The following is a 57,671-nucleotide window of genomic DNA, read 5'->3' on the forward strand; positions in this document are numbered from 1 at the left end:
ACCTAACGCACATATCTTTTCATTGTGCAAAAGAAATACTCTTCAGTTTCAAAATCTGATACTGACTATTTATTCTAGAAATGATCTTAAATATTCTTGACAGTGTGGTTCCTAAATAAAATATGTTTATTTCATATCTGTTTAACCCAGTCTTTTATTTAAATTTGCTCCTTCATTAATTTAATTCGTAGAATCTCCTAAAGTAGGATATCATGTTAGTAGTACAACAAATCATCGCAAACAAAGATCATTACGTAAGCGCTTTGACCAAGCGTAATTTTGATGCTGCTCCGGTTTTAGAAAAAATCATTGCGCTTGATGAAGAGCGTAGAGCAACACAGGCAAAATTAGATAACACCTTAGCAGATTCGAATAAGTTCTCCAAAGAGATTGGAATGTTGTTCAAAAATGGAGAGCAGCAAAAAGCGAATTTATTAAAAGAAAAAACTGCACAACTTAAGGAAGCTTCAAAAGAACTTTCGACTACACTTACCGAAATTCAATCTCAACTTTCTGAGCTTTTGTATACGGTTCCTAATGTGCCTCATGACTCTGTGCCTAACGGACAAAGTGACGAGGATAATGAAGAGGTTTTCAAAGAAGGTGATATTCCCAAACTGGAAGATGGAGCTTTACCTCACTGGGAACTAGCCAAAAAATACGACATCATCGATTTTGAACTTGGTGTTAAGATAACCGGAGCTGGTTTTCCTGTTTATAAAGGAAAAGGTGCCCGATTACAGCGTGCATTGATCAGCTATTTCCTAGATAAAAATACAGAAGCCGGATATAAAGAATATCAAGTACCTCATTTGGTGAATGAAGCTTCTGGATATGGTACCGGACAATTACCGGATAAAGAAGGGCAAATGTATCATGTGACAGGAGATGACCTTTATCTTATCCCGACTGCAGAGGTACCAGTGACCAATATGTTCAGAGGAGATCTACTAAAAGAAAGTGATCTTCCGATCTGCTGTACAGGGTACACTCCTTGTTTCAGAAGAGAAGCTGGATCTTATGGAGCTCATGTACGTGGATTGAATCGATTGCATCAATTTGACAAGGTAGAAATTGTAAGAATTGAAAAACCTGAAAATTCTTATGCAGCACTAGATGGCATGGTAGATCATGTAAAAAATATCCTTAGAGAATTAAAGCTACCCTATCGTATCCTACGCTTGTGTGGTGGAGATATAGGATTTACTTCTGCACTAACTTATGATTTTGAAGTGTTCTCTACTGCTCAGGATCGCTGGTTGGAAATCAGTTCGGTATCTAACTTTGAATCATACCAAGCCAATCGATTAAAATTACGTTTTAAGGATAACGACGGAAAAAAACAATTGGCGCATACCCTTAACGGTAGCTCATTGGCATTACCAAGGGTGTTGGCTGGAATTTTAGAAAATTATCAAACCCCAAAAGGAATTAAGATTCCTGAGGTACTTGTACCTTATTGCGGTTTTGAATACATAGATTAAGCTATCTATAACATACTGCTAAAGCGCATTTTGCTATATTTACAAAAAAACTGCAAAATGCGCTTTCTCTTTTTCTGTTTAGTCCTATGCATATCGCTATCTGCTTCTGCTCAGTCGGAGCAGTTGGCTAAGAACTATATGCAACAAGGGCAATATGAAAAAGCCTTGAGTGTCTACCAAAAACTGTTTGACAGATATCCTAATCGGATCAATTACTTATTAGGGTTAGTAGAATCCCACCAACAGTTAGAACAATTCGAACAGGCAGAAACTATTTTAAAAAAGCGTATTGACCAAAATCCAAACAATGCGCAACTATTGGTAGAGTTAGGGCATCATTATGACTTACAAGGAAAATCAGACCAAGCCCGTATCTATTACAACAAAGCAATTGCTGCTTATGACAATACGAATCTCAATCATGCCTATTCTTTGGCGCAAACCTTCGAGAAATATAACCTCTTGGATGAAGCTGCCTTGATTTATGAAAAAGGGATGCAAGATAATCCTAGAGCGAATTATAATGTGCAGCTGGCCAAAATCTATGGAGAACAAGGGAAGCTCGAAAAAATGTTTTCTAGCTACCTCTCTCTTTTACAATCTCAGCCTAACTATATCAATATCGTACAGCGCAATTTTAGTGATTATATTGTTGCAGACCCTACCAACGAAGCCAATATCATTTTTAAAAAGTTGCTCATCAAAAAATTACAACAAAACCCTGACATTTTGTACAACGAAATGTTAAGCTGGTTATTTGTACAGCAAAAGGAGTTTAAAAAAGCTTTTATTCATGAAAAAGCAATATACAAGCGTAAAGAAGAAGGTCCTCAGGGAATAATTGATTTAGCACGTATTGCAATTTCTGAGAAAGATTTAAAATCGGCAACCGAAATTTTGAATTACATTCTGGAGACTTCGGCTTCTAAGGATATGAAACTCACCGCGCATAAGATTATCCTTAAAGCCAAGATAGATAACAGTAAAAAGAAAGAGTACAAATCCATAGTTGAACAGTACAATAAAGTTTTTGAAGAGTATGGAAAATCCAGAGAGACTATTGGTTTGCAAGTGGATTATGCACATTTTCTGGCATTCAATCAAGATAAAAAACAAGAGGCCATTGCTTTCTTAAAAGATCTGATTAAAAGAGAGCGTTTATCGAGGTTTCAATCTTCCAGAATCAAAATGAAAATTGCAGACATTTTGGTGCTCGATCAAAAGTTTAATCAGGCTCTCATCTATTATACACAGGTACAAAATGCCTTAAAGAATAATTTCCTGGCTCAGGATGCACGTTTCAAAGTTGCCAAAACGAGTTATTATAAAGGGGATTTTTCTTGGGCACAAACCCAATTGGATGTACTTAAATCTTCGACTTCTCAGCTGATTGCTAACGATGCGATGGAATTGAGTCTTATCATTAGCGACAATTCTCAAGAAGACTCTACACAAACGGCTCTTAAGATTTTTGCCAGAGGAGATTTGCTAGCGTTTCAGAACAAAAACGAAGAAGCCATTGCAAAATATCAGGAAATACTTACCAATCATAAGGGGGAAAAGATAGAAGATGAAGCTTTTTTAAGACAAGCCAAGTTGTTTGAAAAACAAGAGCAATTTGAAAATGCCAAGATAAATTACCTGAAAATTATTGAGTTTTATCCCGAAGACATATTGGTTGACGATGCGTATTATTGGTTAGCAGAACTATATACCAATCAATTAGGTGAACCCGAAAAAGCCAAAGAGCTGTATGAAAAGATCATCTTCAATCATGCAGACAGTATTTATTTTGTACAGGCTCGCAAAAAATACCGAGCGCTTCGTGGTGATGCAATAAATTGATCTCACCAGTAGGCAATACTCCTTAGTTTACTACCTTTGTTGCCACAATAAAGATATCTTACTGATGTACATATATAATGTTACCATAAATATTGATGAAACCGTTCATAACGAATGGGTGGACTGGATGAAAAATGAGCATATCCCTGATATGTTGGCTACAGGAAAATTTACCAAAGCCTTAATGACCAAAGTTTTGGTACAGGAAGAAATGGGAGGAATTACCTATTCTGTTCAATATACCACCAATAGCAAAGAGACCTTACAACAATATTATAGTGAAGATGCCGATCGACTGCGAGCAGAATCTCACCGATTTGCAGGGAAATTTGTTGCTTTTAGAACCGAACTGGAAATTGTGAGCGAACGAAATGGCTAAACACAAAAAAAACCATCATTCCGATTCCTCTTTTTCAAAATCCAATGAAACAGGCACCGTACGTGCCAAAAAGCATCTGGGTCAACATTTTCTAAAAGATGAAAATATTGCCAGAAAAATTGGAGATACCCTGACCTGTTCGGGATACGACCATGTGATCGAAATCGGTCCCGGTATGGGGGTACTTACCAAATACATTCTTGAAAAAGAATTGCATGTAGTTGCTATGGATCTCGATACCGAATCTATTGCATATCTCAACACTCATTTTCGTTTGGAACATGCAAAGGCGATGCAAAAAAGCCGTTCTTTTGAAGTCGTAGAAGCTGATTTTTTGAAATTTAACCTCACTACACTTTTTGAAAATAAACCCTTTGCCATTACAGGTAACTTTCCTTATAACATTTCTTCTCAAATCGTATTCAAGACCTTGGAATATCGTCATCAAATCCCTGAATTTACCGGGATGTTTCAAAAAGAAGTTGCACGACGTATTTGTGAAAAAGAAGGTAGTAAGACCTATGGGATTTTATCGGTATTGGTTCAAGCTTTTTATGATGCTGAATATTTGTTTACCGTGCCTCCCGGTGTATTTAATCCTCCTCCAAAGGTAGATAGTGGTGTACTGCGATTAATTCGAAAAAAAGACTACACCCTCCCTTGTGATGAAAAACTATTTTTTAAAGTAGTGAAAACAGCATTTGGACAACGTAGGAAAACCCTAAGAAACAGTCTTAAAACTCTTCAGCTTCATGAAGAAATCAAAGCGCTGGATATTTTCAACAAGCGACCCGAGCAATTGTCTGTAGCTCAATTTATTGAGTTAACTTCTCAAATTGAAAATCAAGATACATAAGGATAACGATTGATTTAAAAAAATATCGATTGTAAAATAAGTCCATCTCATTTAACACAGCCATAAAGCTCAATTAAATTCTTTGGTTATCTTTGTGAGCGTTTGCGTAAAAGTCCGCAAACCATTGTAATATGGCGTTTCAGATTTCCAATGAGCTTATAACAGAAGTGCAACACCTCATCCAGAATGCAGGTGATAAAAAGTTGCGCGCAATGCTCAATGAAATTCACTTCGCGGATATCGCAGAAATTATTGGAGAACTCAACCTTACAGAGGCCACCTATATCATCAAATTACTGGATAGCGAAAAAACCTCGGAAGCCCTTATGGAACTCGAAGAAGACTTCCGTGAGCGTATTCTAGAAAACCTTTCTGCCAAAGAGATTGCCGAGGAGCTTGAAGAGATGGATACCGATGATGCTGCCGATGTAGTTGCTGAACTTCCCGATGAGCTTGCCGAAGAGGTAATCGCTGAAATTGAAGATGAAAAGCACGCCGAGGATATCAAAGAGCTTCTCAGCTATGGTGAAGATACTGCTGGAGGGTTAATGGCCAAAGAGTTGGTTCGGGTAAAAGAAACATGGACCATTGCAGGCTGTGTTCGTGAGATGAGAAGGCAGGCCAAAAATGTTACACGTGTACATTCGATCTATGTAGTTGACAAAGAAGATAGACTGAAAGGAAGACTGTCTTTAAAAGATCTGCTTACCGCTCCCACCAAAGCTCATATCGGTGATGTTTATATTGCAAAGGTAGATTTTGTAGATGTCGATACCGAAGGAGAAGAAGTGGCTAGAGTTATGCAAAAGTATGATTTGGAGGCTATTCCTGTTGTGGATCATGATGGCGTTCTAGTAGGTAGGGTTACTATTGATGATATCGTAGATTTTATCAAAGATGAGGCAGAAAAAGATTATCAACTTGCCGCGGGTATATCGCAAGATGTAGAAGCAGATGATAGCGTACTGGAACTTACTCGCGCTAGACTACCTTGGTTGATTCTAGGACTATTTGGAGGTTTGGGAAGTGTTTTTATTATGGAAGGCTTTGAAGATGCCCTCGCCAAATACAAAGAACTATTTTTCTTTACTCCTCTAATTGCAGCAATGGCAGGTAATGTGGGGGTACAATCTTCGGCTATTATCGTTCAAGGTCTTGCCAATGATGTTGTAAAAGGAAGTCTATTTAACCGATTGGTAAAAGAAATAAGTTTAAGCCTTATAAGCGGTGTTACCCTTGGTATATTGGTTATCTTATTTGGTTTGATTATTGGGATGGAGATGGATTTTAGTTTGACCATTGCCATATCCATGCTTTGTGTGATTATTGTTGCTGCCTTAATAGGAACTTTTGTTCCAATCATTCTGGATAAACGAGGAATCGATCCTGCCATAGCCACTGGTCCTTTTATTACCACCAGTAATGATATTTTTGGGATCTTTTTGTTCTTCTATATCGCTAAATTAATGCTGCAGTTTTAGTAGGGTTTCTATCGCCATTTTGAGCATTATCAAAACGTAAAAACCAGCAATACGATTCGACGCTGCTCAAAATGACTTAAAGTAATTATTTCACAAAACAAGTTTAAAGAGTACTAAAAGGTCTCTTCACAGGTATACACATCCGGACAAGCCAGGTACCAGCTGCAATAAGCAGGCCCTGTCACTGATCCGCTGCAAGAACACCCACATAGTGATAAATCAACTCCTGCCTGACCTTTAATCTTACTTTGACTTTCTCGCGATAGCGTAGCTACCCCGGGAATGTTTAAAAGGTTTGTTTTCATATAATATATTTGTTATGGTTAATGCTCCTAAAATTAGAACATATTTTATAGGAAAGACATTATTTTAACCTTTTTAAGTTATTGTTTAGATTAACACGTTTTATCGTACAAAGTTGCTATAGGTTTTTATAGTACATTTGACAAAATATACTTTATGACCTCAGAAGTTTTCGAGTACGATTTTAAGGTTCCTGCATCTGCTATTGATGATATCAATCATGTAAATAATGTAGTCTACCTACAATGGATCCAAGACGTTGCCAAAAAGCATTGGGAATCCAAAATCGATGATCACATAAGAAACACCTACGTTTGGGTAGTACTCAATCATTTTATAGAATATCACAACCCTGCATTCCTAGGAGATACCATCACCATACGAACCTGGATAGATAGCCATCGAGGTGTGAAAAGTGAGCGGCATACCAAAGTTATCAATACAACCACCCAGAAAGTGTTAGTATCTGCGAAAACTGTATGGTGCTTGTTGCATAAAGAAACGTTAAGACCCACCCGGATCACGGATGAAATAAGTACCTTGTTTTTTCAAAATTCTTAATGTCTATGGAAGCGATTAATATTAAAGACAAATTATCCAAATTTGACAAGCAGTGGCATCCTCATCGTATTGCCATGGTGGATGATAATCAAGTATATCTGGCAAAATTATCTGGAGATTTTGTATGGCACAAACACGATGATGAAGATGAACTTTTTCAGGTGATAAAAGGAACACTATACATGAAATTCAGAGACAAAACTGTGACGGTAGAAACTGGAGAGCTTATTGTAGTTCCCAAAGGTGTAGAACACTGCCCTTGTACCAAAGATGGTGAAGAGGTACATGTTCTTTTATTCGAAAAAGCCTCTACCAAGCATACTGGCGAAATTAAAAGTGACCGTACTGTAGATACGTATATCGAAATTTAAGATCTAAAAAACCAGGTACTTTCCTCATCTAATTTATATTAGGGGTAACATCTCAGATTATTGTGACACTTACAATAAATGTTACAAAACATTGTACGAAATCACTAACTAAAAATGATTGATCAATGGCTGATTTTTACCCTTTAAGTCCGGAGTTAGACCGAAAAAACTTTACTAAGATTACTACCAACTACAAAAAGAACGTATTTGTAGTATTGGTGGGGATTGTTCTATTTTTTGCATTATATGCTACCGCGGTTGCCGGGTCTGTTTATCTTTTTTATCTCGCCCTTACGTACGACATGGGCCACATCAATAAACTTACCATCTTACTAAAAGCGGGGACCGTTGGGATGAGTGGTATGTTTGTGTTGTTTATGATTAAGTTCATATTTAAAAAACAACGCTTAGATAATAATCCACTCAACATTGAAATTACTGAAAAAGAACATCCAAAGCTTTTCCAATTCATTAGAACATTAAGTGAGGAAACCAAAGCACCGTTTCCCAAGAAAATATTTGTAAACCACGAAATCAATGCAGCTGTATTTTATAACAGTACCATATTGAGTTTATTTATCCCTACCCGGAAAAACTTATTGATTGGTCTTGGATTGGTAAACGGTCTTAATCTTACTGAATTCAAAGCCGTACTCGCTCATGAATTCGGGCATTTTTCGCAAAGCAGTATGCGTTTGGGAAGTTATGTGTATATGACCAATCGCATTATTTATGATATGGTAAATGAGCGTGACTATTGGGATCGAACTCTGGACTCCATGAAAAACTCAGATATTCGAATTGCCATTTTTGCCTGGTTACTGATGCCCGCCGTTTGGACTACCAGACAAGTCATGGTTTTGATTTATAAAGGAATCAATCTGCTTCAGTCGTCATTATCTAGACAAATGGAATATCATGCTGATCTGGTTGCTGTAAGTGTTACGGGTAGTAATGCTATTGTAAACGGTTTATACAAACTGGATGCTACTACACAAGCGTTGAATTTTGCTTCAGAACACGTGTTTTCCGCAATTCAGGATAAAAAATACACCTCTAATCTGTTTTACCATCAGACTTCTGCCTACGAATACCTGAAGAAAAACAAAAAAGAGTTTAAGGATAACCTTCTGGAAAACTGTAATCACGAAAGAGTGTTTCTGGAGGACGACGACGCACATCTTCCTAATATGTACGCCTCTCACCCTTCGGGATATAAGAGGGAAGACAACGCCAAGAAGAATTTTGTTGAGGGTATAGAAGATATCCGATCGCCTTGGATATTATTTGATGACAAAGAAGCGTTGTGTGAAAAGGTGACCAAGAACCTGATTACCGTTAATTTTAATTTACCCAAGGATACCCCTTTTGCTTCAGCAACAGAAATTCAGGAATTTATAGAATCCGAAATTGAAGAAACACAATTTGATCCTAAATATCTTGGGAATTACGATAATCGATTCTTTTCAGAATTCCCTCTAGAGAATCTGGAACGTATGCTTAGCGAGCATCAAATTACCACTTCGAACAGCATTAATGTTCTCGAGGATTTATATGGAAATCGACTACAGCAAAAAATGGATCGCGAAAAGGAAGTCGATGATGAGTTTCGCTTGTTGACCAAAGTATTAAGCAAACAAACCAAAGAGAAACAGTTTAATTTCCGAGGGACACAATATGCCAACAAAGAAGCCGAAAAAGTTTACAAAGATCTGGTAGAAGAGGTAAATAAGGATACCTGGTATCAAGACTTTGATGAAAAAGTTTTTGCTGCCATTTATGCCATTAGCGATGCTACAGAAAAAGATGAATTGATCTTACGTTATCGATTCCAATTCGATTTCCAGAAATATCATCGTGCATTTATTGGTATTCAGAATGAGTTTCATACAAAGATTGATGAAATCAACGCTATCGGTAGTTTAGACGAAAATCAGGCAAAAGTTTTTGCAGGTCAGTTCAACACCTTGCATAACCAATTGATTCACATACTTAATGAAGTAGATGTTTTACGATTGCCATCCATGAATAATACTAAACATATTTCTTCATTAAAAGAACACTTGCTGGCAGAAAATGTAGCATTCATATCGAGTGCCACCTTAGACGGACAAAAATTAAATCAGATCCTACAACAACTTGATAGCATTATTTCAAAATCAAGAAGGCTGTATTTTAAAAGTCTAGGAAACATCTTAAAACTTCAGGAAAAAATCAGCACTAAGGCAGTATAACATTCATAAAGTCCGTCAGAGTAATCCCTTCGATTTAACAAATCAGCAACACAATTGTATGCTGATATCTAGTACCTTACATACATCACAAAAAACCAATAGATATGTTAGTCAATCGAAGGGATTTTATTCGAAATACCGGCCTTGCACTTGGGTATAGCTTATTACCGTATGGCAACATCTTTTCAAACGGTTCTCAAAAACAAATCGGTGTTTGTTTGGTAGGTTTAGGAAATTATAGTTCTACAGTACTTGCTCCAGCTTTGCAGCTTACCAAACATTGTAAGCTTACAGGTATTGTAACGGGTAGCCCCTGGAAAATCCCTAAGTGGCAGGAGCGGTATAAAATTCCGGATCAAAATGTATACAACTACGATACCATGCATCAAATCGCCAACAATCCCGATATTGATGTGATTTATATTGTAGTCCCTACCGGTTTGCACGCCAAATATGCGATTAGAGCTGCCAATACTGGGAAACATGTGTGGTGCGAAAAACCCATGGCCAAAACCGAAGCCGAATGCCAATCGATAATCGATGCCTGCCAAAAGAATAAAGTACAACTCACTATCGGATATCGTATGCAGCACGAACCCAATACCCGTACGGTGATGGATTGGGCAACAACAAAACCTTTCGGGAAAATTAAAACGCTAAGAGCCGAAATAGGATATAATGTCTCAAATCCTGCAAGAAGCTGGCGTTTAAACGCAGAGTTAGGTGGCGGTACGATGTACGACCTTGGGGTTTATGCGCTCAACGCTTCTCGGTATGTGACGGGAGAAGAACCCATATCTGTTTCCGCCCAACAAATGACCACCCGACCCGAAATTTTCACCGAAACCGACGAGACCACTCATTTCACTTTAGAATTTCCTTCGGGTGCCATCGCTCATGGTAAAACCAGTGTTGGAAAATCAATGCATGAACTTTATGTAGATTGCGAAAAGGGGTGGTACACTCTGGCTCCATTCTCTATGTATGCTGGTGTGCAAGGAAAGGCAAGCAATGGCACTTTATTAAATATCCCTATCAGAAATCAACAGGCTAAACAAATGGATGATGATGCTTTATCCATCATCAATAACACTCCGGTAATGGTTCCAGGAGAAGAAGGCATGAAAGATGTTAGAATCGTTGAAGCGATCTACAAATCAGCAAAATTACAAGGAAAAATACTAGCTCTCTAGGCCGAGGAATATCTAAAAGAGGTTTCGGCTTTCGTAAAAAATGCAGTAAATTCACCAAATCCGTTTTTTGAAAAAAAGGATGTTATTAATACGTACTGCATGAAAACAAAGACTATCGGACTTATTGCAGGTCCTGTGCTATTCTTGTTTATTTTGTTTTTTTTAAGTCCAGAAGGACTATCCAAAGAAGGATTGGCTACCCTTGCCATTGCAACCTGGATTGCAGTTTGGTGGATTACCGAAGCTATTCCTATTGCTGTAACAGCTTTACTTCCCTTTGTACTTTTTCCATTAACGGGAGTAATGCCTATCAAAGGTGTATCTGGAGCTTTCGCTAATCCAATGATTTTTCTTTTTCTGGGAGGTTTTATCCTGGCTTCGGCTATCGAAAAAACCAACCTTCATAAACGGATTGCTCTTACCATTATTTATCGTATCGGAAGTAATTGGAATCAGGTAATTCTTGGGTTTATGATCGCAACAGCTTTTTTGAGCATGTGGATTTCGAACACCGCTACTGCAGTGATGATGCTCCCCATAGGACTTGCTGTAGTTTCTCAAATTCAGGCCGAAGAAACGATCAAAAACACCATGGGTAGATCTTTGATGCTTGCTATGGCGTATGGATGTTCTATTGGTGGTATTGCTACCATTATTGGGACACCTACTAATGTTATTTTTGTGGGTATTGCGGAAGAGCTTTATGGCGAAACAATTTCTTTTGCGCAATGGATGATGCTGGGGCTGCCCTTCTCTGTTTTGATGCTCATCATAGGATGGTTGTATTTAACCAAAAAAGTGTTCCCTATTACTGTGGAAGGAATCCCAGGAGGTAAAACAGCAATCAAAAACCAACTGGATGATTTAGGTAAGATATCTTATGAAGAAAAAGCAGTGCTATTCGTTTTTGGTACTGTTGCCATATGTTGAATGACTAGTTCTTTTTTACTGAAACATATTATACCTGGTATTAGTGATACCTTGATTGCCATAGCAGGATCAATTGTTCTATTTGTAATCCCTTCTCAGAAAAGACAAAAATTAGGAATCATTAATTGGAAAACGGCAGAAAACATTCCATGGGGAATTTTATTGCTATTTGGAGGTGGATTGGCCCTGGCCGAAGGTTTTAAAGTTTCTGGACTTGCTGAATGGATAGGAAATCAATTGGCATTGTTTAAAATGTTTCCTTCTCTACTGCTTATTCTTGCCATTGTTATGGTGGTTAATTTTTTAACTGAAATTACATCAAATGTAGCAACCGCTGCAATGCTAATGCCCGTTATGGCTGCTTTGGCCTTATCTATAGATGTGCATCCTTACTTTTTGATGATTGGTGCAACTATTGCTGCTTCTTGTGCTTTTATGCTTCCTGTGGCCACACCTCCTAATGCCGTGGTTTTTGGTTCTGGTTTATTGACCATTCCTAAAATGATGAAAGTAGGACTTTGGATGAATATCGTTTCTATTCTCATCACTACGATCTTGATCTATTTTGTGTTGCCTTTGATTTGGGATATAGCGCTTACTCCTTTTCCTGAGGTTTTTAAATAAGAATAGAAATACCCACTCTATGAAGAGTGGGCATAAACACGTTACGGCCCCTTACCTCCGTAATCGTTTGCTCTACCGATAGGATACTCCCATCATATTATATCCTGCGGCAATACCATGGATATCCTGGATGGACTCTTTTACTGCAATTGATTTTTTATAAAATGTGATGGCTTTATCATGATCCTTTTGATGTCGATAAACCATCCCCATATTATGATATACGTCAGAAACATGCCAGTCGTCGTTTTGACGCTCGTAGATTTGTTTTGCCTTTAGATAATATTGTAATGCTTCAGGGAATTTGGCTTCTCTTCGCTGTATGACACCTTTTACCACATAGGCCTTTGCCAACAACTGCTGATACATACTATCCTTTCTATTTGCTATTAACTGTACCGCTTCATTTACAATGTCTTTTGCATTACTAAAATCCTGATCATACTGAAATTCTGCCAAAGCCAACAAAGCGACTATACTATCCCTTCTTGTAGAAGCTGATTTGATCGCATCTTTTAGCTCTATCACAGTATTATCTGATTCTTGAGCGACCAGTGCTATAGAAAACAACAAAAAAATGAGAAGGGGTATGTAGGGTTTCATAGTTACAAACTTACCCATTTAATTTATAACTTATTTTCAGAAGAAATCGAATTAAAAATGAAAACCACCCAATAAATTAGGTGGTTTTCGGCGTAAACAAATCGACTATAGCCCCCTGCCATAGTTTATTTTCAAGATGAGTTTGTGTTTATTGTATCACCATTTTTTTAGTATCTATTTTTCTGCTACCTACATACATGGTATAGAAATAGGTCCCCACTGCTAACCCATCACTATTGATATAGAGCTCACCATCACCTGTTTTTGTAAGTGCTATTTTAGAGAATACTTGCCCTAGCATATCGCTAAACACAATCGTTGCATTAGTAATGCCATCAGGTAGGTAATACTTGATCGTTGTGGTTCCGTTAAACGGATTAGGAATATTCTGATATAACACGGGTACATTACTTCTGTTAGTTGGGTTTTGTGTATTTCCAGAGTTTTGTTCCAATGCTTCAATTCGGCTAATCAGATCCTCAATCAATGCTTGCTGTGTTTGGTTTTCTGAAATCAAATCCGCTATTTCATCCTGAGCATCTATTAAATCACTTTCTAAGGATAGCATGAGCGGTGCCAAATCCACGGTAACCGAATTCCCATCTTGTATCTCGATAGTAAGATCACTCCCATTCAAATTTGCAGCGGTTAGATCCTGATCATCCGTATTTACATAGCCTGAAAAATCCACTGTATTTCCTCCAGAAATGCTCAATACGTTAGAACTCAGGTTTAAAGTTTGATTATCAGTTCCTGTTCCATCTTGTAACACCGATAAATCTATGCTATTCCCTCCTGAAATCTCTAACTGCATATTGGTTAACGTTAGAGTTTGCTCATCGGTATTATCCTGATATTTAGAAAGGTCTACGGCAGTTCCGTCGTTTGTTAAACTCAGCGTATTACCACTAAGTTCCAAATCTTGGGCATCTGTATTGTCCAAATATTTGGATAGATCTACTGTAGTTCCATCATTAGTCAAACTCAATGTGTTAGTAGTAAGCTCTAGGTCCTGCGCATCAGTATTATCCAGATAATCGGATAAGTCGATGGTGTTTGTCCCACCGGAGATACTCAATTCGTTAGTATTCAAGGCCAACTCTTGAGCATCTGTATTATCTAAATATTTAGCAAGATCTACCGTCTTCGTCCCTTCTCCATCTCTTTCTAAGGATAATTCTAGCGTGTTTCCATCCAATTCAAAAACATCTATGGTTTGATCATCCGTATTGTCCAAGTATTTAGCAAGATCAACGGTAGTCGCATCATTGGTTAAACTCAAGGTATTGTCGGACAACTCAAGATCTTGGGCATCGGTATCGGTTACCCATGCTGTGCCATTCCATAGGTATAGGTTATTCTCTTCGGTATCGTATACCATCATTCCATTTTCGTCGGCATCCAGACTTGCCCCAAAGGTAGTTCGTTGATCCGTAGTCATTCTATTGATTAAAAGTCCCTGATCGGTAGCTTTTAAATGTATAGAAGCCTCAGAATTGATGTTTGGAAATGTGTTACCACTGAATCCAATACCAACATTACCGTCTTCTCCCAAAGCAAAAGTATTACTTGGTGTATTGGGCTCTATTTTGAAAGGTAATTTACTCCCATTAGTTACATCTCTAATGAAAAAATTTGTTTCGTTTCCGGCGATATCCCATAATTGTGTTCCAAATCCTCCGTTCTGTCCCAAACGAATTGTTGGTGTATCATTATCCAAAATACTAAGTTCTATAGTTCCCGGACTACTGGTTCCAATACCTACATTTCCATTATCCGCAATTCGAAACGCATTATTGGGAGCACCTGCATCAATCCTAAATGGTCTTTTATTTCCTGTGGCGTCATCAACAGCAAAATAATTATCTCCTCCATTGCTACTATCGTTGAAGGTAAATCTCCAGTCATTGCCAGGAAACGAAGCGCCCGAAGAAGTATCATCAAAATACATTCTTAGGTTATTTTCTGTCATCACAAAGGTATCAGACCCAAAAGTGTAACCATTCGAAGCGTCGCCACCAATTTGCATAGATCCTTTGGCAATCACATCTCCATTAAAGAATTGATCCTGCGCATAGATTGACGAAATAGAAATACTAAACAAGAAGAAAAAAAGGGGTAGTTGTTTTTTCATTTATTAAGGGGTTTTTGAACAATTTATTTACGCGGCAAAGCTAAAAATCCATCTTAGACCAGGGTATAGGTAACCCTACGTATTTATGTACGTATACAAACCAATGACGCGTAGAGAAATCTTAAATTTTTCAAAAATTATAGGAAGATATCCTGTTATCCCAGCCGAAGCTTGTAAATTCGGTATTTTTGCAGACTAACATACCAATAATGAAGATTCTTCACCTAGATACCAATCACCCATTACTTATTGATCAACTTAAAGAAGTAGGCTTTCATAATGAAGAGGATTATACCTCATCAAAAACCGAGATAGAAGCCAAAATTGCGAATTACGATGGTATTGTAATCCGTAGTCGCTTTGCTATTGATCAATCGTTTTTGGATAAGGCCGAAAACCTAAAATTTATTGGTCGTGTTGGAGCTGGTTTAGAAAATATTGATACCGATTATGCGGCAAAAAAAGGAATCCAACTTTTTAATGCGCCCGAAGGAAATCGAAATGCGGTGGGTGAGCATGCTTTGGGAATGATATTGTCTTTATTCAATAAACTGAATCAGGCCAATCAGAGTGTTAGGGATGGAAAGTGGTTACGAGAAGAACATCGCGGTATTGAATTAGATGGAAAAACGATAGGGATTATTGGTTACGGAAACATGGGACGCGCCTTTGCCAGAAAGCTAAGAGGGTTTACCGTAGAAGTGATTTGCTATGACATCAAAGAGGATGTAGAAAACAGTGACGCTACACAGGTAGAACTCGAAGAACTTTTTGAAAAAACCGATGTTTTAAGTTTACACACTCCAGAAACCCCACAAACCATCGGTATGATCAACAAAGCATTTATCGATAAATTCAAAAAGCCATTTTGGCTTATCAATACCGCCAGAGGGAAAAGCGTAGTTACCGAAGATCTGGTAGATGCCTTAAAAAATGAGCAAATTCTGGGCGCTGGCTTGGATGTATTAGAGTATGAAAAATCTTCGTTCGAGAATCTATTTACTTCCAAGAAAGAAATGCCAGAGGTGCTACAAGCGCTGATGCAACTAGACAACGTGCTTCTATCCCCACATGTTGCGGGTTGGACCGTTGAATCTAAAGAAAAGCTGGCACAAACCATTGTTGACAAAATAAAGGCTCAATTTTGCTAAGAGAGATTTTCATTTCGCTCCTTTCCAAATACTCCAAAGATGAAGAGTATGTGTTTACTTTATGGAACGAGATAGAAAAAAAACACTCGGGTAAAAAGCGATATTATCACACGCTTACCCATTTAGAACATATCTATAATCTGCTGCTTACGGTAAAAGATCAGATACAAGATTGGGATATGACCTTGTTTGCTCTATTCTATCACGATTTCATCTATAATATCCTTAAACAAAATAACGAAGAACAAAGTGCAAAGAAAGCGGTCACCATTCTTAGTGCATTAGATATAGATAAAGAACGCATACACCTTTGTCATGAGATGATTATAGCCACCAAAGGGCATCAGGTATCCAAACATAACGACATCAATCTATTTACCGATGCCGATTTATCTATTTTGGGTAGTGATTGGAAAGGCTACAAAACGTATTTTGAACACGTTAGAAAAGAATACAACTATTATCCAGATCTCCTCTATAATCCAGGACGTATTAAAATCCTTCGCCATTTTTTAAATATGTCCCGTATTTTTAAATCGGATCATTTTTATGACGTTTATGAAGAAAAAGCGAAGCTAAATCTGCAACAGGAAATCGATATCCTTTCAAAGTAAGCTAGAGTTTTCTAAATTTATGCAGTGAGGAAAACTATTTTCATTTTTGCAGCTCTGGCTATTGCATTGCTTTCTTTATTTCAATTAAGCAAGTACAGTGTGCTTACCGGAAGCACCAAAATAGAAATTGTAATTGCCTGTATTGCGTTGCTTTTTTTTGTGATCGGAGTAATTATTAATAAACGAGTGTTACATCGACAAAAAGAAACTTCTACAGTCATTGATCAGCAAAAAATAGAAGAGTTAGGACTTAGCAAACGTGAATACGAAGTACTGTGCGAGATTGCTTCAGGATTATCCAATAAAGAAATCGCCCAAAAATTGTTCGTTTCAGAAAGTACCATCAAAACACATGTTTCTAATATCCTGGTAAAATTAGATGCCAAAAGAAGAACACAAGCCATTCAAATTGCCAAAGAGCTTCGAATTATAAGCCAATAACCCCAAAATCATACCAAAGTCGTATACAATTCATACTTTAGTATGAGTGCTAATTATCGGGTTCGATCTACTTTTGAATCAAACTTTTAAACAGCAAGTACTATGAAAAATACAGTAATACGTTACGGAATTTACAGTGCCATTACCATTTGTGTATTAGCATTGGCGGGTTGGTTCTTAGGTAAAAACTTGGATTACTCCATGCAAGAAGTTATAGGATATACCAGCATGGTAGTATCACTACTTTTTGTCTTTTTTGGGATTAAGCATTTCAGAGATAAAGAAAATAGTGGAATCGTCTCTTTTGGTAAAGCCTTGTTAATTGGTGTACTGATTTCGCTAATCGCTGCATTAGCCTTTGGGATATTAGATGTGATCTACATCAAGTATATCAATCCCGATTTTATGGCCGAGTATTACGCACATTATGTAGAACAACTACGACAATCACTATCTGAAGCAGAATTTAAAGTAGAATATGAAAAGTTGCAAGCGCAAAAGGAGATGTTCTCAAACAGGTTCATTAGTTTCCTTCTTATGGCTACTACAGTTTTTATCATAGGGTTTATCATATCCCTAATTTCTGCACTAATACTGCAACGTAAACCACAAGCTTAATCATCAAAAAACAAATAGTATGCAATACAAAGCCAGTACACCAGACGAATATATTGAAGCCATACCAGAGGAGCGAAAAGCTGCAATGAGTACACTGCGAAAAGTCATCAAAGACAATTTACCTCAAGGATTTTCTGAAGTAATCAGTTACGGAATGATCGGTTATGTAGTGCCGCATTCGCTCTATCCCGGGGGATATCATTGTGATCCAAAATTACCTTTACCATTTATGAATATTGCTTCACAAAAGAATTTTATTGCGGTATATCACAGTGGGATCTATGCCGACAAAGATCTGATGGATTGGTTTGTAGGTGAGTATCCAAAATATGTAAAAACCAAACTGGATATGGGTAAAAGCTGTATACGTTTCAAAAAAATCGATCAAATCCCAACGGAACTTATCGGCAAGTTGGCCTCCAAAATGACACCGCAGCAGTGGATTGATCTATATGAAAATAACCTAAAAAAGAAATAAATGAAAAACAGGGTAACAGGATTAGGTGGTTTTTTCTTCAAGACCAAAGATCCAAAAAAAGTAAAAGAATGGTACGGTAAACATCTGGGGCTACCTGTGGATGATTACGGATGTACTTTTTGGTGGAAAGACAAAGAAGGGAATGATTGTTCTACACAATGGAGTCCGTTTGCTGAAAACACCTCTTATTTTGCTCCTAGCAAAAAGGAGTTTATGATGAATTTTAGGGTAGAAAATCTGGTAGAATTACTAGAAACGCTCAAAAAAGAAGGCGTTACTGTTGTTGGAGAGATCGAAGAATATGACTACGGGAAGTTTGGATGGATTGTAGATCCCGAAGGGAATAAAATAGAACTCTGGGAACCGATCGACAAAGCTTTTTTATAATTGAAATGTGTCTTGAAAATTCATTTGATAAAGGATCATTAATTAAAATAGGAGTTCTTAAATTCTATACTAACAATCTACTTAGCAAATAATCCACATTTAAAAAGATCTTTTGCTAATCAAAGCCAAAACTTAGTTTTGAAAAGTTTTTGATATTCCAAAACTAAGTTTTTTTGTTTCTGAAAATAGTTTTATCGAGTTACCGGTCTTAAATAAAAGGAAAAACCATTAAAATGATAGATTTGATAACTGTTTCTTATTCCATATCCACCATCTGTTGTAATCTCTCCAAGTGTTGTACATCGATCAAAATTAACATCAAAAATTACGTAAGCATGTTTTGAAGAGGAGATTGAGAAATCGACAGAAGTATCTCTTGCAAAATCTCCACTTGAGTCGACGGATACTTGATCTGAAATATTAATATTTCCCCTACCATCGTTACGAGCTGCTACAATAATTTTTAGATCCAATTGACTTCTTTTCCAGTTACTTTTTAAAAAAGACATTCCAGAGCCTACCCAATTTTTCTTTTTTACATTTCTTCTACTTATTTTAAACCCATCACTACTCCCCCAAGGTGCATTTGTATTTGGAGAAGAACTTATAAACCCATTGCTATTTACAGAAAAATCTCCCGTTATTGCCCAAATATAAAGTTGATTAGAATTCGGCCAAGCTCTTGTATTATTGTGCAATTGAACCTGTGGCATTTCAAGGCGTAAAGTCACGTCTTCGCCTAGTGTCCTACAATCAATATCTCTTGGTCGTGTAGTACCACTACCTCCTGTGCCTCCTCCTCCATCTCCCTCCAACACGAGATCATTTCCTTTATTTCCAACAAAAATTGGATCTTCCAATGGCATAATCACTATAGTTGGATGATTTGACGCATAGTCATCATCAACAGTAACTAATTCCTTAGTGATTACATCATTTTGTGCATTCGTGGATAAAATCCCTGGTGTAGTACCGGAATTATCTTTACCATCCCACCAAGATATTGTTATCGGTTCTTTAGAGTCCGAAAAATCTTCGGCTAAATAAGGTGCTGAAATCACATAATGGTCCTTGAGAATTTCTAGAATCTCCTTACTACTTTTGTTATTAAACTTGCAAGTACTGCATTGATTTAACTCCGCTGACAATTTATCAGCAAATACTGATTTGTTTGCTTTTTGTGATTTTGAATATCCAAGTATATCCTTAAAAGGACGATAAACTTCGTTATCTGTAGATTTTGTAGCGTAAGAAATAATTTCGGATTTTACATCATCATTATTGATGTAACTAACCATAGATTTTGCTATGATTTCTAATTGTTGTTTTGATAAAACGGAATGATCATTTTCTAAAACTTCATTTTCTTGCTGAGAAGTTTGTAATTCTAATTCGTCCTTTGAACACGAAATAGTAATTGTTACAATAGTAACAAACAAAGCTAGGTTTCTAAAGAGTTTCATAAGTATAATTTAAATTGAATGAATAATAGTTCTATAATATTTCACTGAATTCAATGTTGGTAAATATCGATTACGAAGATAAATTCAAACACTTATGCTTCTCTCTCAAAAACACAAGATTGTTCTAAAATGAATGTAAAAAGTGATAATCCAAATGCTGGGTGTGATGAATTGCTATTAAAAAGTGATGAATTTTTTGATTGTATAAATTAATAAAATTTCAGTGCTTCTAAATAAAAAGTTGCAACAATAGAAGAAGCTGTTTTACCCTTACTGATCTTAGGGTAATTCCCGAAAATTTATAAGATAATCTTATCCATATTCTCTTTATACTTGGAACTTACTGGGATTTTTTGATCATTAATCACTACAAATTTGTGGTTTTTTTGTTCAATCTTGTCAATACGAATCAAATAAGATCGATGTACTCTCATAAATTCTAGTTGATCTGGCATTTTTTTCTCAAAATTTCCAATTTTTTCTCTTACCAAATACATCTTTTTTTGTGTATATATTTCTAAATAATTACCCGCAGATTTCACATAAAGAATAGTAGAAGTGTTAATTTTAATTTCAAGACCAGACTCCTTGATTACTACACTATGTTTTTCTCCTTTTACTTTTCTTAGGAAAATCCTTAAAAATTCTCTAATGATGTCCTTATTATCTTTTAACACATTGATTCTAAAAAAAATATAGACTGTAAAAACTGTTAGTATTAACAAAATGGTGTAAAACCCTCCTGTTTTCCAAAAAGGTTTTCTAATAGTGATATTCAAGTAACTACTTTTAGGATTCCAAGTTTTATTTCCAACTTTACTTTGTACCTCAAAAATATAGTCCCCTGGATTTAAGTTTAAATACCGTATTTGTTTGTTCTTTGTTGTATTCCATTCATTTTCTTTCCCTAGAAGTCGATAACGATATAAAATGTTTTCTTTATTCTTAAACGAAATAGTATTAAAGCCAATAGCGATTGTATTTTGATAATGTAAAAGGTCTCGTACGCTATCAAAATTTTTTATTTGATCATTATTCACCGATACCTTGTTGATTTGTAACCAATCTTCATTTAAAAGCTGATTAGAAGAATTTAGTAGTTCTTTTGGTAATGAATACAAACCATTTTTGGTCGCTATCCAGAGTGTATCATTAAGTAATTCAATATCATTCACCTCATTACTTGGTAATCCGTCTTCAAACGAAAAATTAGAGACAGTATAATTCGTCAAAGTACTGTCGAATAATATCTTATTGAAACCTGTATTAGAAGCAACATAAACTTCTTGTTTTGAAGGCACATATACTTGAGTAGTTGAATTGCTTGTTAATCCATTTTTAGTATTTATTGAGTAAATAGTGTCTTTATTTTTTACAACTAATCCTCCACCCATTGTAGCCAAATAGTATCGATCTCCGTCCCTATCAATATCATCTATTCGATACGATAGTAATGGTGCTTTCTTTCCTAACTCAATTAGTGAATCTTTCCTGTAACAGTACAATCCTGATAATGTAGCTAAATAATATCCTTCATCTGCATGCTCGATATCAAAAATCCTTGTCCCAAAATCCATCTCTTTGTTAAAAGCTTGTATATCTTTTTGATATTCAATTATAAACCTGCCAGCAGTTAATGGAGAATCGTTAGTGTTATCAGATAAAATATAACCATTATTTAAAGGTTCCAAACCTGTTATTTTGCCTAATTCGTCTTTTAATAATAATGGGGTTGATTGAAATAACAAAATACTATCCTTACTAAAAAACTGCACTTTTACTCTGTTATGAGGGATTCTATAAGGAGATTTCCAAATACGTTTAAAAGATGAATTCCTTTTTTTATAAAGTTCTCCATTTTCATACCCAACATATAGTACTCCATTCAGGTTTGAGGTAAGAGAATGTACGTTCTGATTTTTATTGTCAACAAGATAGGCTTTAATTTTTGGGTTTTTGATATAGAAGACTCCAGAATTAATCGTTGCCAACCATAAGCCTCCTTCATGATCCTTTAAAACTTTCGTCACAGATTCTCTTGGTAATAAATGACTTACAAGTCTTCCATTATAATCATAAACTTTTGCTCCTCCTTGATTAAATCCTACCCAGAAAAGGTCTTCATCCAATTCTCCTGCAATTAGAATATCTCTCTCAAAATTAAACTGTTGTATAAATCTTCCTCCTAAATCAGTAATATTAATATTCCTGTTTACCGTAGTGATAAGTCGATCCTTGCTAGACTTATGAATTGCCCCATAATACCATCCTGTACCAGAAAAATGAAGACTAAGACCCGAATTTTCTAATGAGTTAATAGTTTCATTAATAACATAGGTTCGAAATGGAGATTGATCTTCGAACTTAATCTTTAAGGGATTTTCTAATGTGGATAACTTATTGTGAACAATTCCTCCATCGTCAATTTCTATATATCCTGATATTCCTTTAAAATTTATAAAAACTGAACATTTATCATCTATTTTAATGGTATTAAAAGTGTAGTTTTTAGGAATATTATTTAACAGATGATTAAACGAATATGGTATAAATTCTTCTTGGTCTGGATCGTAAAAAAAAATTTTTTTATTGTAAGTGGAACATAGTATAGTACCATCCTTCTGTTCATAAAAATTAAATACTACAGAATCTGTAAGTCCATCTTTGGTTGAGTATTTTTTAAACTCATAACCATCATATCTAGTCATTCCGCGATCAGTAGCAAACCATAAATATCCCTTCTTGTCTTGAGTAATGTCGTATACCTCAGAACTACTTAAACCATGCGAGGTATTATAGTTTTTATAAATATAGTCTTGAGCTGATAAGATAGAAAAATGAAAAAAACAGAAAATTATTGTGAGATTCTTAAAATACATTGGGGAGAACTAATTTGGTTAGGAATTAAGAGTTTAGTGCTGGTATTATAAGAGTGTTTTACATAACTATTACTTCAAGATGGAATTTCTTTTAAAATAGGGGTTGAAATATGAAAATTAAGACATATCCCACAAATTTGTAGATACAATATACGTTAAAATAATGTCAAATAATTCTACCTAACCCATAAAAAGTTAAGAAAATAAGATGTAAAACCACTGTTTCATAACAATACATTAAATCTGGAACATAAGAACAAGAAATATGCCATAAAAGTAATACCATGGGAGTTTAAACTGGGGCGAGAAAATAGAACTCTGGGAACCGATCGACAAAGCTTTTTTGGAATAAAAGTAATTCGAGAACATTTTTTTTGTATTTTTCTTGAAGTAAATCAATTAATTAAACAACATGAGCGAAGAAAACAACAACCTAGGGGATGACATCAAAAAAGGCGCTGAAGAAGCTGCTGAAAGCGTAAAAGAAACTGCCAAAGAGTTTGCTGAAGAAGCAAAAGAGGTATTAGACTCTCAAGACAACAAAAAAATACTGGCAGGAATTCTAGCGATCGTGCTTGGAAGCTTAGGTGTTCATAAATTTATCCTTGGATATCAAAAAGAAGGATTTATTCTATTAGGAGTATCCATAGCTGCATATGCGCTTTCTTGTCTTGCTGTAGGTCTTTTATTTATTTGGATTCCAGGTCTTGTCGGATTAATCGAAGGGATTATCTACCTTACCAAATCTGATGAGGAATTCTATCAGACCTATCAAGTAGGTAAAAAACCTTGGTTCTAGTATAGTAAAAAGTCAGAAAATTCTCTTCTGGCTTTTTTATTCAATTTTATTATCGTAATATTGCGATATATAAATAATAAAATGGGAATTACCAAAACGCAAATATTTGACGAAAGGCAAAATGAGTTGGCTCACTTTTTTAAAGTATTAGGGCATCCTGCTCGTATTGCTATCCTTCAATACATCAGTAAGCAAAATGCTTGTATTTGTAATGATCTTGTAGAGGAAATCGGATTGGCTCAGGCCACCATCTCTCAGCATTTAAAAGAACTCAAAAGTATTGGTTTGCTAAAAGGAGAGATCGAAGGCAAACGCATGTGTTATTGCATCGATCTCGACCGATGGAACGCTTTGCAGCAATCGCTGAATTCCTTTTTTAATACTACAAAACATAATTGTTGTTAACACTAAAAACACAAAAACCTATGAATACTTCAGAATTTATCACCCTATTAGCAGAGCACCCTGATAAATCATTATTATTTGAGTACGCTCCAGGAATGTTGGTAGGCACCAACTATCATATCACCGAAGTAAAACATATCACTGTAGATGCTGTAGACTGCGGAGCCGGAACAGATTCGTGGAAAGAAACCATTATTCAACTTTGGGAAAGTCCAAGCGAACTGGGTAAACCAGATTATATGTCTACATACAAGGCTCTTGGTATCCTAAGAAAAGTAGGGACAATGAAAAGTTATGAAATGGATGCTCCTGTACGTATCGAATACGGAAACGCCATGTTTCATACCGCTCAGTTGCATGTAACCGGCTTTTTGATCAACGGCGATCAGCTAATTATGAAACTAGCCGTGCAGCCTACGGATTGTAAAGCCAAAGAAACCTGTGGAGTTCCAGAAACTGCTGAAACCACAGCTGCTAATGCTTGTGCACCAGGAAGCGGTTGTTGCTAGATGAGTGCCAATATTACCATAACTAATTTTACTCACCAAGACTGGCCGACAATTTCTGAGATCTATAGACAAGGAATTGCTACGGGAGTTGCCACTTTTGAAACGCAAATCCCAAGTTGGGAACAATGGGATGCTGCGCATAGTACTTCTTGTCGACTTAAAGCTGTAATGAACAACGAAATTGCCGGTTGGGCGGCTTTGTCCCCAGTTTCCAAACGAGAAGTTTACCGTGGTGTGGCAGAAGTTAGCATTTATATAGCATCAAACTTTAGAAAATTAGGTATCGGTAAGTTACTTTTGCAACACCTTATCAAAGAGAGTGAAGCCGAAGGGTTTTGGACCTTGCAAGCTGGTATTTTTAGTCAAAACAAAGCTAGCATTGCGTTACATAAAGCTTTAGGATTTCGAGAAATTGGATTTCGGGAAAAAGTCGCAAAGCTTCACGGTATTTGGTACGATAACACCTTATTAGAAAGACGAAGTAAAAAAATAATATAACCACATAAACACCACCATAATGAATATCTTAGTATTATGTACCGGTAATTCTTGCAGAAGTCAAATGGCAGAAGGCTATTTGAAACATTTTGCCAAAGATCAAGCTACTGTATACAGTGCCGGTGTAGAGACTCACGGGGTAAATCCTCGAGCCATTGCCATCATGAAGGAGGACAGTATTGATATCTCTAATCATACCTCCAACAATCTGGATGAGTATTTGGATATCGAATTTGATTACATCCTTACGGTTTGTGACAATGCCAAAGAAAGATGTCCTTTCTTTCCCGGCAAAGCAGAACGTTTACATTACAATTTCTTTGACCCTTCAAAAGTGGAAGGTACCGAAGAGGAAATTCATGCAGCGTTTACCAAAACCCGAAATCAAATCAAGGAATATTGCAAGGATTTTGTAGAAAAACATGTCACCACTGCAATTTCTTAGTAATAAATGATATAAAAACAAAAAGGTCTCCGCGGGGAGACCTTTTTTATGTTCCAGATAAAGGAGATTATCCTTGTTTTTGTATTTCGACAGAGTGTGGGTAAGGAATTTCGATACCTGCCGCATCTAATGCCAACTTACTATTCTCTAGAGTTGCAAAATACACATCCCAGTAATCTTCTGGTTTGGTAAACGGTCTTACCGCAAAATCCACAGAACTCTCCCCTAGCGCTACCACATTTACAGATGGTGCTGGTTCTTTCAATACTTTTGGATGATCAGTCAATACTTTAAGCAACACCTCTTTGGCTTGCTTGATATCTTCATCATATCCTACTCCAATGGTTAGATCCACACGCATTAGTCCTTCTGCAGTATAATTAATAATATTCCCATTAGCCATAGTACCATTAGGTACAATCGCTAATTTATTTTGTGGTGTTGTTAGTTTGGTAGTAAAGATTTCTATTTCTTTAACCACACCCAAAACTCCTTGTGCTTCGATAAGATCACCGATCTTATAGGGCTTAAAAATCATAATTAATACTCCTCCTGCAAAATTGGCAAGAGAACCTTGTAAGGCCATACCAATAGCCAAACCAGCAGCAGCAATTACAGCAGCAAAAGTAGTAACATCGACACCCAGTCTTGATATCACTACAATAATCAAAAATATCTTAAGTGCCCAAGACACCAGATTTAATAAAAACTTCTGTAAAGATTCGTCATATTTACTCTTTGCAAATACTTTGGTCAGTGCTTTGGTGATACGCTTAATCACCCAAGAACCTATGATATAAATTACAATAGCGGTAACGATTTTTGGCCCAAACTCTTTGGCCAAATCGACACCATAATTTATCCATTCTTGTGCTTTTTCAATTCCTTGTTCTGCGTCTACTTGTAAGATCGATAGTAACATTTGTGCGATTTTTAGTATTAGTTTTATGTTTAAAATTAGTAATTAATGTACAGACCGAGATTATCTCAAAATCATCTTTTGCTTTCAAATTTAAATCCAGGTTGTACATAGCCTTCTGGCATATTTTCTGGTGGAACTGTAAGTACATTCCCATCCCGAACAGCATGATAATGTGGTGATAAAATCTCTATCCCCGCAGTATGTAGTTCATTCTTAATATTTTCGTGTAGCATCGAATAAATCAATGCCGATTTTTCTGGGTTTTTGGTATATACATTGATTTCGTAATTGACATAGAAATCATCCAGGTTTTTTACAAAAACGAAAGGTGTAGGGGTCTCTAGTATCATTTCGGTCTTCTTGGCCCCTGCGATCAGTGCTTTTATAACGTCATTACTAGGCACATCGTATCCAATAGTCACCGAAGTATGCAAGATAATCCCAACGTCTTCGGCTGCATTTTTGGTAAAGTTGATGATATGATTCCCTAATATGGAAGAGTTTGGAATGGTTACATCCAGGTTTTTGATGGTTCGGATACGGGTAACTAACAAACTTCTTTCGGTAACATCTCCAATGGTATTTCCTATCTCTACACGATCTCCTACCTTAAAAGGACGCATATAGGTAATCACCACTCCTGCTACGATATTCGAGATGGCCGAAGTGGATCCCAGAGAAAACAGTACCCCAAAAAATATAGATAACCCTTTGAATGCCGGAGAATCTGATCCTGGGATATACGGAAACACAATAATCAATGCAAACGCAATGATAAATACACGTAACAGGTTAAATGTAGGCCTGGCCCAATCGGCATGAAACCCGTCCAAACGTACGGCTTCTCTTTCCAGTTCTGTAGTCACATACTTTAGAAATTTCAATAAGTACTTAGTAACAAAAAAGATCACCAGGATAAAAAACAGGTTAGGAATAAAGCTAACCAATCCATCATACAAGAAGAATAATGGCTTTTTGATGTATCCTAATACAATATCCGCATATTCTTTGGTTTGCGGCATTAGACTAAACAAGAATGGCAAATAAAACACTAAAAAGGTAATGGTCATCGATATCCGCACCAATCGCAACAAAAAAGTTAGGATGTGTCGCTCGCGTCTGGGCGTGATGAATCTAAAAAACTGAGAAAACTTGGCACTACCAAAAAAGATATTATACTCTAATCGATTCACTTTGGTTTTTAACCAGGCGAACAGCTTTTTCATTGCAAAAAGAAAGATCAGAATTCCTACTAAGGCAATACCAAAATATACGTATTGTAGCACCATACTAGCGTGTTTAGAACACTAATTTAAGCATATTAACAGGTAAAGACATAAAGGGAAACCTCAAAAAAACAATGGGAAATCGATAAAATGCTCAAAACAACTATCAACCGCCAAGTCACAGCTTATAACCCATAATCCAGTGGTAGTAATCTTGCCACCTTTTGATTGGTCATTTCTCCATTAAAAAGGATCTTCTCGGTGTCCGAAAAATTCCCCAGACCATCAATCAAAAAGTGATCATTTACATTAAAAATAAGATCCGTTCTATGCTTATTCTTAAACAACACGGTAGTACGCTTATGAAGTGGGTACACTTTGGCAAATCCGGGTTCTTTTTCAACCTTAAAAACTCGGTCAACTTGTGTTTTTAAACCTTTGCGGTACACATCAAACTTATTTTGATCAAGTGTGCCTGTTGCCAGGGATCTCATGAAATGTAATCGTGATCCTTTATAGGCATTCTGGCGTCTTTTATTCAGTGCTTTGCTCTCTTCATCAAAAGCCTTAAAATAACTGGTTCCCGCCACATAGAATCCTTTTACAATTTCTCCTCGGTTAAACTTGATTTCAAAACTGACTAAGTTATAGACAATATTATATCCTAATTGATCATTTTTGATATTGATAGGAACATTTGCGCTGGCATAAAGCGTTTGTTCCCCATAATTATAGTACAACCGAATAGCATCTTCGTTAAGAATCTTACACGTCTTTTGATCCTTTTTATCCCCAATAAAATAAGCTCTAAAATAGTTGAGTTTCTTTTCGCGACTCCAATCATCATTTTGCAAGAACACTGGATCGAGCTCTTCCAGCTTTTTTTCCATTTGAACTGAGAGAGCGTCATCGGGTAAGACTGATGATGTCTTCAAATATATAGATTCATACCCTAGATAAGCAATGGTAACCTGAGCATCTCTGGGTTGATTTTCTAGATCCAAAGTAAACGCTCCTGAAGCATTGGTTACCGTTCCGGTGGTCGTACCGTCTATATAGATCACAACCCCTTCTAGCGGAGCTTTGGTTGCTTTATCCAAAACTACTCCTGTTAGCGTTTCAGCTTGGCTAAACACAAGTAGTGGAAAAATCAAAAGTACCATGCTTATGTACTTCTCCACTTCTTGTATTTTTATCTTATCGATCACCGTTCTTAAAATACTTCTGTTCTAGTTCTGCCTGGAACTCTTCCATCACCGGTTTTACGGTACTATCAGGAAGATCTGCAATTCGGATATACATCAAACCATCTACAGCATTGTTAAATAGCGGATCCACATTAAAGGAGACTACTTTTGCATTTTGTTTGATGTACTTTTTGATCAACACGGGAATTCGAAGACTTCCCGGTTCGACCTCATCGATAATTTTATCAAACTTATTGAGGTCACTTTTACTCTCATCGAATACAAAATCCTTGTCGGCGTCCTTCAGTTTTACCTTAAACTCTTTTTTAGGTCGTACATACTGTGCTACATAAGGATCATAGTAGTGGGATTTCATAAACTCGATCATCAACGACTTAGAGAAGTTACTGAACTTATTACTGATACTCACCCCACCAATGAGGTATTTATGTTCTGGAAAACGAAGGGTACAATGCACAATTCCTTTCCAAAGTAAAAACAAAGGCATAGGACGTTGCTGGTACTCTTTGATGATAAATGCTCTACCCATTTCGATAGATTGGCTCATCATTTTATGCAATTCGGGTTCGAATCGAAATAAGTCTTGCAGATAAAATCCATCAATCCCAAAATTAGCATAGATCTTGGCACCCATTCCCATACGATAGGCTCCCGCCAGTCTTTTGGCACCATTATCCCACAAAAACATGTGGTGGTAATAGTCATCAAACTTATCCAGATCGATCGAATTGTTGGTCCCCTCTCCTATTTCTCTAAAGGTGATCTCTCGCAATCGACCTATCTCATTTACAATATTTGGGATGTCTTTTTTCTGTGCTAGAAAAACTTCATAGTTCTTACTGAGTAATAACCGCTTATCATTTTCTCTACAAAACTCGAGTTCGGCTTCAATAACTTGCGAATTTCCTTCTCCCGCAATTTCTTTGGGAGATTTAGGTATTTTTAAGTTAGGTATGGATTCGCGTAATGTCTTTTTCTCATACGGATTAGCCAGCATATAGGTTTTTTTACGCAAGAAGTTCGTAAAATCCTCTAGATCTGTATGCTCTTCCTGATCTTTTACCGAAATTGGATTACCGATACGCACTTTTATGGTCTTGCCATCTTGCGAGAACAACTCACTAGGCAATTTGGCAGTTCTAAGTGAGCCACTTATGGATGCCAAACGATAAAACAACCTACTATTGCGAGCATGAAAATAAATTGGGATTACCGGCACTTTTGCTTTTTGCACCAAACGCATTGCACTGGGTTCCCAGGCTTTATCGACATAATTCTTTCCTTCTTTTTTGGTGGATACCTCTCCTGCAGGAAATATCCCTAGCGGCCTACCTTCTCGGATATGCATTATCGCTTCTTTGATCCCGGTATGACTCGATTTTGCATCTTTTCTATCCTCAAAAGGATTAACCGGCATTACAAAAGGTTTCAACGGCTTGAAATTATGTAGCAAGAAGTTGGCAATAATCTTATAATCCGCTCGATGCTCAATCATTAATTTTAACAACAATATACCATCGAGTCCTCCTAATGGATGGTTGGATAATGTAATAAAAGATCCGTCCTTGGGCAATCTACGCAAGTCTTCTTCGGGAATCTCATATTTTACACCATACATGTCGAGTACCCCGGTAAGAAATTCTAATCCCTCGAGATGCTTGACACTATCATAGTGCCTATTAACGGCAGATACACGGGTAACTTTTAATACCACCCAACCGATAAAGGTTCCTATAAAACCCAGTTTATCTAGTTTAAGACCCGTGGCTACCTCTTTTGCTGTGACTATAGGCATTCATTATAATTTGTGATAACCGCAAATATAGCAAAATCCATGAATTGATAGCCCTACTCTTTGGCTACCATTTGATAGGTTTCTCTAGTAATTTGCTTTAACAAAATGTCTTTATTCTTCTCTAAAGACGTAATCGCTTGATCTGTAAAATGACGAATGGTATACAAAGCAACACCAGTATTGTAGGTAACTTTAAATTTTGCTTTTAGGGTAGAAAGCACTTTCTCAAAATGATGGAATTTGTCGTCCAAGCATACCGAGAAACTAATCGCTGAATTTTGAATCAAATCTACTTTGATATGATACTGATGAAATAACTTAAAAATCTCGCTAATATTGTCTTCTACAATAAATGAAAAATCCAGTGAAGAAAGGGATACTAAGATCTGATTTTTCTTAACAATATAGCAAGGGATATAGGGATCCAAAGGTTGCCCCTTTTTTACAGAGGTGCCATCAGCCTTTGGGTTTAAAAACGATTTTACATACAGAGGGATTTCTTTGCGTTGCAAAGGCTGGATTGTTTTGGGATGTATTACAGATGCTCCATAAAATGCCAACTCTATAGCTTCGCTATAAGATACTTGGCGCAATAACTTGGTTTTGTCGAATACTCTGGGATCCCCATTTAATACTCCAGGAACATCTTTCCAGATGCTTACACTATTCGCTCCAAGACAATAAGCAAAAATCCCAGCGGTATAATCACTCCCTTCTCGCCCAAGTGTGGTGGTAAAATTATTAGCGTCTGATGCGATAAATCCCTGAGTAACACTCAAGGCATTTCGATCCACTTTATCTCGAATGATTTGTTGCGTGCGTTCCCAATCTACGGTAGCATCTCGATAGGTAGTATCGGTTTTGATAAGCTCACGAGCATCTATCCATTGGTTGTCAAATCCCTGATCGGCCAGGTATTCGCTAATGATTGTTGTAGAGATCAACTCTCCATAACTGATCACCTGATCATAGATATAATCGTATTGTTTGGATTTGTTACGATCTAGGGTGGTTTGCAAATCGGTAAACAGTGCCTGTGTTTTTTGATAGATTGGATGTTGTTTATTCTCAAAAAGCGCATCGACAATATCAAAGTGATAGCGGTGCAAGTCGATCATTTGTGTTTTTAGTTCGGGCTCTTGTTGCAGATAGGATGCCACAATCTGCTCAAGGGCATTGGTTGTTTTACCCATAGCAGATACTACCACTACTAATTGCTCATGCCCTGTTTGCTTAAGTACCGTAGCAACATTTTTTACGCCATCGGCATCCTTTACCGATGCACCCCCAAACTTAAAAACCCTCATGCACCTTTTAGTTTTTGTTTACAAAGGCGTGCAGTCCTTGCTCATCCATTTGCACTACCTGCCATCCTTCGAGGATACGGGCACCACTTCTTTCGTAAAACTTGACAGCCGGAGTATTCCAATCGAGTACATTCCATTCTACACGTCGTACCCCCTGTTCTTTTGCATATTGCATCACCTGAGTGTATAACGCCATCCCAATACCCGTACCTCGCATAGATTCTCTTACGATCAGATCTTCAAGATGTACGGTACGACCTTTCCAGGTAGAGAAACGAAAATACACCAATGCAATCCCAACAATTCCTTGATCTGCAGTTTCTGCAACAAAGCAATGAAACAAAGGATGCGCTCCAAAACCTTCTCTAGTAAGGTCTTCGACAGTAACCTCGACCGCTTCGGGTTCTTTTTCAAAATCAGCCAATTCCTGGATCAAATCCAGTACCTGTGGCATATCCTGGGCAGTAGCCTCTCTTATCGTATAGCTCATAGAAAAAAAGTTTATCAAAACTATAAAATATGTTAGAGAAACCAGACAATTTTCTAATGTTATACGCCCGCAAGTTTAATTTTTGTAATTCGTACCAAAGTTTAAGAATTTAAATTGACGAAAACGATATAGTTGCTTAAAAAATAATACTTTTGCAGCATAAAAACACACCTTAAATGACACGCAAGAACCAAACCTTAGGAGAATTTATTATTGAAAACCAAAAGGACTTTCCGTATGCCAGTGGTGAGTTGTCTCGTTTGATCAACTCGATTCGATTGGCTGCAAAAATGGTGAATCACGAGGTAAACAAAGCAGGTTTGGTAGACATTACTGGTGCGGTGGGCGAGACCAATGTACAAGGTGAAGATCAGCAAAAACTAGATGTTTTGGCCAACGAAACCTTTATCAATACACTTACGAATCGTGAGATCGTTTGTGGGATCGCTTCTGAAGAAAATGATGAGTTCATCACCATCAAAGGGCAAAAAAATGACCACCGCAACAACTATGTAGTGCTTATGGATCCTTTGGATGGTAGTTCTAATATTGATGTTAACGTATCGGTAGGAACGATCTTTTCGATCTATCGTCGTGTGACCCCATCAGGTACTCCGGTAACTATCGAAGACTTTTTACAGCCAGGTAACCTTCAGGTTGCTGCTGGATATATTATTTATGGTACTTCTACCATGTTGGTATATACTACTGGAAATGGTGTAAATGGTTTTACGTTGAATCCAGCACTAGGAACATATTACCTATCTCATCCTAATATGACCTTTCCTGAGGATGGAAATATCTACTCGGTAAACGAGGGGAACTATGTACATTTCCCACAGGGTATCAAGGATTATATCAAATATTGCCAGGAAGAAAAAGACGATCGCCCTTATACCTCTCGATATATTGGATCGTTAGTAAGTGATATTCATCGTAACATGATTAAAGGCGGTGTGTATTTATACCCAAATACTGCCAAATCACCAAATGGAAAGCTACGGTTGTTGTACGAATGTAATCCTATGGCCTTTATTGCCGAGCAAGCCGGAGGTAAAGCCAGCGACGGTTTCCGAAGAATATTAGACATCAAACCTACAGAACTACACGAGCGCACCCCTTTTGTTTGCGGTAGTAAAAATATGGTAGAAAAAGTAGAGTCTTTTATGCAAAAATAGTATTGCAACCCCTTGCATTTTGCACCCTATCAAGGAATCAATAATAATTGTATATTTGCGCCACCCCTAATAAACCTTCAGCCCAAAAGGCACATAACGTATCACTCGTTCTTTTTGCTAAAAAGAAAATGTAAAAAACCGTATTTTAACATTTACGCCCCAGACCTCTTGTTTTTAAGGTTTTTATGTTAAATTTACGGATAGGTGAATTATAAACTAATAAATCAGCTCAAAAATGGCCAAAAACAATAAAGCTGTACAAGAAAAAGAAGAAGTTGTAAATGATCCTTCTTCAAAAATAGAAGCGATAAAGAATCTTATTTTTGGGGATAACATTGCCGCCTATAATTCTGAATTTGAAATAGTCAAAAAAGACATTCTTTCCAAAAAGAAAGAACTGGAAGGTTTTATAGAGGACACGCGTAACGAATTGAATCAAGCGATTGATAATCTAAGTACTGATATTAACATTCGTCTTACCGAGCTTGAAGATAAGTTGGCAGACAAAGCCGAGACGCTAGACGCCCAAAAAGTAGATAAAAAAACATTGGGAGATCTACTGATCACGCTAGGAGAAAATATTCAACAAAAGTAATCCCATCTGTCCAAGATTATGGAAGAGCAGGATAAACTAAAACTTCTTAAGGAACTTCTCCTTACCGAGGAAAAGGAGTTTGCGGATTCTATTGCTCAAAAAGTTGAAGAACTGAACAAGATTGTACATCAAAAGCAGGAACTATCGTATAAAGTAGATCCTATTATCGATGACAAGCTCGAAGAATTTGTAGAAGAAATCCCGAAAACCCTAGGGCCAACGATTACCCAAACCCTAAAAGAAGAAATCAAAAACTCGCAAGATGCGGTGGTAGAGGCCTTGTTCCCAATCATTGGTAAAATGATCAAAAAGTATATCGCTCACGAGATGCGATTGCTAAGCGAGAACATCAGCCGACAAACCAAAAAGGCCTTTTCTTTCAAAAACTGGTTTCGACGCACCAAGGCCCGTGCTCAAGGGGTGAGCGAAGGAGATCTTGTACTATCTGATTATGCCAAACCCCGATTGATCCAGATGTTTGTAGTAGAAAAACATTCGGGTATCTTGATTGCCGATTACAGTCCTATGTCCGAAGGGACCATCGACAAAGAAATGGTAGCCGGAATGCTAACCGCCATCAAGAGCTTTGTAGAAGATGCTTTTGAAGGTGGAGATCAAAACCTGGAGCTGATCGAATACGAATTATACACCATACATATCCAGAATTTTTATTCTTATTACATTGCAGCTGTAATCTCGGGTGCGTATTCGATGATGTTTAAAGAAGTGCTAGAAGATCAATTGCTAGAATTTGCTCAACGACATATATCGAATAGAGATTTGGAAAACAGCGCCCTTTTCACTAAAAAACTTAAAAAATATTTTGCAGATGACATTGTCTAAAAAAGTTGTGCTTTTAGGACACTTCGGTGTTGGTAAAACGTCATTATTTCGCCGTTTTGTCGACAACGAATTTTCAGAAGAATATAAAGTAACGCTCGGCGTACAAATCAAAAAGAAAGTGGTTGCTCTGCCCGACGGCAGAGAGCTATCGATGATCATGTGGGATACCGAAGGGCATTCTGACAGCGTTGAAGACACCCGTAAATCCTACCTACTAGGATCACATGCCTTTATCTATGTATTTGATATTACCCGAGAGGAAACCTATAAACACTTGAATCAGGATCTGGAATATTTGACAAAAAACTACGCCAAGGTCATTACTAAGGTGATTGGTAATAAACTGGATCTGGTAAAAGAAAAAGACGCTGTCGCCCACCTAAAAGAAGAAAACATCCCTTTTGATTGTTTAACCAGTGCCAAAACCAATAAAAACGTACAGGATTTCTTTTCAGAACTTGCTGTAGCCATTACCCAGTAACACCGATGAAAAACGATACCCTCCCATTACAGTATCATCAACAGGTTCAGGTAACCTCTGTTTCGTATCAGGGGATAATCGAGAATACCGATGCTACCCTTTTTGACTGGAAAAAAGGAACTTCTATTTTTGATGCGCATCCTTTCTTTGAGATGCTACGCAGCTTTATGGAAACCCCAGGAACCGAAGCGCTTCAGTTTCCTTGTATCCATATCGAAAATGGCAAAGATGATTTGATTTGTGACGTATCGATACAGATCAATCCCGATATCATTACTGTGATCCTCTTTGACTATACCACAAAATACAGAGAGGTCAATCAAATTGCGCAACAAAAAAACGAATCTATACTACGAAGCCGGCAGCTTGAATTGAACAACCAGTACCTGCTCGAGAAAGAAGCTTTTAAAAACAGTTTTATTGCGAATATCAATCACGAGATACGCACACCACTTACCAGCATTCTGGGGTTTGTAGAAGTGCTTGAAAAGACCAAGCTTTCTTTTGAACAGGAAGAACTGGCTCGTATCATCAAACGAGAAAGCAAGCATTTGAACGCCCTGATCGATGACATGATCGATATTTCGAAAATCGAGTCGGGAACCTTAAAGATCGTACAAGAACGGTTCTCATTCGCGGAATTGATCCGTGGATTTGAAGAAACCTATAATAAAGTAGCCGAAGAAAAAGGAATTGCTTTTGAAAGCGATATCGAAGACAGCATACAAGAATACCTGATCGGGGATCGTACCCGCGTATATCAGATCCTGAATAATTTATTAAACAACGCTTTTAAGTTTACCGAAGAAGGGAAAGTATCCTTTACCGTTTCCAAAAACTACCAGCGTACCAACAAGCTGAGTCTTACTTTTAAGATCGAAGATACTGGTTTTGGTATTTTGGAAGAAAACATCCCCCATCTGTTTGAGCGTTTTACACGTTTTCAGCAAGACAAGCAGATCTCAGGTACAGGATTGGGACTAGCGATTGTAAAAAACCTGGTCGATCTACAAAACGGAGAAATCAAAGTAGAAAGTACCCCAGATCAGGGCACTACTTTTATTGTAAAGCTTCCGTTTAAGTTTGAAGTGACCAAAAAGACCGCTCCAGAACGTAAAAAGAAAAAATACACACTACCGGATACTAAAAAGAAATTTAGAATCCTGGTGGTAGAAGACGAAGAAATCACACAATACCTGATCATGAAGGTACTGATCACCCAAGGGACCTTTTTTGTGGATATTGCAATTAATGGCGAAGAGGCGATTAGCTATCTAGAGCGCCGTGCCTATGATTTGATCCTGATGGATTTGTCGACCTCTAAACTTGATGGTTTCCAGACTACACATATGATCCGTAATAATTATGGGGATAAGTTTATCTCGCAAATCCCGATAATTGGGTTTTCGGGCAGGGCTGATGAAAATGCACGTGATAAATGCATTCGATCCGGGATGGATGATTTTATCGCCAAACCCTTTGAGCAAGAAGATCTGATTTATAAAATCACCAAACAGATAGCAAAAAAGGCAGCCGATTAGGCCGCCTTTTTTATTTTGGTTGGTGTGGTTGTATATCGTATAGATGGTTATTATCTATTCATGTTTTTGATCTGTTCTACAAAGTCATCACCGTCTACTCCCTGATCTACCAAGGTAAGCGCTTTGTCTACCACATACTTTGCATTTTCGGTACGGAATCCTAAACCGATACATAGTTTTTCCAGCAATTCTACCTGATCGTCTCCTTTGATATGATCTGCATATACCATTCTTGCCAGATCAAACAAACGCTCTAACCTACGGTTATAATCTGCCGGTGGATTGATCGGGTGCAACTGATAGTTTTTAAGAATCTCTTTATAATCGTTTTCAGAAATATCGAGGTTGCGTGCTAATCGATCTAAGAAGGCTCTCTCTTCATCGGTGATCACACCGTCGCTCATGGCTACTCTAACGATGGCTGCAAAATGGTCCTGATTTCGTTTCTGGAACCCACTATCAAATAAATCAGATATTGACATCATGTACTTTGGTTTAATTTGCCGCAAATATAGTTAAACTCTACACCTTTTAAAATAGAAGCCTCTGCTTTTTTTGGTTACCACTAATCGAATGCAAAAATAGCCCCTTTTTGCTTGATCGACAGCAATCTTACCATTCGTCTACAGCAAATCGGGTTTGGGCCCAAACCAACCGTTTTTGGGGATAGAAGGCCTACTTTTATACCATAAGAAATAAAAAACGGTTCGTGGCTGATGAAACATAAAGTAAGTAACCGGGAGTTGCCTCTAAAAAGAAACATAAGCCCACCTAAACATATTGATCTTAAGATCGCATATCGTCAACCAAAAACAGCCACTAGATAAGTGCCTGTTTGTTTTTAGGGGTACTTCAAAAGTACCTCCTCCCTACTTGTTGTACTACCCCTATCCAGTATTGACAGTGGGTACCCCTACTGCAAACAGAAGTGCATCCTGTGTTGAACACAAGTGCAACCTCTGTTTTAGCTTCGATTCACTTCTGATTACACTACGCTTAGCTTCTGTTTGAAGTACCCTTTGGTGAGTTTTTGACTACAGATAGGTACTCCCTATAGTACCCCAAACGAATCTTGCATCAGAGAAAGGGTACTTATAGCAGTACCCCTACCCTGTTCTATAAGTACCTTATTTGGCAAGTTTTTGAGGTGTGTTTGGTCATTTTCGTAGACAAAAAAAGCCAATAATACTATGTTGCTGGCTTTTGTATTTCTTTACTGTGTGGATTTGCAATCCGTTCAGCGGGATTTAATTATCACCTCGGTTTTAGCAACCATATCGCCTATCCTTTTTTTGGCAATAAGAAGAACAATGCCTTCTATTGGCCATAAAAAAACGGTTACATTTCTTAGTATTTTTTGCCCAATGCTTGGTTTATTCTTATTTTGATTGACTAAACGAAGCTTGAGTATTTTTTTACCTAATGATCCAGATGGAGTTAGAACATCTCTGATCAATATTACCGCAAAACCAATATAAGCTGGATATTGCCTATAATTATCTGAAAAAACAAACCCTAATACTATTGATAGCAAGGCAACAAACATTACATCAATTAAAAATCCCAAAATTCTTTTCAAAATAACCTCCATAAATAATTAGTTGTTTATTGTTGATCACGTGGATTACAAATCTCTATTATCATCTATTATTTTTTACCAAAAGAACTTGTTTATTGACCTCGATATCATTCTTCTTTACATAATCTTGAAAACATCTTACACAGGCCACAGGATCTGAGCTGATTTTAGAAAACTCCTCTTCAAAAGATTCAAGATGCATTGCATTGATAAAATTGGTAATATCATCACTTTTGGAAAAATAATGAACTAAGTCTTCATCCAGTGCTTCAACTCTAAATATCGCCATTATTACATCATCTTTACTATCTTTCAAGAAGGATTGATGCAAGTTCCTACTCATTTGGAATATTGAACTTCTTCCATGTTTTTCACATATAATTAATCCCATGCTATAGGTTTTCTAGATATTTATTTAGATAATTCACTTATTCATATTCTTCCAATTCTTCCTCTAGTTCTTGTTTTAAAGTTTCTCCCTTCAAAACCAGAGCCTCTCTGTCTTTATTATAAAAGATTCCAAAATAAACATCTTCTAAACCAGGATCATCCATAAACTCTTTAATAAAAGTGTAAACAGAAATTGATCGTGGTTTCGCTCCCATCTCTTTATGTTCTTCAAAAGCACAAAAATCTGCTAAATCTTTGTGAGGCCATAAAGGAAAAACTTTATCTCCCTCTAGGTCTTCAAAAATAACCCAGTCATTATCATTAACTGCTAACCCCCAAATTTCTTCAAAATCTGCACAATAACGCACAAAATATTCAACACGTTCTTCGTTTCTTAATTTTAATAAATTTTCTATTTGTTTTGGATGCATGATTCTAATGTTTTCTATGACCGTATAGATTTTTCGGAAACTAAACTGAAAGAGTAAAACTAGGATTATCTATTTTTATAAAACCATCTTTTTCAACAAAGGATATACCTTTGCTACTCAAATAATCTTTAATCTCTAAAGAATAATCTATAGTTTTTGGAGGAATCAATCTCCCAACCACGACTTCTTCAAAAGGATGTATTTCTAACCATCGCCATTGACTAATTTTGATAGGGCTAATATGTTCCGGTTCAAAATAACCTTTGGTAGGGAAATTTAAATAGCACCCCAATTCCGATACTTCATACCCTGGATCATAAAACCAGTTAAATCTAATACGACATCTTTTTTCTGATATTAACCGACTTATCTCTTCTAACATATTCTAAAATTTATACCGAATAAACAAGTTATCTGGATCATGAATTCGTATTGCATGCTATCAAATTGTTTTATGGAATGACATTCGTTAATTCAAAAACATTTTTAATATTTTCCTTTTCTGAAAGCCCAAAAAAACTTTTCATTTCACTGCTTGTGATACTTGATTTTATAAATATAACGGCATTGTATCCCTTTACCAATTCTTCACTAGGTTTAGACAATATTTCGACATATTGAATTGTAAAACTCCCCTTTAGTACAACACTATCTTCTTTTGTATCATACAGGTATTGAAAAGAAGTGCCAACAGGAATATTACTTTCTAGAATTCCTGTATAAAAAGCGATATCACTATCTCTTTTTCTAAGTATAGTCTCGTCAACTTCTAGGATATCTAACACTGGTATCTTGTGTTTCATACTGTTAATTACTATTTATAAAAAAGCTAAAAGATATTATGTTAAGGTATACCTTACAAACCATTACTATCAGGTAAATGGCTCATTAAAAACAAAAGCATTGTCTCCTTCTGCCCAATAAATTATATCCCTCCAATCTTGAATTGCCGCATCTATATTCGATTTAAGTTTGGTTAGGTCTCCACCAGACAAGTGAATAATACATCGGGTTACTCTAGGGCTCAAACCTTAATTTTCTTCAAATTGTTGGATCATCGTAATCGCTTTATCTGCTATATCTCCAAAATCTCTTTCTATTCTAGTCTTTATATCGAGTTCCATGTTTTGCTGTTATTACTATGCAATATCGTGATCATTTTATAATCTTATATCTTATTGACATTAGTTTGTAACTAATACCACACACAAAGCTAAACCAACTATATAAAAATACAACAAGCCAGTAATACTATGTTACTGGCTTTTGTATTTCTTACTTGTGTGGATTACAAATCCGAGATATAGCGTTTGTTTTACTTTACTAGAAAAGGCTTTTAAAAAGTCCTGCTGAATAAGATATCAATGAAAGCCCATTAAGAACTATACTTATCATGCTTATTGTTCTTTGGACGTTTCTTTTGATTCCGAGATAACTGGTAATTATTCCAAGTACCATTAAAATCATACTAAAAACTACTTTAAAAATTGGGTTTATATTTATAGATAAGTTTTTATCTAATTGAATAAACCCAAAATATATTATAAAGAATAAAATTGATAAGTACCCAAATTTATACTTCATTTTGTTAATGAAATTTTATTTAATAATTGTTTTTTATGTAGTCATGATTCAGTTATTCAACTTAAACTACCTCCTAGATTATGAATTTGCAATCCATGTAATCTAATAAATTGCTATTCTATTTTTCCATTAAAACATGATATTTGTTCATGCTTAGATAAATCCACAAGTACCTTTTTGTCATTTGATGAAATACTCCAAAAATAAGAATCATATACACTTACCTTTAGATTAATCTTTTTTAAAGATGAAAAAGTCTGAAAAGTACCGCTTTCCGTTTGTCCTATGAATTGAGCAAATTTTAAAAAATCCTTGTAACTGACAATCAATTTAGCATTCCTAATTCCTTCTTCCAAAAAGCTTACAATATTTTGGTTTATATTTTCATAAGTAAAATTCACATCGTTATACTCATAATCTAATAGTTCAAATACAAAATCATCCGTTTCAAAAACACTTTCAAAAACATTAAGTAATTCTAATAAGTCAAAGTCTATTTTACTTTCCGTTGTTGAAAAAACCAAGTTTTTATTAGTAGTCATATCTTTCCTTCTTTTGTCGCTTTCGCTGGCGCAAGTTTGCAACTTGTGCCCAAGTTTACAACTAGTACCCTGCACAAAACTAGACAAGTCATCTAAAAATACAACAAGCCAGTTTCAAAAAATGAAACTGGCTTGTTGCTTTGTATCTTACTCTTACCCGGCACTAGTCACAGACTAGCGCTAACGAGGGTCTATTTTACTTTCCGTTGTTGAAAAAATCAAGTTTTTATTAGTAGTCATATCTTTATTTTGTTGTCCGCATTACCTATCTGCTGGTGTTAGTCTGCTACTAATCTCCATTTAAAACTAGACAAATCATATAAAAATATAACAAGCTAGTTTCATTTTTTGAAACTGGCTTGTTGTTTTCTTACTTTCAACTTATCCAAAACCAATCATAGACCAGCGTGGCAATAAGGTTGTTAAAAAACTTAATCTATATTAAAGCCTTTTTTAACGATTATATCCCTTAGTTTCCTAATCTCATTTATAAGAATAGGGATATCTTGCTTAGCATTGGCAATAAAATCATAATCTTCTATTCTTGCTCCATCTATCTCTAAATCCTCTCCTCTATCATCTTCACTACCAGTCATAATAAAGTGTGAACCGCTACTATGGTCACGTCCTTCTACGCAAGCTTTCCATGGCCCGGAAGTTCCCGATGTACATCTTTTTTCAATCTCCAACAATTCTTTTTCACTAATTATTCTCATATTACTTTTGTTTTGCTGGGTTTTCTATAATTTTTATTAATTCAGATGCTGTTTTAGCATTCGGAATAGACATGGTAGCATGGTTTGGATTCGTTTCAATTGGTGAAGGAATTACATCACCTCCCGCTTTTCTTATATCACCGACAGTAGTCACCAGCTGGCGCAAGTTTGTAACTTGTGTCCCATTACATCTGTTTAGGTAGTCCTAATAAAACTCCATCACTATCAATTTGTAGTACAGTATGATCACCCTGATAATTTCTGGCACTACTATATTTCCAATCTACTGGATACGTTACAAAACCAGATACTACAGGATTGTTGTGAATATAATCAATCTTTTGTTTTATGACTTTATCGGTCCATAATTCTATGGGCTTATTGTGATGTTGCCAAAATTGATAGGTACTTACATTTCCTTTTTCTTTACCTGCCTTTTCAAACATCCACAATAACCATTCTTTTCTACTTTCCTGTGGATTATCTTGTATTGCTTGCACTACCTTTTTTGCTGTATGTTTTTTAAAATCTCTTATCAAACCTGAAGGGTCTTCAATGCCAGAACGAAAAACCAAATGAACATGACTGGACATAAAACAATAGGCATAGAGCTCCATCCCTTTCTCTTTTCTACAGTAATCTATACTATTAGCCAAGATCGATAAATACTTTTCTCTTATAAAGACATCTATCCAATAGACCGCAGCAAAGCTTACAAAGTATAAACCCGATTTGTTATGAAACTTATATTTTCTGCTCATATAAATCCAAAATACAACAAGCCAGTTTCAAAAAACGAAACTGGCTTGTGGTTTTGCATCTTACTCTTACCCTGCACTAGTTGCAAACTAGCGCTAGCGGGGGGCTTACGGTATTTGCATATTACTCTTACCCGGCACTAGTCACAGACTAGCGCTAGCGGGGGGGGGCTTACGGTATTTGCATATTACTCTTACCCGGCACTAGTCACAGACTAGCGCTAGCGGGGGACAATAAAAAAGCCAGTAATATCAATATTACTAGCTTTTTTTTATTTCTTAACCACACGGATTATTGGTTAAAATTTTTAAAGCATCTCTTTAAATTCGTACACTTTACTATTTTCTTTTAAATTATATTTTTTAGATTCTAAATCTACAGACTGGAAATCAATGGTTTCCGAAAAATCATATTGATGAGTTTCGTAAAACTTCATTGATTTAACATCAAAAGTAATTATTTTTTTCCAACCAGTTGCCGAATCGTAATATTCAAAAAAGTAATTATTTCCTTTTTTAAATTTAAACTCAAAATCATCATCATTAATTGAATAAACATCTTTCCAAGACAATAATTTATTATTCTTTGTGATATAAAGCACATTGATTACCGGGTCTGCTTTGAAATTATCACCTATTCTTTTATCATAATCCAATTTTATTAAATTATAACTGAAATTACTTAATTTATAAAGCTGAAAATATAAAATAGAACTATTTGGATACTCATCACCAATAACTTTATTGTGTTTAAGGAATTCTAAAGCATGATCCTTATCATTTGTTATAAATTCTTCAGAAAAACTACTTTCTTTCTCTTGCACGGCTGAATTGGTATTTACTTTCTCTGTTTCTCTTGCTGCCGAATCACTTTTTTTACATGCAACAAAACATGTTACAATAGCTATTGAAACCCATAAAATCTTAAAATTGTACATCATTTAATAATCTATTTCTTCTGTTATTATTAATTAGTTTTTCGCCATCATTACCATTTTCCTGTGTATTCTTAAAATCTTGAAACTCCAAAATTAAATCTCCACCTTTATTTCTAAAAATTTTTACTATCCCCGTACTACTTTGAGTCCCATTTTCATCTTGAGAAACAAATTTTACATCTTTATAGGCTATATTAGAATCCAACAATGAACTTTTTTTAAGAAATGGACTGTTCTCACTTCTTAATTCAGTACCTATTTCGAAATGCAAATGCTCATTAGCTCCAGATAAATTGCTTGCATTTCCTGTTATACCGGAGGTACCTATTTCTTCACCTGCTTTAACTTTATTACCCTCTTCTACCGTTGTACTATTCAAGTGCGCATAAAACGTATAAAAAAATCTTTTCTCTTCTTTAGTAACAGGAATCATGGTTCCGTCGGATCGAGTAATAAAACCTCCCGTTGGAATATGTCTTATATGTGTTGTTTTTATAGTTACATAATTTCCATAAGAACTACTTTCTCCTACAGCTATTACCTCCCTGCTAGCGCAAGTTTGTAACTTGTGTCCCATTACATCTGTTTAGGTAGTCCTAATAAAACTCCATCACTATCAATTTGTAGTACAGTATGATCACCCTGATAATTTCTGGCACTACTATATTTCCAATCTACTGGATACGTTACAAAACCAGATACTACAGGATTGTTGTGAATATAATCAATCTTTTGTTTTATGACTTTATCGGTCCATAATTCTATGGGCTTATTGTGATGTTGCCAAAATTGATAGGTACTTACATTTCCTTTTTCTTTACCTGCCTTTTCAAACATCCATAATAACCATTCTTTTCTACTTTCCTGTGGATTATCTTGTATTGCCTGCACTACCTTTTTTGCCGTGTGTTTTTTAAAATCTCTTATCAAGCCTGAAGGGTCTTCACTACCAGAACGAAAAACCAAATGAACATGACTAGGCATAAAACAATAGGCATAGAGCTCCATCCCTTTCTCTTTTCTACAGTAATCTATACTATTAGCCAAGATCGACAAATACTTTTCTCTTATAAAGACATCTATCCAATAGACCGTTGCAAAACTTACAAAGTATAAACCCGATTTGTTATGAAACTTACATTTTCTGCTCATACAAATCCAAAATACAACAAGCCAGTTTCAAAAAATAAAACTGGCTTGTGGTTTTGCATCTTACTCTTACCCTGCACTAGTTGCAAACTAGCGCTAGCGGGGGGAAGTTTGATTTTCTGCTTCAAAAGGAAATATTTTTTTTAATAAAACAGATAAACAGAATAATATTACCATATAGGCAATAAAAAACAAGGGTATAAAAACCCTTGTTTTTTTATTATCTATATTAAATCTGTTAAATTGATTACTTAAAAAATTAATAATCATTATAATCTAATGTATATGGTAATCGTTGATGTCTCCTAGTTACATCAGCAGGTCGTAAACCTAATGACTCTTTCATTGCTTTCTTCTTTCTACTAGAAAAAGTATTTCCACTACCATCAGGTTACGATGAATATATTCTATTTTTTGTTTAATAAAAAAAACAGCTACATTATAGTAGCTGTTTCTATATTTACCAATAGCTCTTACTCATACTGGGCACGGATTGCAAATCCGCGCTATCGGGCTTTCTAGTAGTTTTCTTTATAAAGTCCCACAACATTCTATAAGAATTCCTTTATTATAATGGCAGTAATTGTTAGACAATCCCCTACTTTTATATGTTTTAATTAGCTGTTTACTTTTTTCCAAGTTAACATTCTCCGTTTTAAGAATTGAAACCAAAACCAAATCATGTTCAGAATACAAAAGAATAAAACCATTTTTGGGATTAGAAACTACAATAGTAGATAAAATCAACTCTTCATTATATTTTTTTAATTCATTCAAAAGAGATTGATACCCAAAAACTTCTTTTTCTATATCAGCCGCTATTTTATTTTGAGTTTTTTCCCTTCTTGTGTAAGCAACAGTTAAATTTTTAACACTATTCCGGCTAGAGCTATTGATAATAATTTCTTCCTCTTTTAATACGCTTAAACATTCCCTAGCAAAGTTAGAATTACTACTTTCTAACATTTTAATTAATTCTTTAATTCTTTTATCCATATTCATTATAATATATTATTATCACCAGCTAGCGCAAGTTTGCAACTTGTGCCCCTTCACATCTATTTAGGTAATCCTAATAAAACTCCATCACTATCTATTTGTAGGATAGTATGATCACCCTGGTAGTTTCTGGCACTACTATATTTCCAATCTACTGGATACGTTACAAAACCAGATACTACAGGATTGTTGTGAATATAATCAATCTTTTGTTTTATGACTTTATCGGTCCATAATTCTATGGGCTTATTGTGATGTTGCCAAAATTGATAGATACTTACATTTCCTTTTTCTTTACCTGCCTTTTCAAACATCCACAATAACCATTCTTTTCTACTTTCCTGTGGATTATCTTGTATTGCTTGCACTACCTTTTTTGCTGTATGTTTTTTAAAATCTCTTATCAAACCTGAAGGGTCTTCAATGCCAGAACGAAAAACCAAATGAACATGACTGGACATAAAACAATAGGCATAGAGCTCCATCCCTTTCTCTTTTCTACAGTAATCTATACTATTAGCCAAGATCGATAAATACTTTTCTCTTATAAAGACATCTATCCAATAGACCGTAGCAAAGCTTACAAAGTATAAACCCGATTTGTTATGAAACTTATATTTTCTGCTCATATAAATCCAAAATACAACAAGCCAGTTTCAAAAAACGAAACTGGCTTGTTGTATTTTACTCTTACCCGGCACTAGGAAACTGACTTGTTACTTTGTATCTTTCTCGGCACTAGTCACAGACTAGCGCTAGCGGGTGTATCAAGTCCAACTAAACTCCCCCTTTTTCTTATAATTAATCAAATTATGAATCAATATTTTAGAAAAATACGCAGGATACAAAGAGTCTATTTGAAAAATAAGCTTCTCCTCTTTATTTCCATATAAAACTATCTTATTTGTCTTAGGCTGTATACCACCAATTGGTTTGACATTTTCTCTTTCAAATTCGTTCCCAAATCGGTTTATACTCTCAATTAATATTTCATTAAATTTAGAATCTAAAATTGAAATCACTCTATCAGTTGAAATTAAAACATAACTATTCTTAAGCCTACATTCAAGTAATGGTAGTTCGTTAAATTTTAATTCAACAGATTGATTTTCAAAACTTTTACCTTCTAAAAAAAGAATAGTATTCATCTCTTCATTGAATGTTCTCCACTTTTCATAAGGTTCATCTACAAGAGCTAATGTTCTTGTTAAAACTTCTTTTCTAAATAATTGAATTTCTTTCATTTTATTCTAATGATTTTTCCCAGGTAATTACTGAATTACCTAAATTATCCTTACTAGCAGAAAAATAATATCCATATTCTTGAGCCCAAGCGGCATCTGTTTTAAGTCTTGCATTCATTACAGGGCCAAACTCAAGTCTTACATTTGACATATTATTTTGTTTTGCCAGATCTTCCGCATATTTTATTAGGTTTCCAAACCCTGAGTTTTTTGATGCTAAGGGCGATTTTTGTATGGAATTAATATTCAAACTTACTGTATTACCGTCAAACCAACCTAAATCAGCTTCTCCCTGTAAAATATCTATATTTTTAATGTTAACATTATCTAAAGAAAACCTACTCGATTTAGTCATAGTTTTTGCTACATCATCAACTAGACTTACTCCCCTTCCGAAACCTGCTACTAATCCATCAGTTGCAATCCCTGCTGCAACATCAACACCAATACCGGCAGCCATAACCATTCCAGCATTTTGTCTACTCAAACCTTCTTCTCTAGCAATTTGATCTATAGAGGAATTGGCTGATTTTATAATCGCATTTGCTACTCCTTTTAAATCCCTATCTACCAATGCTCTAGATCCATCTACTAAATTATCATTATTCCTTAAACTTGTTATGGCAAGACCTACATTCACAGCGGTACTATTGCTAGCTAAAGTCTTAATTGTATTCCATAAACTTCTTGCTTTACGAGCTACAGCTATACTTATACTTTGTTGAGAACTAATTGGCACAGCTGATCCTGCCTCACCACAATCGCCATTAGGGCAAGACATATTTCCATCTGGATCCAAGAAATAAATAGGATTATTAAACCCATAATTATATGGCGAATGCCTACGCATTAATTCGGCTAATGCATCTAAGTTCATCCATCTACCTAACTCTGGACTATAATTACGTGCCGTAATATCAATCCAACCTAGACCAATCTCATCCTGTTCTTCTTTGTTGGTAAACCCATATGCATGATTTCTCCCTCTAAGCACCTCATTGTATCCTTTATGTGTTAACCCAAAAGGATAATAATTCTTCTCTTGAACAATTTCACTTTGAGAGATTGAACCATTCTTATCAGCATCCTTATAACCCAGTCTAATATTGCCTAAATGATCCTTAAATTGATATACATACTTATACCCGTCTGCTTCTTTTTCTATATATCCTTCTGGGTGGTTAAAGAACTCCAGATTTCCGTTTTTGTAGACATAATTACCTGCATACTCGGTTGTTATAGAACTTCCCTCTGTTACGATCTTTTTTTGTTTCGCTCCAGTGGCGTCGTAAATATAAGCAATTGTTCCTGTACCCTCACTATTACTGATCGAAACTGTTTCTGGTAAGTTTAAGTGATTATAGGTAATTGCCGAAATCCCTTTGTTACGATCTATGATCATGTTCCCATTAGCATCATATTCAAAATCATCATTGGTATTAGTACCATCTTTAAAACCATAGTCCTTGTTTCCAGTATCTGTTACTTTTTGGAGTTTGTTACCACTATCATAGTCATAGTCTAATACATCCATATTGCCATAACTAGCACTGTTCTGCCATCCGTTTCTAGCTAAGGATTCTATATTCCCCATCTTATCATAGGTAATACTTGAGACTACATATTTGTTATCATTATCGGTAGCTGCCACAAATCGGTTTAAGGCATCATAACGATATCCATAAGCTCTTTTGGTATTATCATTGGCTGTTCTCCAGATCGTCTCACTAATGTTTCCATTGTATAACTTACTTGCATACAAGTTTTCTGTAGTGGTATTGTAATTGATCCCAAAGGCAAATAGATCATCTCCTAGATTGTTCGGATCATTAATCGTTTTTAACCACCCTCTGATGTTGTAGGTGTAGTCTACTTGCTGTAACCCTTCGGCTCCGCTCAGGGTTCCTTGGGTGCTGAGCGTAGTCGAAGTACCGCCCACTTTCTTGCTTATCAGTTGCCCTAATTCATCATAGGTGTTATTTACAATCAACTCTACATCCTGATCATTGATCTTTTGGGTTTGGGTAAGCAATCTCCCTGTATGATCATAGGTAAAAGTATCTACGGTGATCAATGGAGTACTTCCATTTTTAACATGCGAGGTAGTCGTCTCTTCTACTCTACCAGTAAAGTCCAGTTTCATCGAAGTCTTATCGATCGTACTTAGGTAATGGTTTCTATTTCCTATCCAAATCGCTCTTCCTTTAGTATCATAAGCCGTAACTGTGGTGATCCAGTTATTAGTTCCTAATACTCGTACTTTGCTTCCTGTAGCAAGACTTCTTACGTTATCTGTAGTCGTTACTCCATATACACTTGCTGGCTTGTCCATACCATGACGATCAAAATTGTAGTCATCATAATAGTTGATCGTTAATAGTTCTATGTTATTCGTTGGAAAGGCATTGGTACTATAAGAGATCTTTGCTCCATTTATAGTAGTTTCTGCTTCTCGTTTTTCTGTAGTTACAGGAGCAGTAGCCGTATTGATTGCTGTTTGTATGGCACCTCTTGATCTGGTATCGGTATACTTCCCTGTATAGGCTACTCTACCATGAGCATCGTATTTGGTAAACAACCAGATATTATCTGCAGCTAGTAAAGCATCCTGAGTTAAAATAGGACGATCTTGTTTGTCATACACTATGGATTCTATTCCTTTACCTGGGATTTTCTTTTCCACCAATCGGTTTCTATAATCGTATTTGTATTGGTAGCACAACTCGGCGAGCTCGGTGTTAGAAACACCATCGGCTACAGTCACCTTGGGTGGTAGTACATATGAGAGATTACCAAAATCATCATAGACATAATAGGTGTCATGAGCCTCTGCTGTTGCTGAGCTTGTCGAAGCAAATGTGCGTTTTAGTACCACTCTCCCCTGCTTGTCTTTGTATTCTCTGGTAGTATGATTATCTCCATCGGCAGTGGTCCAGTTCTCATCCTTGGTGATACTTACATACAATTCATTGGCAGCATAGTATCCATTTTGGGATAATACCGGAGCTTCGGTATCGTTGTTGGCAAAGTCCACATCAAAACGTACTACTTCGTTGGCTGTGTTGTGTCTCCAATCAAACTTGATGGTATGATCAGTATCACTATTTGGATCTACCTTCCAGTCCTTACCTGGAGCTCCTTGTTCTAGTGTTCTGTTTAAGGGAGAATCCTCAAAGATCGTCTCACTGTAGGCATTTACTTGTGCTGGGTTAGTGATCCCTGCAAAGTCTGCTGCATAAGTGTCTAAGTAATACTGGTTGATATCTGTTGTGATATTTACCGCAGTATAACTACCTTGGTTTGCCTTGGCAAAAGGTAAGTACTGCTTGGCTTGTCTACCCACTTCATCATACTCCATATGAGTGATGATATCCTTTTGGGTAGGAGAACCTTTGATGGCCGTTTGTTGTTTAGGTCTTCCCAGTCCATCAAAATACGTTACTGTTTCAATTACATCACGATTCACCTGTATCTCATTAGGTGAGCTCATCGCGGTTTGGTAAGTACGGGTAAACACATAACTCTCAGTATTTGATAAGCTAAGACTATGCGGGATACCTGTACAGCCCATCTCCTCTCCATATACCCCAGGACACTGATCTGTATTGTCAGTCACATAGCCTGTAGGTTGAGCACATCCCGTTTGGGTATCACCAGGATCACCAAAACCATCATTGTCCCCATCCCTATACCATACGGTATTGGGGTGGATATTGGGGTTGTTATCATTACAATCCTCTCCATTAAGAACATAACTATAGCCATCACTTGGAGCTGCACTGCGATAAAATAGAGCATTTGGATCTCCAAAAGTGTCCGTATCTACATCTCTATAAAAATTCTTCGGTGCAATGTTGGTGATAAACTCGGTGCTATCATCATAGTCATTCAGGTTAGTAACATAGCTATATCCATCTTGTGGTGGTGCACTACGGGTATATCTGATATTTGGATCTCCAAAAGTGTCATTATCAGCGTCTCTGTAAAAGTTTTGGGGAGCAATATTGGTAATGTACTCATCACTATCGTTATAATCATCATCGTTAGTGACATAAGCATACCCATCTGCTGGAGGGGCACTACGATAATAGTGAAACACAGGATTACCATAAGTATCATTGTCTGCATCTCTGTAGTAGTGCTTTGGTGCAATGTGAGTAATAAACTCATTACTATCATCAATATCATCACTGGTTAGTACATAACCCAAAGGACGATCACACTGGGTTTTAGTAATCGAAGAGGTTCCTCTGTTGTCCCCATCTCCATCCTTATACCAAACTGTGTTGGGGTTGATATCGCCTTCTCCATCATCACAATCCAGATTATTGGTCACATAACCACTTGGACGAACACTATGATACACTCTAGTTGCTGCAGCTGGAGAGCCAAAAGTATCCAAATCCCCATCGATGTAAAAGTATCGTGGTGGAATATTGGTGATAAACTCATTACCATCATTGATATCATCATTGTTAGCTACATAACCCGACGGTTGTGTACAACTCTGCGTGGTAACAGTCGCATTACCCCGACCATCTCTATCCCAATCACGATACCAAACCTTGTTGGGATTAATCGATGCATTACCATCATTACAATCATTCCCATTGGTCACATAAGTATACCCATCACTAGGAGGAGCACTGCGATAATACTTGATACTAGGATTTCCAAATCCATCTCGATCTCCATCTCTATAATAGTTCCTGGGAGCAATATGAGTGATATACTGATTGTTATCGTCTCTGTCATCTTTATATAGTACATAATTGGCAGGTTTGGTACACTGGATCTTCATAGGACTGGTACGTCCTCTACCATCGCCATCACCATCATAATACCATCGGGTAGTAGGATTAATCACTGCACTACCATCATTACAATCCGTGTTATTAGGCACATAATTGGTCGTAGGAGTAGTGACATATGCAGAGTTAGGATTACCATATCCATCCCTATCCCCATCATAATAATACTTAGTGGTACCGCCACCACCATCAATAGGCTCGTCAGTTAATTGTGCCGCTGCACTGTATCCCATAAGTAATAGGAATACAAGCATCATTATCTTGTTTTGCATGTTTTCTTACTTTTTAGGATTAGTTTTTATAGTGGTATTTGTTCTCAGAAATCAAATTGCCGTCAGCATCTCGTACATATTGCAGACGATTAAACTCGTCATACTCATAGTAGACTGTATACCCTCTTGGATCGGTCATACTAGTTACCCCAACCATAGGATCATAGGTATAGGTTGTAACCATAGCATCGGTAGGTAACTCTGTACGTAACTTATTCAGTTCTGTTCGAAGAGCCCCTTCGGTGCCTTGACCACCCATTTTGTGATCAGTGTCTAAATCAGACTTGGATTGAATTGTATTCACGTAAGCCGATACCCCACTATAGGTCATATTCTCGATCTTGGCCACAGGATATTGATGATTGTATCCCCAGATATAAGCCATAGAAGTACCATCTTCCTTAGCCATTTCGGTAGGGTTACCAAAGCCATCATAAGACGTATATTTTACTCTATCCTCAAAATCATTATCCCAATTAGCCGTTCTTACCTTCTCTGGAAGCACTTTGTTGGTATTCCAAATTTTATGTTGCGTATATACTTTTGATAGTACTCGATCTGGATTTGCCCCCTCTTTTTCTGAAGTGATCACTTCGATCGGAGTCGCAATACGATGCTGATCAATCAGTAACTGTTCTGCTGCTGTTCGATTGGCAACAGCAATATCCTGTGGATAAATCGTTTGTGTTTTCAGCAATTTCCCTTTACTATCAATAGTTTCTGATCGTGTTTGTTGCAAATGCTGCTCATTATCGTAAAAGAATTTTTGGGTAGTGGTTACTGGGTTTTCTCCATTATTATCGTATTGTTTGGTAATACGTTCGCTCAAGGTATGCCACTGTCGCTTAAGTGCATATTGCCCTATCGCATACAAACTGTTTTCAAAGGTTCGATTAGCATTATCCGCATATGAGAAGCCTTCTTTTATTTCGGTCTCTCTTCGTACCAGATATACTGATGTGTTTTTATCCAAAATCGAGTTTTGCGAATAGTTATTCTTGGTCTCGGATACTTTCTGAAACTGATTCCCCTTTTTGGTATAGGTTGTTGCTCCTTTGTTTCTTCCAAAACCAAAGAAGTTGCTAAAAGGAATCCCGGCAATATAATCTCCCTGTATAGTTATAGCAGGTTCGATTAAGAAACCACCTTCAAATTCGTGATTTACTGCCCCCGCTTTAAAATCATTCCCCAGTTCCTCGATCACACTACTATATCCGATATGATATCCCTGCGCATATAACGAAAAAAGTGTATTGGCAGTAATGGTTGTATATCCACATTCTCCTGGACTGTTGCAGGTAAAATCTGAATTTGATCCACCGGTCCCGCCTGTATTTCCAGAGTTGTTGTTATTATTGTTATTGTTGTTATTATTAGAGTTATTAGAACTGTTTGAATTTCCATTATTATTTGAATTATTCGAACTTCCTGATCCTCCTGAGTTGTTTGAATCACCCGATCCACCTGAGGTATTAGAATTTCCGGAACTACCAGAACTACCTGATCCTCCTGTATTACCGCTGGTGTTACTCCCTCCAGTATTGCCACTACCCGAAGATCCTCCAGAACTATTACCATCGGTCTGCGAATCGGGTCCACCACCAGTATCGCCGTGACCTCCGTTATTATTTCCTACATTCCCTGATGAATTCGTTCTACAGAATAACACTTTGGAATTCATCACTGTAGGTCTTAGGTTACGGTTAAAAATACTTCCAGAATCACAGTCCATACAATCCATAGTACCATAGTGATACTTTTTAACCTCAGATTTCCCTTCACTGTTCTCTGTTGTGATTTGCTGGATACGCATTCCCCCAACAGGAATGTTTTCTTGTGTAATCACCATTGGCGCATCATAATAGCGTAAACTAATTCCAGACATTGAGTATCCGGGATCTAATTGTATAGCAAATCGATAAGCATGCCCTTGTTCTAGATTGACATACATCGAATTAGAAAAGTTAGTGCTGTTTACTCCATATGGCGTCATGAAAGGGTTAAAACCATATACATCGGCTTCAGCGTATACAGGTTGTACGGTACCTGCAGTTAAATCATATACCTCAATTTGAGCGATATTAAAATCTTCGTTTACAGTAGTACTTCCTTCTTGTGTAAAAAAGTCATCCAGGTTTGCTGTAAAGGATAAATATGCTTTGTGATCAAAATCTACAGCAGCAATTTCGAAATCATTCATAAGAAGTCCTCCTTGAGAAACCGTAGCCGTGGCATTGGTTAATGGAGGATATGAAATTACCTCTCCATAATAGGCATTTCCTTCATAAGCAAATTCGTTGCTCCCTTTTAAAGGATAGGTTACATTTTGCAACATTCCTTTTACTGCAAACAAAGGATCAGTTGCACGATCTGCTGGTTTAAATCCACTTAACCCATTTGCAATTATCAAATTTGTAGAAACCGCGTCGATCGTTTTTTGATCAATTAAATTTTCATTGAGGTGTTTCCCGTTATAATACCCCCAATAATCTTGAGCATACGAGAATCGAGAAGGTAAACCTTCTGGATCGTTGTAGGTAAAACTATGTGGCGTTAGTTGTTCTCCTGTTTTGGCAACCTCTGTAACTGTAGATAAGAAATAACGCTTACCATAATAGGTCTCAGCATTAATATCGTTATTGGCATGTCCACTACTATTAGCAACCTGATACCCCAAATCAAAACTTTTTACCAATACTCCTTGTTGGTCACTAATCACCACTTGATCCAATTGCTTGAATCCTGTTGGCATATGATTTTTTTGTGAATAGACAAATGCTATCTCTCCTGCATTTGAAGACTGAATATTGGTGAGGTAACAAAAATTACCATAAGCCAGATTCAAATATGCATTTTCATTTGATGGAATATCACAAAACCTTGGTGCTACACCATAATTAGTAATAGAATTTGCTTTACTGATACTTTGCCCAATTCCATTGGTATAACTCACACTTCCTTCTTGATATGAAAAGGTGATTTCCTCTCCAAAAGGATGAGTAATTTTGGTGAGGTACCAGGCGGAAGCTACATCCTCTATTACTTCGGGATTATCTGCTCTGTTATTAGTACGATATCTAAATTTTTCGATAGCATTAACCCCGCCAAAATAATATTGAATTCCATTTGGATCCGTTATCCTGAAATGAGTTTCTCCGTTTACTGAAAGTAACTTTACTTTAAGAGGGCTTGGCTCCAAAAACACCACATTTCTAGAATACATAGAACTGCTATTGTCTCCTAAATGAAACTTCCCTGTAAATCCATTGAAGTTAAAGGAAAAAATATCAGGTTGTGTATCCACTGCGTTGTTTCCAGGACCTGTAGCTGCAGAAACAAAATTATACTGATCTACACTATAATCCAGATTGGTATTGTTTGGGGTGATGTATGTGTTTTCATCTTTCTGACCAAATACTGCTCTGGTAATTACACCACCTGCAGCAAGATTCCATCCCAGTCCAACGGAAGACGAAAACTCGTCTACCCGAATACCATTCGAACTATAATTAACACTTACAGGAACATTGAGCGCTCCTGAGGTAAATTGATAAATAGGAACACTAAGCTGTGGAGTTCCTGTAAAAAGACCAACAGGCACCTGCCCGTATTTCCCAATAGAAGCCGCCTCTGGAGATTGAGGCAGCACGTTTTGTAATTCCTGACCCCAAATAACGGCACTTGCCATCATTAGCAGTAAAACAACATGCTTTTTCATAGATTAACTACTTGGTTTTTAATTATTTTTTATTTTTCCCTGTGCCAAAAGCATCATTATTTGATTTATACATCAACAGGGATGAGAGGGGAAAAATCCCAGATCCCGCATCTCATCTTATCTGTTGATTTGTGGTCTAAACACAAATAATTGTACCTCAACTTGGCATATTTTGATGCAATAATACGTGCTGCCAGTTTCATTATTTGAAACTGTGAAAAAAAATATTTTTTCCCCGCATCATTGCCTTTCATCCCTCTTGCCAACAGTTTATGATACTTTTAACCTCTAGTATATGTCATTATCATTTACTTTGTTACCCAAAACTTTTTTATGCAGCATCAAAAACAGCTTTTTGACCTCTCGGACGACGCAGTATACTTGAATTGTGCTTATATGTCTCCGCAGTTAAAATCGGTATCCGAAGTAGGGGTACAAAGCGTACTTAGAAAAGGAAAACCTCATGCTATTTTGCCTGAGCATTTTTTTGATCAGCGGCAATTGCTCAAACAACGTTTTGCCGAACTCATCGATGCTGCAGATTATGAATACACCGCCATCATCCCTTCGGTATCCTATGGGATTGCCAATGCTGCCAAGAACACACCCTTACAAAAAGGAGATGAAATCTTATTGGTCGAAGAACAATTCCCCAGTAATTATTACGTATGGCAAGAAGTAGCACAACAAAATGGAGCTACGATCAAAATGATATCCCCGCCATCAGGTTTCGAAAAACGCGGGCAGCGATGGAATGAAGCCATCCTTGATGCCATTACCAAAAAAACAGCTGTAATTGCCATGGCACATGTGCATTGGGCAGATGGCACCAAATTTGACCTGAAAGCTATTCGAGAAAAGACCAAAACTGTAAATGCACTGTTGGTCATCGATGGTACTCAAAGTATTGGTGCGTTACCATTTTCGGTAAAAGAAATACAACCCGATGCTTTGGTTTGTGGAGGGTATAAATGGTTACTAGGGCCGTATTCTATTGGGATGGCATACTACGGTGAAGCTTATCATCAGGGTGAACCCATCGAACATAACTGGATGAATCGTTACAATAGTGAAGATTTTAATAATCTTACTCAATACGAAGACCGCTACCAGCCCAAAGCTGCACGATTTTCGGTAGGAGAATCCAGTAATTTTGTCTTAACTCCAATGCTAATTCGAGCTATAGAACAGTTGATCGAATGGCAACCCACTACGATACAACAGTATTGCCAACAGATCACCAAAGATGCAGTGCAAAACCTTAAAGAA

General features: G+C 36.6%; 56 protein-coding genes and 1 pseudogene (1 of these 57 running past the window's edge). 27 read left to right on the plus strand and 30 right to left on the minus strand.

The annotated features are described in order from the left end of the window. Positions 1–212 precede the first annotated feature (212 nt). The 5 genes from serS (at position 213) to mgtE (ending at position 6,045) form a co-directional block, all read left to right on the plus strand. Positions 213–1,484: a serine--tRNA ligase gene (gene serS, locus ACXAGJ_RS14830; protein WP_474840936.1), complete on the plus strand. Its 1,272-nt coding sequence runs from the start codon at positions 213–215 to the stop codon at positions 1,482–1,484. 57 nt (positions 1,485–1,541) lie between these two features. Then, a complete protein-coding gene (locus ACXAGJ_RS14835) occupies positions 1,542–3,329 on the plus strand; it encodes a tetratricopeptide repeat protein (RefSeq protein WP_474840937.1) in 1,788 nt (595 codons plus the stop codon). A gap of 64 nt (positions 3,330–3,393) precedes the next feature. Next, positions 3,394–3,708 carry a DUF4286 family protein gene (locus ACXAGJ_RS14840; protein WP_474840938.1) on the plus strand — a complete coding sequence of 105 codons (315 nt, stop codon included), beginning with the start codon at positions 3,394–3,396 and terminating at the stop codon, positions 3,706–3,708. Then, positions 3,701–4,564 carry a 16S rRNA (adenine(1518)-N(6)/adenine(1519)-N(6))-dimethyltransferase RsmA gene (gene rsmA, locus ACXAGJ_RS14845; protein WP_474840939.1) on the plus strand — a complete coding sequence of 288 codons (864 nt, stop codon included), beginning with the start codon at positions 3,701–3,703 and terminating at the stop codon, positions 4,562–4,564. Before ACXAGJ_RS14840 ends, rsmA begins: the two co-directional genes overlap by 8 nt. Before the next feature lie 131 nt (positions 4,565–4,695). Then, on the plus strand, positions 4,696–6,045 hold the full coding sequence (gene mgtE, locus ACXAGJ_RS14850; protein ID WP_474840940.1) for a magnesium transporter: 1,350 nt from the start codon (positions 4,696–4,698) through the stop codon (positions 6,043–6,045). Positions 6,046–6,158: 113 nt separating this feature from the next. Here mgtE and ACXAGJ_RS14855 read toward each other — a convergent pair whose 3' ends face one another. Next, on the minus strand, positions 6,159–6,350 hold the full coding sequence (locus ACXAGJ_RS14855; protein ID WP_073321705.1) for a hypothetical protein: 192 nt from the start codon (positions 6,348–6,350) through the stop codon (positions 6,159–6,161). Between the two features lie 154 nt (positions 6,351–6,504). Here ACXAGJ_RS14855 and ACXAGJ_RS14860 point away from each other — a divergent pair, with 154 nt between their 5' ends. The 5 genes and pseudogenes from ACXAGJ_RS14860 to ACXAGJ_RS14880 all read left to right on the plus strand — a co-directional run bounded on the left by ACXAGJ_RS14860 (position 6,505) and on the right by ACXAGJ_RS14880 (position 12,261). Further along, entirely contained in the window at positions 6,505–6,909 is a 405-nt protein-coding gene (locus tag ACXAGJ_RS14860; RefSeq protein WP_474840941.1) for an acyl-CoA thioesterase, read from the plus strand. Between the two features lie 5 nt (positions 6,910–6,914). Next, entirely contained in the window at positions 6,915–7,280 is a 366-nt protein-coding gene (locus tag ACXAGJ_RS14865) for a cupin domain-containing protein (RefSeq protein WP_474840942.1), read from the plus strand. A 125-nt stretch (positions 7,281–7,405) separates the two neighbouring features. Then, positions 7,406–9,514, plus strand: a complete 2,109-nt coding sequence (locus ACXAGJ_RS14870) for a M48 family metallopeptidase (protein WP_474840943.1) — start codon at positions 7,406–7,408, stop codon at positions 9,512–9,514. Between the two features lie 104 nt (positions 9,515–9,618). After that, complete coding sequence (locus ACXAGJ_RS14875; protein ID WP_474840944.1) at positions 9,619–10,707, plus strand: Gfo/Idh/MocA family protein; 1,089 nt, start codon at positions 9,619–9,621, stop codon at positions 10,705–10,707. Between the two features lie 99 nt (positions 10,708–10,806). After that, positions 10,807–12,261: pseudogene (locus ACXAGJ_RS14880) on the plus strand (SLC13 family permease). 72 nt (positions 12,262–12,333) lie between these two features. On the opposite strand, the gene ACXAGJ_RS14885 reads toward ACXAGJ_RS14880, so the two are convergent. After that, positions 12,334–12,864, minus strand: a complete 531-nt coding sequence (locus ACXAGJ_RS14885) for a tetratricopeptide repeat protein (RefSeq protein WP_474840945.1) — start codon at positions 12,862–12,864, stop codon at positions 12,334–12,336. A gap of 148 nt (positions 12,865–13,012) precedes the next feature. Further along, entirely contained in the window at positions 13,013–14,998 is a 1,986-nt protein-coding gene (locus ACXAGJ_RS14890; protein WP_474840946.1) for a T9SS type A sorting domain-containing protein, read from the minus strand. 209 nt (positions 14,999–15,207) lie between these two features. On the opposite strand from ACXAGJ_RS14890, the gene ACXAGJ_RS14895 reads away from it, so the two are divergent. From ACXAGJ_RS14895 to ACXAGJ_RS14920, 6 genes are all read left to right on the plus strand, one after another. Beyond that, positions 15,208–16,149 carry a 2-hydroxyacid dehydrogenase gene (locus tag ACXAGJ_RS14895; protein ID WP_474840947.1) on the plus strand — a complete coding sequence of 314 codons (942 nt, stop codon included), beginning with the start codon at positions 15,208–15,210 and terminating at the stop codon, positions 16,147–16,149. Continuing rightward, positions 16,143–16,763 (plus strand): HD domain-containing protein, encoded by a 621-nt coding sequence (locus ACXAGJ_RS14900; protein WP_474840948.1) that lies wholly within the window; start codon positions 16,143–16,145, stop codon positions 16,761–16,763. Before ACXAGJ_RS14895 ends, ACXAGJ_RS14900 begins: the two co-directional genes overlap by 7 nt. Before the next feature lie 24 nt (positions 16,764–16,787). Beyond that, positions 16,788–17,204 carry a LuxR C-terminal-related transcriptional regulator gene (locus ACXAGJ_RS14905; protein ID WP_474840949.1) on the plus strand — a complete coding sequence of 139 codons (417 nt, stop codon included), beginning with the start codon at positions 16,788–16,790 and terminating at the stop codon, positions 17,202–17,204. Between the two features lie 102 nt (positions 17,205–17,306). Next, a complete protein-coding gene (locus tag ACXAGJ_RS14910; protein ID WP_474840950.1) occupies positions 17,307–17,822 on the plus strand; it encodes a DUF4199 domain-containing protein in 516 nt (171 codons plus the stop codon). A gap of 19 nt (positions 17,823–17,841) precedes the next feature. Next, positions 17,842–18,300 carry a DUF1801 domain-containing protein gene (locus ACXAGJ_RS14915; protein WP_474840951.1) on the plus strand — a complete coding sequence of 153 codons (459 nt, stop codon included), beginning with the start codon at positions 17,842–17,844 and terminating at the stop codon, positions 18,298–18,300. Further along, complete coding sequence (locus tag ACXAGJ_RS14920) at positions 18,301–18,687, plus strand: VOC family protein (protein WP_474840952.1); 387 nt, start codon at positions 18,301–18,303, stop codon at positions 18,685–18,687. Between the two features lie 191 nt (positions 18,688–18,878). Here ACXAGJ_RS14920 and ACXAGJ_RS14925 read toward each other — a convergent pair whose 3' ends face one another. Both ACXAGJ_RS14925 and ACXAGJ_RS14930 read right to left on the minus strand, forming a co-directional pair. Then, on the minus strand, positions 18,879–20,150 hold the full coding sequence (locus ACXAGJ_RS14925) for a hypothetical protein (RefSeq protein WP_474840953.1): 1,272 nt from the start codon (positions 20,148–20,150) through the stop codon (positions 18,879–18,881). Positions 20,151–20,449: 299 nt separating this feature from the next. Next, entirely contained in the window at positions 20,450–23,029 is a 2,580-nt protein-coding gene (locus ACXAGJ_RS14930) for a ligand-binding sensor domain-containing protein (RefSeq protein ID WP_474840954.1), read from the minus strand. A gap of 412 nt (positions 23,030–23,441) precedes the next feature. On the opposite strand from ACXAGJ_RS14930, the gene ACXAGJ_RS14935 reads away from it, so the two are divergent. The 5 genes from ACXAGJ_RS14935 (at position 23,442) to ACXAGJ_RS14955 (ending at position 25,685) form a co-directional block, all read left to right on the plus strand. Continuing rightward, positions 23,442–23,828 (plus strand): TM2 domain-containing protein, encoded by a 387-nt coding sequence (locus ACXAGJ_RS14935; protein WP_474840955.1) that lies wholly within the window; start codon positions 23,442–23,444, stop codon positions 23,826–23,828. A gap of 81 nt (positions 23,829–23,909) precedes the next feature. After that, positions 23,910–24,233 carry a metalloregulator ArsR/SmtB family transcription factor gene (locus ACXAGJ_RS14940; RefSeq protein ID WP_473284919.1) on the plus strand — a complete coding sequence of 108 codons (324 nt, stop codon included), beginning with the start codon at positions 23,910–23,912 and terminating at the stop codon, positions 24,231–24,233. Between the two features lie 20 nt (positions 24,234–24,253). Beyond that, positions 24,254–24,742, plus strand: coding sequence for a DUF6428 family protein (locus ACXAGJ_RS14945; RefSeq protein ID WP_474840956.1), 489 nt, complete (start codon positions 24,254–24,256; stop codon positions 24,740–24,742). Beyond that, positions 24,743–25,240, plus strand: coding sequence for an N-acetyltransferase family protein (locus ACXAGJ_RS14950; RefSeq protein ID WP_474840957.1), 498 nt, complete (start codon positions 24,743–24,745; stop codon positions 25,238–25,240). A gap of 19 nt (positions 25,241–25,259) precedes the next feature. After that, on the plus strand, positions 25,260–25,685 hold the full coding sequence (locus ACXAGJ_RS14955) for an arsenate reductase ArsC (protein ID WP_073321762.1): 426 nt from the start codon (positions 25,260–25,262) through the stop codon (positions 25,683–25,685). A 67-nt stretch (positions 25,686–25,752) separates the two neighbouring features. Here the strand turns inward: ACXAGJ_RS14955 and ACXAGJ_RS14960 are convergent, their stop codons facing one another. From ACXAGJ_RS14960 to ACXAGJ_RS14985, 6 genes are all read right to left on the minus strand, one after another. Next, positions 25,753–26,607, minus strand: coding sequence for a mechanosensitive ion channel family protein (locus ACXAGJ_RS14960; RefSeq protein WP_474840958.1), 855 nt, complete (start codon positions 26,605–26,607; stop codon positions 25,753–25,755). Between the two features lie 71 nt (positions 26,608–26,678). After that, a complete protein-coding gene (locus ACXAGJ_RS14965) occupies positions 26,679–27,896 on the minus strand; it encodes a mechanosensitive ion channel family protein (RefSeq protein ID WP_474840959.1) in 1,218 nt (405 codons plus the stop codon). Between the two features lie 122 nt (positions 27,897–28,018). Continuing rightward, a complete protein-coding gene (locus ACXAGJ_RS14970; protein ID WP_474840960.1) occupies positions 28,019–29,014 on the minus strand; it encodes a carboxypeptidase-like regulatory domain-containing protein in 996 nt (331 codons plus the stop codon). Between the two features lie 16 nt (positions 29,015–29,030). After that, positions 29,031–30,836, minus strand: a complete 1,806-nt coding sequence (locus tag ACXAGJ_RS14975; protein WP_073321771.1) for a GNAT family N-acyltransferase — start codon at positions 30,834–30,836, stop codon at positions 29,031–29,033. Between the two features lie 53 nt (positions 30,837–30,889). Then, positions 30,890–32,143 (minus strand): aspartate kinase, encoded by a 1,254-nt coding sequence (locus ACXAGJ_RS14980; RefSeq protein WP_474840961.1) that lies wholly within the window; start codon positions 32,141–32,143, stop codon positions 30,890–30,892. 7 nt (positions 32,144–32,150) lie between these two features. Then, positions 32,151–32,633, minus strand: a complete 483-nt coding sequence (locus ACXAGJ_RS14985; RefSeq protein WP_473284901.1) for a GNAT family N-acetyltransferase — start codon at positions 32,631–32,633, stop codon at positions 32,151–32,153. A 176-nt stretch (positions 32,634–32,809) separates the two neighbouring features. Between ACXAGJ_RS14985 and fbp the strand changes: the two genes are divergently transcribed. The 5 genes from fbp (at position 32,810) to ACXAGJ_RS15010 (ending at position 37,271) form a co-directional block, all read left to right on the plus strand. Then, on the plus strand, positions 32,810–33,811 hold the full coding sequence (gene fbp, locus ACXAGJ_RS14990; RefSeq protein WP_474840962.1) for a class 1 fructose-bisphosphatase: 1,002 nt from the start codon (positions 32,810–32,812) through the stop codon (positions 33,809–33,811). 235 nt (positions 33,812–34,046) lie between these two features. After that, a complete protein-coding gene (locus ACXAGJ_RS14995) occupies positions 34,047–34,406 on the plus strand; it encodes a fructose 1,6-bisphosphatase (protein WP_073321781.1) in 360 nt (119 codons plus the stop codon). An 18-nt stretch (positions 34,407–34,424) separates the two neighbouring features. Further along, entirely contained in the window at positions 34,425–35,249 is an 825-nt protein-coding gene (locus ACXAGJ_RS15000; RefSeq protein ID WP_473284897.1) for a cell envelope biogenesis protein OmpA, read from the plus strand. After that, positions 35,236–35,730 carry a GTP-binding protein gene (locus tag ACXAGJ_RS15005; protein ID WP_473284895.1) on the plus strand — a complete coding sequence of 165 codons (495 nt, stop codon included), beginning with the start codon at positions 35,236–35,238 and terminating at the stop codon, positions 35,728–35,730. Before ACXAGJ_RS15000 ends, ACXAGJ_RS15005 begins: the two co-directional genes overlap by 14 nt. 5 nt (positions 35,731–35,735) lie before the next feature. Then, positions 35,736–37,271, plus strand: coding sequence for an ATP-binding response regulator (locus tag ACXAGJ_RS15010; protein ID WP_474840963.1), 1,536 nt, complete (start codon positions 35,736–35,738; stop codon positions 37,269–37,271). 50 nt (positions 37,272–37,321) lie between these two features. Here ACXAGJ_RS15010 and ACXAGJ_RS15015 read toward each other — a convergent pair whose 3' ends face one another. The 19 genes from ACXAGJ_RS15015 to ACXAGJ_RS15105 all read right to left on the minus strand — a co-directional run bounded on the left by ACXAGJ_RS15015 (position 37,322) and on the right by ACXAGJ_RS15105 (position 56,402). Beyond that, positions 37,322–37,753, minus strand: a complete 432-nt coding sequence (locus ACXAGJ_RS15015) for a tellurite resistance TerB family protein (protein ID WP_073321792.1) — start codon at positions 37,751–37,753, stop codon at positions 37,322–37,324. Positions 37,754–38,508: 755 nt separating this feature from the next. Then, a complete protein-coding gene (locus ACXAGJ_RS15020; RefSeq protein WP_474840964.1) occupies positions 38,509–38,862 on the minus strand; it encodes an RDD family protein in 354 nt (117 codons plus the stop codon). Positions 38,863–38,911: 49 nt separating this feature from the next. Beyond that, on the minus strand, positions 38,912–39,241 hold the full coding sequence (locus tag ACXAGJ_RS15025) for a hypothetical protein (protein ID WP_474840965.1): 330 nt from the start codon (positions 39,239–39,241) through the stop codon (positions 38,912–38,914). 37 nt (positions 39,242–39,278) lie between these two features. After that, positions 39,279–39,671: a DUF2750 domain-containing protein gene (locus ACXAGJ_RS15030; RefSeq protein ID WP_474840966.1), complete on the minus strand. Its 393-nt coding sequence runs from the start codon at positions 39,669–39,671 to the stop codon at positions 39,279–39,281. Positions 39,672–39,711: 40 nt separating this feature from the next. Further along, positions 39,712–40,053, minus strand: coding sequence for a DUF6678 family protein (locus tag ACXAGJ_RS15035; protein WP_474840967.1), 342 nt, complete (start codon positions 40,051–40,053; stop codon positions 39,712–39,714). A 70-nt stretch (positions 40,054–40,123) separates the two neighbouring features. After that, the gene (locus tag ACXAGJ_RS15040) at positions 40,124–40,474 is read right to left on the minus strand and encodes a hypothetical protein (protein WP_474840968.1); all 351 of its coding nucleotides are present in this window, start codon (positions 40,472–40,474) and stop codon (positions 40,124–40,126) included. A gap of 69 nt (positions 40,475–40,543) precedes the next feature. Continuing rightward, on the minus strand, positions 40,544–40,699 hold the full coding sequence (locus ACXAGJ_RS15045) for a hypothetical protein (protein WP_474840969.1): 156 nt from the start codon (positions 40,697–40,699) through the stop codon (positions 40,544–40,546). A gap of 669 nt (positions 40,700–41,368) precedes the next feature. Further along, positions 41,369–41,797, minus strand: coding sequence for a hypothetical protein (locus ACXAGJ_RS15050; RefSeq protein ID WP_474840970.1), 429 nt, complete (start codon positions 41,795–41,797; stop codon positions 41,369–41,371). 431 nt (positions 41,798–42,228) lie between these two features. Next, entirely contained in the window at positions 42,229–42,513 is a 285-nt protein-coding gene (locus ACXAGJ_RS15055; protein ID WP_474840971.1) for a hypothetical protein, read from the minus strand. 1 nt (position 42,514) lies between these two features. Continuing rightward, entirely contained in the window at positions 42,515–42,679 is a 165-nt protein-coding gene (locus ACXAGJ_RS15060) for a hypothetical protein (RefSeq protein ID WP_474840972.1), read from the minus strand. 19 nt (positions 42,680–42,698) lie between these two features. Continuing rightward, entirely contained in the window at positions 42,699–43,274 is a 576-nt protein-coding gene (locus ACXAGJ_RS15065; protein WP_474840973.1) for a transposase, read from the minus strand. 305 nt (positions 43,275–43,579) lie between these two features. Next, on the minus strand, positions 43,580–44,212 hold the full coding sequence (locus tag ACXAGJ_RS15070; protein WP_474840974.1) for a hypothetical protein: 633 nt from the start codon (positions 44,210–44,212) through the stop codon (positions 43,580–43,582). After that, positions 44,196–44,786, minus strand: a complete 591-nt coding sequence (locus tag ACXAGJ_RS15075; protein WP_474840975.1) for a M23 family metallopeptidase — start codon at positions 44,784–44,786, stop codon at positions 44,196–44,198. The genes ACXAGJ_RS15070 and ACXAGJ_RS15075 overlap by 17 nt, the downstream gene beginning before the upstream one ends. Further along, positions 44,786–45,361 (minus strand): REP-associated tyrosine transposase, encoded by a 576-nt coding sequence (locus ACXAGJ_RS15080; protein WP_474840976.1) that lies wholly within the window; start codon positions 45,359–45,361, stop codon positions 44,786–44,788. Before ACXAGJ_RS15080 ends, ACXAGJ_RS15075 begins: the two co-directional genes overlap by 1 nt. A gap of 528 nt (positions 45,362–45,889) precedes the next feature. After that, the gene (locus ACXAGJ_RS15085; RefSeq protein WP_474840977.1) at positions 45,890–46,354 is read right to left on the minus strand and encodes a hypothetical protein; all 465 of its coding nucleotides are present in this window, start codon (positions 46,352–46,354) and stop codon (positions 45,890–45,892) included. 62 nt (positions 46,355–46,416) lie between these two features. After that, entirely contained in the window at positions 46,417–46,986 is a 570-nt protein-coding gene (locus tag ACXAGJ_RS15090; RefSeq protein WP_474840978.1) for an REP-associated tyrosine transposase, read from the minus strand. A 138-nt stretch (positions 46,987–47,124) separates the two neighbouring features. Next, on the minus strand, positions 47,125–47,601 hold the full coding sequence (locus ACXAGJ_RS15095) for a hypothetical protein (RefSeq protein ID WP_474840979.1): 477 nt from the start codon (positions 47,599–47,601) through the stop codon (positions 47,125–47,127). Between the two features lies 1 nt (position 47,602). Next, on the minus strand, positions 47,603–52,684 hold the full coding sequence (locus ACXAGJ_RS15100; protein ID WP_474840980.1) for a DUF6443 domain-containing protein: 5,082 nt from the start codon (positions 52,682–52,684) through the stop codon (positions 47,603–47,605). A 19-nt stretch (positions 52,685–52,703) separates the two neighbouring features. Next, positions 52,704–56,402 (minus strand): RHS repeat domain-containing protein, encoded by a 3,699-nt coding sequence (locus ACXAGJ_RS15105; RefSeq protein ID WP_474840981.1) that lies wholly within the window; start codon positions 56,400–56,402, stop codon positions 52,704–52,706. 333 nt (positions 56,403–56,735) lie between these two features. Between ACXAGJ_RS15105 and ACXAGJ_RS15110 the strand changes: the two genes are divergently transcribed. Next, positions 56,736–57,671, plus strand: the 5' portion of a protein-coding gene (locus tag ACXAGJ_RS15110) for an aminotransferase class V-fold PLP-dependent enzyme (protein WP_474840982.1). The gene runs 228 nt beyond the window's last position; the window shows 936 of its 1,164 coding nt (coding positions 1–936); the start codon lies at positions 56,736–56,738; its stop codon lies off the right edge, out of view.

The organism is Aquimarina sp. AWH4_224 (assembly GCF_056160245.1).

Bases quoted from the DNA above. Each gene is read 5' to 3' on its own strand.
- ACXAGJ_RS14945 (WP_474840956.1), top strand. From the start codon at position 24,254: ATGAATACTTCAGAATTTATCACCCTATTAGCAGAGCACCCTGATAAA.
- ACXAGJ_RS14925 (WP_474840953.1), bottom strand. From the start codon at position 20,150: ATGAAACTCTTTAGAAACCTAGCTTTGTTTGTTACTATTGTAACAATT.
- ACXAGJ_RS15095 (WP_474840979.1), bottom strand. From the start codon at position 47,601: ATGAAAGAAATTCAATTATTTAGAAAAGAAGTTTTAACAAGAACATTA.
- ACXAGJ_RS14890 (WP_474840946.1), bottom strand. From the start codon at position 14,998: ATGAAAAAACAACTACCCCTTTTTTTCTTCTTGTTTAGTATTTCTATT.
- ACXAGJ_RS14875 (WP_474840944.1), top strand. From the start codon at position 9,619: ATGTTAGTCAATCGAAGGGATTTTATTCGAAATACCGGCCTTGCACTT.
- ACXAGJ_RS15055 (WP_474840971.1), bottom strand. From the start codon at position 42,513: ATGAGAATAATTAGTGAAAAAGAATTGTTGGAGATTGAAAAAAGATGT.
- ACXAGJ_RS15090 (WP_474840978.1), bottom strand. From the start codon at position 46,986: ATGAGCAGAAAATATAAGTTTCATAACAAATCGGGTTTATACTTTGTA.
- ACXAGJ_RS14915 (WP_474840951.1), top strand. From the start codon at position 17,842: ATGCAATACAAAGCCAGTACACCAGACGAATATATTGAAGCCATACCA.
- ACXAGJ_RS15030 (WP_474840966.1), bottom strand. From the start codon at position 39,671: ATGCATCCAAAACAAATAGAAAATTTATTAAAATTAAGAAACGAAGAA.
- ACXAGJ_RS14950 (WP_474840957.1), top strand. From the start codon at position 24,743: ATGAGTGCCAATATTACCATAACTAATTTTACTCACCAAGACTGGCCG.
- ACXAGJ_RS14930 (WP_474840954.1), bottom strand. From the start codon at position 23,029: ATGTATTTTAAGAATCTCACAATAATTTTCTGTTTTTTTCATTTTTCT.
- ACXAGJ_RS14980 (WP_474840961.1), bottom strand. From the start codon at position 32,143: ATGAGGGTTTTTAAGTTTGGGGGTGCATCGGTAAAGGATGCCGATGGC.
- ACXAGJ_RS15020 (WP_474840964.1), bottom strand. From the start codon at position 38,862: ATGGAGGTTATTTTGAAAAGAATTTTGGGATTTTTAATTGATGTAATG.
- ACXAGJ_RS15070 (WP_474840974.1), bottom strand. From the start codon at position 44,212: ATGATGTACAATTTTAAGATTTTATGGGTTTCAATAGCTATTGTAACA.
- ACXAGJ_RS14960 (WP_474840958.1), bottom strand. From the start codon at position 26,607: ATGTTACTATCGATCTTACAAGTAGACGCAGAACAAGGAATTGAAAAA.
- ACXAGJ_RS15025 (WP_474840965.1), bottom strand. From the start codon at position 39,241: ATGGGATTAATTATATGTGAAAAACATGGAAGAAGTTCAATATTCCAA.
- ACXAGJ_RS15075 (WP_474840975.1), bottom strand. From the start codon at position 44,786: ATGGGACACAAGTTACAAACTTGCGCTAGCAGGGAGGTAATAGCTGTA.
- ACXAGJ_RS15040 (WP_474840968.1), bottom strand. From the start codon at position 40,474: ATGAAACACAAGATACCAGTGTTAGATATCCTAGAAGTTGACGAGACT.
- serS (WP_474840936.1), top strand. From the start codon at position 213: ATGTTAGTAGTACAACAAATCATCGCAAACAAAGATCATTACGTAAGC.
- ACXAGJ_RS14985 (WP_473284901.1), bottom strand. From the start codon at position 32,633: ATGAGCTATACGATAAGAGAGGCTACTGCCCAGGATATGCCACAGGTA.
- ACXAGJ_RS14935 (WP_474840955.1), top strand. From the start codon at position 23,442: ATGAGCGAAGAAAACAACAACCTAGGGGATGACATCAAAAAAGGCGCT.
- ACXAGJ_RS15035 (WP_474840967.1), bottom strand. From the start codon at position 40,053: ATGTTAGAAGAGATAAGTCGGTTAATATCAGAAAAAAGATGTCGTATT.
- ACXAGJ_RS14910 (WP_474840950.1), top strand. From the start codon at position 17,307: ATGAAAAATACAGTAATACGTTACGGAATTTACAGTGCCATTACCATT.
- ACXAGJ_RS14840 (WP_474840938.1), top strand. From the start codon at position 3,394: ATGTACATATATAATGTTACCATAAATATTGATGAAACCGTTCATAAC.
- ACXAGJ_RS14965 (WP_474840959.1), bottom strand. From the start codon at position 27,896: ATGGTGCTACAATACGTATATTTTGGTATTGCCTTAGTAGGAATTCTG.
- fbp (WP_474840962.1), top strand. From the start codon at position 32,810: ATGACACGCAAGAACCAAACCTTAGGAGAATTTATTATTGAAAACCAA.
- ACXAGJ_RS15015 (WP_073321792.1), bottom strand. From the start codon at position 37,753: ATGTCAATATCTGATTTATTTGATAGTGGGTTCCAGAAACGAAATCAG.
- ACXAGJ_RS14955 (WP_073321762.1), top strand. From the start codon at position 25,260: ATGAATATCTTAGTATTATGTACCGGTAATTCTTGCAGAAGTCAAATG.
- ACXAGJ_RS14920 (WP_474840952.1), top strand. From the start codon at position 18,301: ATGAAAAACAGGGTAACAGGATTAGGTGGTTTTTTCTTCAAGACCAAA.
- ACXAGJ_RS15105 (WP_474840981.1), bottom strand. From the start codon at position 56,402: ATGAAAAAGCATGTTGTTTTACTGCTAATGATGGCAAGTGCCGTTATT.
- ACXAGJ_RS15010 (WP_474840963.1), top strand. From the start codon at position 35,736: ATGAAAAACGATACCCTCCCATTACAGTATCATCAACAGGTTCAGGTA.
- ACXAGJ_RS15005 (WP_473284895.1), top strand. From the start codon at position 35,236: ATGACATTGTCTAAAAAAGTTGTGCTTTTAGGACACTTCGGTGTTGGT.
- rsmA (WP_474840939.1), top strand. From the start codon at position 3,701: ATGGCTAAACACAAAAAAAACCATCATTCCGATTCCTCTTTTTCAAAA.
- ACXAGJ_RS14995 (WP_073321781.1), top strand. From the start codon at position 34,047: ATGGCCAAAAACAATAAAGCTGTACAAGAAAAAGAAGAAGTTGTAAAT.
- ACXAGJ_RS14865 (WP_474840942.1), top strand. From the start codon at position 6,915: ATGGAAGCGATTAATATTAAAGACAAATTATCCAAATTTGACAAGCAG.
- ACXAGJ_RS15000 (WP_473284897.1), top strand. From the start codon at position 34,425: ATGGAAGAGCAGGATAAACTAAAACTTCTTAAGGAACTTCTCCTTACC.
- mgtE (WP_474840940.1), top strand. From the start codon at position 4,696: ATGGCGTTTCAGATTTCCAATGAGCTTATAACAGAAGTGCAACACCTC.
- ACXAGJ_RS15080 (WP_474840976.1), bottom strand. From the start codon at position 45,361: ATGAGCAGAAAATGTAAGTTTCATAACAAATCGGGTTTATACTTTGTA.
- ACXAGJ_RS14940 (WP_473284919.1), top strand. From the start codon at position 23,910: ATGGGAATTACCAAAACGCAAATATTTGACGAAAGGCAAAATGAGTTG.
- ACXAGJ_RS15100 (WP_474840980.1), bottom strand. From the start codon at position 52,684: ATGCAAAACAAGATAATGATGCTTGTATTCCTATTACTTATGGGATAC.
- ACXAGJ_RS14835 (WP_474840937.1), top strand. From the start codon at position 1,542: ATGCGCTTTCTCTTTTTCTGTTTAGTCCTATGCATATCGCTATCTGCT.
- ACXAGJ_RS14855 (WP_073321705.1), bottom strand. From the start codon at position 6,350: ATGAAAACAAACCTTTTAAACATTCCCGGGGTAGCTACGCTATCGCGA.
- ACXAGJ_RS14860 (WP_474840941.1), top strand. From the start codon at position 6,505: ATGACCTCAGAAGTTTTCGAGTACGATTTTAAGGTTCCTGCATCTGCT.
- ACXAGJ_RS14885 (WP_474840945.1), bottom strand. From the start codon at position 12,864: ATGAAACCCTACATACCCCTTCTCATTTTTTTGTTGTTTTCTATAGCA.
- ACXAGJ_RS14870 (WP_474840943.1), top strand. From the start codon at position 7,406: ATGGCTGATTTTTACCCTTTAAGTCCGGAGTTAGACCGAAAAAACTTT.
- ACXAGJ_RS14895 (WP_474840947.1), top strand. From the start codon at position 15,208: ATGAAGATTCTTCACCTAGATACCAATCACCCATTACTTATTGATCAA.
- ACXAGJ_RS14975 (WP_073321771.1), bottom strand. From the start codon at position 30,836: ATGCCTATAGTCACAGCAAAAGAGGTAGCCACGGGTCTTAAACTAGAT.
- ACXAGJ_RS15065 (WP_474840973.1), bottom strand. From the start codon at position 43,274: ATGAGCAGAAAATATAAGTTTCATAACAAATCGGGTTTATACTTTGTA.
- ACXAGJ_RS15050 (WP_474840970.1), bottom strand. From the start codon at position 41,797: ATGACTACTAATAAAAACTTGGTTTTTTCAACAACGGAAAGTAAAATA.
- ACXAGJ_RS15085 (WP_474840977.1), bottom strand. From the start codon at position 46,354: ATGGATAAAAGAATTAAAGAATTAATTAAAATGTTAGAAAGTAGTAAT.